This is a genomic window from Caballeronia sp. BCC1704 (assembly GCF_902833455.1).
Taxonomy (GTDB): domain Bacteria; phylum Pseudomonadota; class Gammaproteobacteria; order Burkholderiales; family Burkholderiaceae; genus Caballeronia.
In genome coordinates this window covers 336599-394269 of sequence record NZ_CADFFT010000004.1, presented here as the reverse complement: position 1 = coordinate 394269, position 57671 = coordinate 336599, and the positions used below count along the sequence as shown (strand labels likewise).

Below are 57671 nucleotides of genomic sequence, written 5' to 3'. Positions count from 1 at the left end.
TGACCGCCGCCATACGCGCCGGTCTCCGGCTGGAACGGCTGCGATTCACGCGTCACGGTGGCGCCGAGCCGCGCGACCATGTCTTCGAGCACGGCATCGGCTTCGAGCTTCAGATGATCCGCGTGAATCTCCACGGGCGTGTGCCGATTGCCCAGGTGATAGGCCACGCGCATCAGCGTGAGCGGGTTCACCGCGCGCACGACGAGCACGTCTTCGGCCGCTGCAATGATACGCACGAGCCCGCCGTCGTCGGCCACGAGAACATCGTCGTTCGCGAGCACGGTGCCGCGCGGCATCACGAGCGCGACTTCCTCGCCATTGTCGAGCGTGGCGGCGAGGCGGCTCTTGCAGCGCGCGTCAAAAGCGAGCGTCAGCGTCGGCGCGCGCTTGATGAGTACGGAAGCGAGTTTGGCGGTAAGACGTTTGTCGATGGTACGCATGAGACGATCAGAACAGGAAGTAGCGTTGCGCCATCGGCAGCACGGTGGCGGGATCGCAAGTGAGCAGTTGTCCGTTCGCGATCACCTGATAGGTCTGCGGATCGACGCTGATGGACGGCTGCCATGCATTGTGAATCATGTCGGCCTTCGTCACATTGCGGCAGTTCTTCACGGCGACGACCTGTTTCTTCAGGCCATAACGATCGGTTATACGCGACTCCATCGCCAGTTGCGACACGAAGGTGAGCGATGTCTTGCCGAGCGCGCCGCCGCGCGTCGCGAACATCTCGCGGTAATGCACCGGCTGCGGCGTTGGAATCGATGCGTTCGGATCGCCCATTTGCGCGAGCGCGATCATGCCGCCCTTGACGATCATCGCGGGCTTCACGCCGAAGAACGCCGGCTCCCAGAAGACGAGATCGGCCCACTTGCCCGGCTCGATGGAACCGACTTCATGCGCGATGCCATGCGTGATCGCAGGATTGATCGTGTACTTCGCGACATAGCGTTTCGCGCGGAAGTTGTCGTTGCGCGCGTTGTCTTCGGGTAGCGCGCCGCGCTGCACTTTCATCTTGTGCGCCGTCTGCCATGTGCGGATGATGACTTCGCCCACGCGGCCCATTGCCTGCGAGTCGGACGACAACATCGAGAGCGCGCCGAGATCGTGAAGAATGTCCTCGGCCGCGATGGTCTCGCGGCGAATGCGCGACTCCGCGAACGCAATGTCCTCCGCAATCGACGGGTCCAGATGATGGCACACCATCAGCATGTCGAGATGCTCGTCCAGCGTGTTGACGGTGTAGGGCCGCGTCGGATTGGTGGACGAGGGCAGCACGTTCGGCTCGCCGCACACCTTGATGATGTCCGGCGCATGACCGCCGCCCGCGCCTTCCGTGTGATACGTGTGGATCGTGCGGCCCTTGAACGCGGCGACCGTCGTTTCGACGAAGCCCGCTTCGTTCAGCGTGTCCGTGTGGATGGCGACTTGCGTGTCCGTATCGTCCGCGACGGAGAGACAGTTGTCGATGGCCGCGGGCGTCGTGCCCCAGTCTTCGTGCAGCTTCAAACCAATGGCGCCGGCTTTCACTTGCTCGATGAGCGGCTCGGGGAGGCTCGCGTTGCCCTTGCCGAGAAAGCCGAGATTCATCGGCCAGCCATCGGCGGCTTGCAGCATGCGTTCCATGTGCCACGGCCCCGGCGTGCAGGTCGTCGCGTTCGTGCCCGTGGCCGGGCCGGTGCCGCCGCCGAGCATCGTCGTCACGCCGCTTGCGAGCGCCTCGTCGATCTGCTGCGGGCTGATGAAGTGGATATGCGTGTCGATGCCGCCCGCCGTCACGATCATGCCTTCGCCCGCGATCACTTCGGTGGCCGCGCCGATCGCAATGGTCACGTTCGGCTGAATGTCGGGATTGCCCGCCTTGCCGATCGCGAAGATGCGCCCGCTCTTGATGCCGATATCGGCCTTCACGATGCCCCAGTGATCGAGAATCAGCGCATTCGTGATGACGGTATCGACCACATCGGCGGACGTGCGTTGTGACTGGCCCATGCCGTCGCGAATCACCTTGCCGCCGCCGAACTTCACTTCCTCGCCGTACGTGGTGAAGTCGCGTTCGACTTCGATGATGAGATCGGTGTCCGCAAGGCGCACGCGGTCGCCGGTGGTCGGGCCGAACATTTCCGCGTATGCGCGGCGGCCGATGCGTAGCGTCATGTCGTTGATGTCCTGATCAGAGAGGGCCCATTACGAGGCCATTGAAGCCGTACACGTGACGATTGCCCGCGAGTGCGACGAGTTCGACCGTGCGTTCCTGTCCCGGCTCGAAGCGCACGGCAGTGCCCGCCGCGATGTTCAGCCGAAAGCCGCGCGTCTTCTCGCGGTCGAAGAGCAGCGCCGTGTTGACTTCGTAGAAGTGATAGTGCGAGCCGACCTGCACGGGCCGGTCGCCGCTGTTCGCGACGACGACGGACACGGTCTCGCGGCCTGCGTTGAGTTCGTGCTCGCCGTCGTCGATCAAGTATTCGCCGGGAATCATCGCGTGCGTCTCAAGGAATGGGATGGTGGACGGTCACGAGCTTCGTGCCATCGGGGAAGGTGGCTTCGATCTGGATGTCCGGGATCATCTCGGGCACGCCTTCCATGACGTCGTCGCGCGTGAGCAGCGTGGTGCCGTAATGCATGACTTCGGCGACGGTCTTGCCATCGCGCGCGGCTTCCATCAAAGCGGCGGAAATGAACGCGACGGCTTCCGGATGATTGAGCTTGAGGCCGCGCGCGCGGCGCCGTTCGGCGAGCAGCGCCGCCGTGAAGATCAGGAGCTTGTCCTTTTCGCGAGGCGTGAGTTTCATGAACTTGTTGTGTAGGCGATGGGCTTCGTCATGCTAGCACTTGCTTTCTGTTTTTGGACTGCTTTGTGAGCGAGCTTTCAGCGGGCTTGTCATTGAATGAAGCGTTGCAGCTCGACGCTCGCGGGCCGTTCGAAGATCTGTTCCGGCGCGCCGGATTCCCACACGCGTCCCTGATGCATGAAGACAACCTTGTCGCTCACGTTGCGCGCGAACCGCATCTCGTGCGTCACCATGATGAGCGTCATGCCATCGCGCGCAAGGTTTTCGACGACGGCCAGCACTTCGCCGACGAGTTCGGGATCGAGCGCGGAGGTGATTTCATCGCACAAGAGCACGCTCGGATTCATGGCCAACGCGCGCGCAATGGCGACGCGTTGCTGTTGTCCGCCGGATAACTGCTCCGGATAGGCATCGAACTTGTCGCCGAGGCCGACGCGTTCCAGCACCGTATGCGCGGTCGCGCGCGCCTTCGCCTTATGAATCTTCTTGACGACCGTTTGCGCGAGCATCACGTTCTGCCCTGCTGTGAGATGCGGAAAGAGATTGTATTGCTGGAAGACCATGCCGACCTTGAGCCGCAGCGCGCGCAAGTCGGCGCGGCGCGCGTCGATATGCTCGCCGTCGATTTCGATCGAGCCTTCGTCGATGCTCTCGAGACCATTGAGCGTGCGCAGCAGCGTGCTCTTGCCCGAGCCGCTCTTGCCGATGATGGACACCACTTGCCCGCGCTCGACCGAGAAGTCGATGCCCTTCAGGACCTGATTCGAGCCGAAGTGCTTGTGCAGATTGCGCGTTTCAACGAGCGGCATGCCATTTCCTTTCGAGCGTGCGCGCATAGCGCGTCAGCGGATAGCAGAGAACGAAGTAGATGATCGCGACGAGGCCATACACGAGAAACGGGCGGAACGTCGCGTTCGAGATCATCGTGCCGGCCTTTGTGAGTTCCGTGAAGCCGATGATGGAGACGAGCGCCGTATCCTTCACCGCCTGCACGGCGAAGCCGACCGTCGGCCCGACGGCGATGCGCGTGGCCTGCGGAAGAATCACATGACGAAGCTGCTCGATATAGCTCATGGCAAGACTGGACGATGCTTCCCACTGGCCCTTCGGCACCGCTTCCACCGCACCGCGCCATATCTCCGCTAGATAGGCGCTCGTGAACAGCGTGAGCCCGACGGTGGCGGCAACCCAGGGCGACACATCGATGCCGAGCAACGGCAGCCCGAAGAAGACGAGGAACAGTTGCATCAAGAGCGGCGTGCCCTGGAATACCTGAATGTAGCCCTTCACCAGCGCGCGCAGGACTTCGTACTTCGATACGCGCATCACGAGGAGCGCGAAGCCGACGATGCCGCCGAGCACGAACGATACGATCGACAGCACGACGGTCCAGCGCGCGGCCAGCAGCAGGTTCTCGAAGATCTGCGCGAAGGTGAATTCGATCATCGCGCGTGACCTCTGTTGGCGCTTACGGAAGGCATGAAGAGACGCTTGCCTGCTGCATTGAGCGCCACGCGCAGGACGAGCGCGAGCGCCAGATACGAAGCGGTGACCAGAAAGCACGTTTCGAATGCGCGGAAGTTGCGCGACTGGATATAGCTCGCGGCATACGTCAGATCGGGCACGGAAATCTGCGAGACCACGGCGGAGCCGAGCATCGTGATGACGATCTGACTCGTGAGCGCAGGGAACACCTTGGCGAGCGCCTGGGGCAACACGACATGCCGAAAGGCTTCATTGCGCGACATCGCAAGCGACGCCGCCGCTTCGTGATGCCCCTTCGGCACCGCCGCGATGCCCGCGCGGATGATCTCGGTGGAATACGCGCCGAGGTTCAAGGTCATCGCGATAATGGCTGCGACATACTCGCTCAGATGAATGCCGAGCGCGGGCAGCCCGAAGAACACGAAGAACAGTTGCACGATGAACGGCGTGTTGCGAATCGCTTCGACATAGCCGCCGACGAGCGAACGCAGCCATGCGCGATCGCTGTCGCGAGCGGCCGCGCCGGTCACGCCGAGCGATACGCCAAGCGCCGTCGAGATGGCGGTCAGCGCAAGCGTCGTCGCCGCGCCGCTCGCAAACATGCCCGCGTAGTTCGCGAAGTCGGCGAATTCCAGTTGATAGGCCAAGCGATTTAGCGCCTTGCGTTACAGACTGGCAGGCAGCGGCTGGCCGAACCACTTCTTCGACATGGCGTTGAGCGTGCCGTCTTTCTTAGCTTGCGCGATGGTGTCGTCGACCTTCGCCATCAAGCGCGGCTCGTTCTTGTTCATGCCGACGAAGCAGGGCGAATCCTTGATGATGAACTTCGCTTCAGGCCTACGCGGCGGATTCTTCGCGAGGATCGCCGCGGCGACGATATTGCCCGCCGCGATCAGCTGAACCTGTCCCGAGAGAAACGCGGAGATGGTCGCGTTGTTGTCCTCGAAGCGTTTGATGGTGGCGTTCGGCGCCATTTGCGACAGCGCGATCTCTTCCAGCGCGCCGCGCGTCGCGCCCACGGTCTTGCCGGTGAGATCGGCCGGGCCGCCCACCTTGATGTCCGCGGGACCGAAAACCCCTTGGAAATAGGGCGCATAAGGCGTCGAGAAGTCCAGCACTTTCTCTCGCTCAGGTGTTTTGCCGAGCGACGAAATCACCAGATCGACCTTGTTCGTCGTGAGATACGGAATGCGGTTCGCGCTGTTCACGGGCACGAGCTGGAGCTTGACCTTCATCGACTTGGCGAGCAATGCGGCCATGTCGACGTCATAGCCTTGCGGCTGCATATCGGCGCCGACCGAGCCGAACGGCGGATAGTCCTCGGGCACGGCGACGCGCAGGGTGCCGCTCTTGGCGATGGTATCGAGCGCGTCGGCGTTTGCCGGAGCAGTGAAGGCGAAAAGCGGCGTGACAGCGAGCGCGGCGAGAGCGGTGCGTCGCGCACGGAAGAAGAGCTTCGGCATGGATGATCCTTCAGGCTTTGTGACGGCCGCGTTGCTTGCGCGGCTCTTGGAGCCGTGGTCTAAAGCGAGAGCCGTGCCATCGACGCCAATGCCTTATGCCGTATGTGTTGCATAGCTGATTACACGGGCTCGCGCACACACGCGGGGCGCGACCATGCGCCGCCATGGTGCGTGCTCACGTGGTCCACAACCTGAGCGGTTGCGCAGCGACGCCATGCACAAGCGGACGAAGCTGAGTCCAGCAATTGGTCAACACGCGTTGCAGCGGCTCCATCGAACGGCTGATCGCGCGCACGATCAATACGCCCGGCGCCACGCACGATGCCCCCGCGCGCATCTCATCATTGAACGGCAACTGCGCGGTGAGAACCTCGGCCAACGTGTCGTCGCATGCGGGTCCGACGGCCCATAGCGTGCCATAGGCGGGATAGCCCGCGAGTCCTTGCGACGCATCGCGCAAGGGATCGCTTGCATCGATCAGCGCGCGCTCGAACCACAGCGTGCGTCCATCGCTATACGCGATACGCGACACCGCCTTGATGTGCCCCTGCGTCCAGCGTTCGCCGGCGGCGGCGCGGCCGAGCAGCATCGCATCCCAGCCGATGGCCGTCGCGCCTTCGTCGAGCGTGACGTTGAACGCAAGCTCCACATTCGACGATTCGAACACGATGTTGTTTTGCGGAAGCCAGTCGAGCTTGGCGTGTCGTCCGAGATGAACGTCGATACGCTGTGTCGCGAGCTTGCCGTTCGCCTTGTACCACTTGGTCGCGCCCGGCGTCGTGATAACGGCATGCGTGTCTTCGCCGAGCTGTACATCGACGGATAAACGATCGCCACCCGCGACGCCGCCCGGCGGATGCACGATCACCGCATGGCAAATATCGCCTTCGGGATAGAGCGGACGTTGCACGCGCAGCGGACCTTCATGCTTGCGATGCGCGCATACCGTGCGGCCATGCTGCCGGGCAAAGCCGAGTTCGAGCGTGCCGCGCCAGACATCGGGATGAGCGAGCGCCGCGTGAGATTCGTGATGCATGGAAGCAATGCGTTATGAGCGGTCCACCATCATACGGCGATCAGCTCGCGCACTCCATGCGCTTCCATCTCCGATCCCGCGCCGCCCGCGACGATCTCGCCGCGACTCATCACCCAATAATGGTCCGCGAGCTCGCGGGCGAAGTCGTAATACTGCTCGACGAGCAGCACCGTCATGCCCATTTCATCGACGAGCCGACGCAGCGTGCGGCCGATATCGCGAATGATGGAAGGCTGGATGCCTTCGGTCGGCTCATCGAGAATGAGCAGTTGCGGCTGGCTCATTAACGCGCGGCCGATGGCGAGTTGCTGCTGCTGACCGCCCGACAAATCGCCGCCGCGCCGATGCTTCATCTCGCGCAGCACGGGGAAAAGCGCATAGATGTGGTCGGGAATCTTCGAGGGCGCCTTGCGGCTTGCGGCGCCGACGAGCAGGTTCTCCTCCACCGTCAGACGCCCGAAGATGTCGCGGCCTTGCGGAACATAAGCGAGACCGCTCGCGACGCGCGCATGCGTGGGCATCGACGAGATCTTCGCGCCGCGCCATGTGATGCTGCCGCTTTTAGAAGGCACCACGCCCATGAGACAGCGCAGCAGTGTCGTCTTGCCGACGCCGTTGCGGCCGAGCAGCACGGTGAGCTTGCCCTCGGGCACGGTCATCTTCACGTCGCGCAGAATGTGACTGCCGCCGTAATACTGATTGAGGGATTCGACTTCGAGCATGGAGTGGTTCCGGTATCAACGGCCAAGATACGATTCGATCACGGCCTCATCGCGCTTCACGCTATCGAGCGTGCCTTCGGCGAGCACGCTGCCTTCGGCCATGACCGTCACCTTGCCGCTGTCGCCCGCGAGCGCCGCGACGAACTCCATGTCGTGCTCGACGACCATCATCGAACAGGAACCGCGTAGCGTGTTCAGCAATTCGGCGAGTTCCATGGTTTCGTGATCGGTCATGCCGGCAGCGGGTTCATCGAGCAGAAGCAGGGCGGGCTGCTGCATGAGCAACATGCCTATTTCGAGCCGCTGCTTTTGTCCATGCGACAACTCGCCGGCAAGACGCGTCGCCTGATGCTGCAGGCGGATCAGTTCGAGCGTCTCTTCGATGCGGGCCTGCGCCGCGCGATCCAGCCGCGCGCGCAACGACGCGAACCATCGCTTGTCCGTCTTCATCGCGAGTTCGAGGTTCTCCCACACGGGATGATTCTCGAAGACAGTCGGCTTCTGAAACTTGCGGCCGATGCCCGTGCGCGCGATCACAGGTTCGGACATGCGCGTGAGGTCGAACGTCTGCCCGAGAAACACGCGGCCGTCATCGGGCCGCGTCTTCCCGGTGATGACGTCCATCATCGTGGTCTTGCCCGCGCCGTTGGGACCGATCACGCAGCGCAACTCGCCCACGTCGATAGACAGCGTGAGTTTGTTGAGCGCGCGAAAGCCGTCGAAACTGACGGTCACGTCTTCGAGATAGAGAATCGTTCCATGCGATACGTCGATCTCGCCGGGCTTGAGCACATGGCCGAGTCCGGAGTTGACGTTGATGTTCTTGTGCTCCGGCTCGTTCACGCCGGGCGCATGAGGAATCGGCGGCAAGTCGACGATCAATGCATGATGCACGGTCATTCTGCGGCGTCTCCTTGCGTCTTGCGGCGGGCGAGTTCGATGAGACCCATGATTCCGTTCGGCAACAGGAGCGGCACGAGCGTGAAGATGAGGCCGAGAAAGAAGAGCCAGTACTCCGCGAAGTAAGCCGTGAAGAAGCTCTTTGCGCCATTGACGGCGAACGCGCCGATGATCGGCCCGATGAGCGTGCCGCGTCCGCCGACCGCTACCCAGATCGCCATTTCAATTGAGTTCGCGGGCGACATCTCGCTCGGATTGATGATGCCGACTTGCGGCACATACAGCGCGCCCGCAATACCGCACAGCACGGCCGATACGGTCCAGATGAACAGCTTGTACGCGAGCGGGCTGTAGCCGAGGAACATGAGCCGCGCTTCGCCATCGCGCACGCCGGTCACCACGCGCCCGAGTTTCGACGTGACGATCCAGCGCGCCACGAGGAACGCGAGCACGAGCACCGCGAACGTGATGAGGAAGAGGACCGTGCGTGTCCCCGCATGCGTGATCGGAAAGCCCGCGATGCGCTTGAAATCCGTGAAGCCGTTATTGCCGCCGAAGCCCGTTTCATTGCGATAGAAGAGCAGCATCGCGGCGAAGGTCATGGCCTGCGTGATGATCGACAGATACACGCCCTTCACGCGCGAGCGAAACGTGAAGAAGCCGAAGACCCAGGCCAGCACGCCGGGCACGAGCACCACGAGCAATAGCGCGTACCAGAGATGCTCCGTGCCTTGCCAGTACCACGGCAGCTTGTGCCAGTCGAGAAACACCATGAAGTCCGGCAGATCGCTTTGATACGTGCCTTCGCGTCCGATGGAGCGCATCAGGTACATGCCCATTGCATAGCCGCCGAGCGCGAAGAAGAGCGCGTGGCCCAGGCTCAGAATGCCGCAATAACCCCAGACGAGATCGAGCGCCAGCGCGCCGATCGCATAGCACATGAGCTTGCCGACGAGCGTCATCGCATAGGCCGACAAATGGAACGCGCTGGTTTCCGGCAGCACGAGCGCCGAGAGCGGCACGCAGATGCCCATTGCAACGATGAGCGCAAGCAACGCGATCCAGCCGTTGCGCGGCAACAGCGCGGCGCGTGGCGGCAGGCCGAGCGCGAAGCCTGCGCGTGCGGCGCTTGCATCGGGTTGCGGCGCGACGTCGAGATTCGCGCTGATGTTGGTCGAGGCGGTCATGGTTCAGGCCTCCGCGCTGCGGCCCTTCAGGGCGAACATGCCCTGCGGACGCTTCTGGATGAACAGCACGATCAGCACGAGCACCGCGATTTTCGCGAGCACCGCGCCCCAGAACGGCTCGATGGCCTTGTTGACGAGACCGAGCCCGAAGCCGCCGATCACGGTGCCTGCGAGCTGGCCTACACCGCCGAGCACGACGGCCATGAACGAATCGATGATATAGCTCTGCCCGAGGTCCGGGCCCACGTTGCCGATCTGCGAGAGCGCGCATCCGCCGAGCCCGGCGATGCCCGCGCCGAACGCGAACGCATACGAATCGACGCGCGCGGTCTTCACGCCGACGCACGCGGCCATGCGGCGATTCTGCGTGACGGCGCGCACGAAGAGGCCGAGCCGCGTGCGCGTGAGCACGCCCCATGCAATCAGCACCACGGCGAGCGAGAACGCGAGGATCGTCAGGCGGTTATACGGCAGGATGAGGTTCTGCATCACGGCGACGCCGCCGCTCATCCACGAAGGGTTCGTGACCTGCACGTTCTGCGCGCCGAAGATCGTTCGCGTCGCCTGAATCAGGATGAGACTGATGCCGAAGGTGGTCAGCAGCGTTTCGAGCGGACGCCCATAAAGATGCTTCAGCACGAGCCTTTCCAACACGATGCCGACGAGTGCCGCCGCAACGAACGATGCAGGCACCGCGAAGAGCGGATACCAGTTGAACGCTGCGGGCGCGTAATGCTGCACGAGGTTCTGCACGACATAGGTCGCATAAGCGCCGATCATCAGGAATTCGCCGTGCGCCATGTTGATGACGCCGATCAGGCCGTACGTGATCGCCAGTCCCAATGCGGCCAGCAACAGCACGCTGCCGAGCGAGAGACCGGCGAAGAGCGTGCCCGCGATTTCGCTGCGCCGCTGAATCGAGTCGAGGGCTTCGATACCGGCCTGCGCCGCCGCGCGCACGCGTTCATCGGGTTCATTGAAGCTGCCATCGCTTTTCTTCGCGACGATGGGGCGCAGCAACTCATACATGTCGAGGTCATGCCGTGCTGCGACGAGTCGAGCGGCTTCGAGGCGCTTGTTCACATCGGGATCATGCAGCGCGGTCATCGCCCAGAGCGTGTCGAGGCGCTTCTTCAACTCGGCGTCGGTCTCGGCGGCGCGGGCGCGATCGATGAGCGGCTTCATCGACGCGTCGGGGTTCTTCAACAGCGCGGCCACCGCTTCGCGGCGCTTGCCCACGTCCGGCGATGCGAGCTGAAGACCCGATAGGGCGCCTGCCACTTTCGTGCGCAACTGGTTATTCAGCGTGATCGCCTGCGCATCCGGCGCTTCCGCGATCTTGCCTGTGATGGCGTCCTTGTTGCCCTCGTCGGTCTGCACATAGACATGGCCGTTGTCGGTCGCGACGAGCGAACCGTCCGCGAGCGCGTTGAGCACGGCGACAGAAGGCGCATCCGCGTTCGTAATGAGCTTGTCGATGGCGGCGGACTTGGCCTGATAGTCATCGCCCGCGAGCGGCGCGAGTTCGTCGGCCGTGAGCGCGTGTGCCACGAACGGCGTAAGCGCGATGCAGACCGCGAGCATCGCGCGAAAGAAGGGGAGCACAACGGAGCCTTTCATAAGGGCCTTTCTGATGAGACTTGAACGGCCGCGCGCAACGTCGAGTCACGCGCGGCCTTGCTTCATGCTTCCGATGCGTCAGGCCACACGCACGCGCGAGCGCCGCAGGAACGACGGAATGGAGGTGACGACATCCGGCTTGCCCTGATTGCCCGCGATATAGGGACTCCACGGCTGAGCGCGGATTGCGGTCTTCGTCTTCCACACGACATTGAACTGACCGTCGCCGCGAATTTCGCCGATCATCACCGGCTTGTGCAGATGATGGTTGCCGTCCATCGTGAGCGTGAAGCCCGAAGGCGCGGCGAAGCTCTGGCCGATCATCGCGGAACGCACCTTGTCCACGTCCGTGCTCTTCGCTTTCTCGACGGCCTGCTTCCACATGTGGATGCCGACGAAGGTCGCTTCCATCGGATCGTTCGTCACTCGCTTATCGCCGCCCGGCAGATTCTGCGTCTTCACCCATTCGGCGAACTGCGTTTCGAACTTCTTGTTGCTCGGGTTCTTGATCGACATGAAGTAGTTCCAAGCGGCGAGATGGCCGACGAGCGGCTTCGTATCGATGCCGCGCAGTTCTTCTTCGCCGACGGAGAATGCGACCACGGGCACGTCCGTCGCTTTCAGCCCTTGATTGCCGAGTTCCTTGTAGAACGGAACGTTCGAATCCCCGTTGATCGTCGAGACGACCGTGGTCTTTCCCCCTTGCGAGAAGGTCTTGATGTTCGCGACGATGGTCTGATAGTCGCTATGTCCGAACGGTGTGTAGACCTCCTGAATATCTGCATCCTTGACTCCTTTCGAATGGAGGAAGGCGCGCAGGATCTTGTTGGTCGTGCGCGGGTACACGTAGTCGGTGCCGAGCAGGAAGAAGCGCTTGGCGCTGCCGCCTTCCGGTCCCATCAGATACTCGACGGCGGGAATGGCCTGCTGGTTGGGCGCGGCGCCGGTGTAGAACACGTTGCGCGACATCTCCTCGCCTTCGTACTGCACGGGATAGAAGAGCAGGCCGTTGAGTTCCTCGAACACGGGCAGCACCGACTTGCGCGACACCGACGTCCAGCAGCCGAACACGCAGGCGACCTTGTCTTGCGTGAGAAGCTGACGCGCCTTTTCGGCGAAGAGCGGCCAGTTGGAAGCGGGATCGACCACCACGGCCTCGATCTGCCGCCCCATCACGCCGCCGTTCTTGTTGATATCGGCGATGGTCATGAGCGCGGTGTCCTTGAGCGATGTCTCGGAGATCGCCATGGTGCCGGAGAGCGAATGCAGCACGCCGACCTTGATCGGACCGTTATCCGCGGCTTGCGCCTTGGAGATGGGAAGCTGGCCTGCGAGGGCGAGCGCGCCCGACATGGAGCCGAGCTTCAGCAGACTGCGTCGTTTCATTGATGTGTTCCCCTTGCCGATGTGTTGTGTTGCTCCGTGGGAGCAGAGATGAGGCGGGTCTTTTGACGTGGTTGACGACTGACCGGCGGGGAAAGAATTGCAAGGGGTATGCCAATGGGCGTTCAAGTCAAGGCTGGCGGGGGTTTGCGGGGGTTATGCGATGGTTTGGTCTGGCAAGCGCGATAGCTCGCTGGACCCCGTTTGGTGCACAAACAATGGGGCTTGCATTGTTCCGGTGCGGGACTGTTTTTTCTTGCGCCTCGCTTTGTCGATCGACGCGACGTTGTCCTCCTGGGTGGCGTCGCGCCGGTCCTTCTATGCTGCCGCCGCGCCCGAGGGCCGGGCGCGAGCAGTCCGACGCGAACTTCGATGACACACGGGCACATCCCCCTCAAACACACCTCCCCCCATCCACCTCCAACGCCACCCCCGTAATAAACTCCGCCTCATCCGAAGCCAGATAAAGCGCCGCATTCGCAATATCCTGCGGCGTCGACAACCTTCCGAGCGGAATCGTCGCGAGAAACTTCTGGCGATTCGCGGGCGTGTCTTCCATGCCCATGAATTCGGAGAGCAGTCCAGTCTCGCCCATCACCGGATTGATGCAGTTCACGCGAATGCGGTCCGGGCCGAGCTCGACGGCCAGCGCCTTGCTCGCGACGATCACCGCTGCCTTGCTGCCGTTGTACCAGACGAGGCCGGGACGCGGCCGCACGCCCGCCGTCGATGCAATGTTGATGAACGCACCGCCGCCTTGCTCGCGAAAGTACGGCACGAACTGCTCGACGCTCCAGTAGATGCTCTTCACGTTCACCGCGTACACGCGGTCGAACTCGGCCTCGGTGACATCCAGCACCGGCTTGTTACGGTGCGTCGTGCCCGCATTGTTCACGACCACTTGCACGCTGCCGAAGTCCTGAAGCGCGGCATCGAAAAGCGCCTGCCAGTCCTCGCGCTTCGTGACGTCGCCCGTGACCGCGATCGCGCGTCCATGCGTCGCCGATGACGACGACCCGAGCGCGATCTCGCTCGCCACGCGCTCGGCCGCCGGGCCGTTCAGATCGTTGACCACCACGTTCGCGCCTTCACGCGCGAACGTCTTCGCAATGCCTTCGCCGAAACCCGAGCCCGCGCCCGTCACGATCACCGTTTTGCCTTGCAGTCGCATGTCGTCTCCTTTATCCGTGTTTGATGGCAATAGTCTTGAGCGTCGTGAAGCCATACAGTGCCTCGAAGCCTTTCTCGCGTCCGTGTCCCGAATGCTTGACGCCGCCGAACGGCAATTCGATGCCGCCGCCCGCGCCATAGTTGTTGATGAAGACTTGCCCCGAGCGCACGCGGCGCGCAAGACGCATCTGCCGCGCGCCGTCGCGTGTCCAAATCGCCGCGACGAGGCCGTAGTCCGTGCCGTTCGCGAGCCTGAGCGCGTCGGCTTCGTCGTCGAACGGCATCGCGGCGAGCACGGGGCCGAACACTTCCTCGCGCGCCAGGCGATGCGTCGGCGGCACGTCGCGCAAAAGCGTCGGCGCCTGATAGAAGCCCGCTTCCGGGGCGTCGGCGACGACTTCGCCATGCGCGGCCATCGCGATGCCGTCGTGCTGCGCATCGGAGAGAAAGTCCCACACGCGCTGCTGCTGCTTCGCGCTGATGAGCGGGCCGCAGTCCAGATCGAGCTTGCTCGGGCCGACCTTCAGCGCAGCGAACGCCTCTGACAAGCGGTCGATGAGCGGCTCGTAAGCCGCGCGTTCGATCAGCACGCGGCTGCCCGCCGAGCACGTCTGTCCCGCGTTTTGCACGATGGCCGCGACGAGCACGGGCAGGGCGGCGTCGAAATCGGCATCGGCGAACACGATTTGCGGCGACTTGCCGCCCAACTCCAGCGTGACGGGAACGTGGTTGTCGGCGGCCATCTTGGTGACGGCCGCGCCCGTGGCGGGCGAGCCCGTGAACGAAATGTGATCGATGCCCGGATGACGCGCGAGCGCCGCGCCCGCTTCGTGGCCGTAGCCGGTGACGATGTTGAGCGCGCCATCGGGCAAGCCCGCTTCGGCGGCCAGTTCCGCGACGCGCAACAGCGACAGGCACGCGTCCTCGGCAGGCTTGACGACGCAAGCGTTGCCGGTGGCGAGTGCCGCGCCGACGCTGCGTCCGAAAATCTGCAGCGGATAGTTCCACGGCACGATGTGCCCGGTCACGCCGTGCGGCTCGCGAATGGTCAGCACGGTGAAGCCGGATTGATACGGCAGCGTCTCACCGTGCAGCTTGTCGGCGGCGCCCGCGTAGAACTCGAAATAGCGCGCGATGCCGGTGGCATCGGCGCGCGCCTGCTTGAGCGGCTTGCCGGTGTCGCGCGCCTCGATCTGCGCGATCTCCTCGTGGCAAGCGGCGATCAGCATCGAGAGCCGCGCGAGAATGCGGCCGCGTTCGGCGGCGCTCGTCGCGCCCCAGACGCCGTCGTAGGCCGCGCGCGCCGCGCTCACGGCGCGGTCGATGTCCGCGCTCGTGCCGCGCGCAAGCTCCGCGAACACTTGCCCGTCCGATGGATCGACCACGGGAATGGTCTCTCCGCCCGATGCCGCGATCCACTGGTTGCCGATGAAATGCTTCGCTTCCTCCATGCGCGTCTCCTTGTCGGTTCGTTCGCTCACTGTGGTCGAATCGATTATCACGCACCCGGTTCCCGGGGCGCCTTTGGCTATAATGCCTGAGTGTTTCACGTCGCAGCGCCCGCGTTCCATTCGTGACGCGTCCCAGAGCGCCGCATCCGTTTTCCCGGTTTCCGAACTCAACTTCTCCAGAGAGTGCTCATGAGCTTCAATAACGTACCTCCCGGCCGTGATCTCCCGCAGGATTTCAACGTCATCATCGAAATTCCCGCGCAAAGCGATCCGGTCAAATACGAAGCGGACAAGGACATGGGCCTGCTCGTCGTCGATCGTTTCATCGGCACCGGCATGCGCTATCCGGCCAACTACGGCTTCATTCCGCAGACGCTGTCGGGCGACGGCGATCCGGTCGACGTGCTCGTCATCACGCCGTATCCGCTGCTCGCGGGTTCGGTGGTGCGCGCGCGTGCGCTCGGCATGCTGCAGATGACCGACGAGTCGGGCGTGGACGCGAAGCTGATCGCCGTGCCGCACGACAAGGTCTGCCCGATGACGGCGAACCTCAAGTCCGTGGACGACGTGCCCGAATTCCTGAAGGATCAGATCAAGCACTTCTTCGAGCAATACAAGGCGCTCGAAAAGGGCAAGTGGGTGAAGGTGGAAGGCTGGGCGGGCATCGACGCCGCGCACAAGGAAATCACGGAAGGCATCGCGAATTACAAGAAGTAAGCGCGTTTCTTTTCGCGATCAACGCCGCCGTCCGTTCGCCGGGCGCGCGGCGTTTTGTTTTGATGCGCGGTGCGGAGGTTTGAATGGCGTCAGCCGGCTTCGACGCGCGGCAGCACCGATTCCAGCGTGCGTTCGCCCGCGATCAACGCGCGCTTTTGCTGCACCGGCAGGCGCTTGACCCAGTACTCGGCGCGCGACGCCTCCGATCTTCCCGCCACCTCGAACGACGCGGCCACGCGCAGCGGTTTCTTCGCCCGTGTATAGCGCGCGCCCTTGCCGCTCGCGTGCGCGGTGAAGCGCGCTTCGACATCCGTCGCGATGCCGGTGTAGAGACTGCCGTCGTCGCATTCGATCAGATAGAGAAACCACGGCATCGCGTTTTTTTATGGCTCGCAGACTTCGATGCCGCGCATTATCGCCGATGCAGCGGCGAGAGCGCCCCGACGCCTTCGCGCGACTTGCGCGAGAATAGCCGCTTTCGGGCGCAGACGCGCCCATCGGTCCATTCTGCGAGGGTGCCTGTTTGAATCGCGAGATCGAAATTCATGTGGTCGATACGCTCGACGACATTCCGGCCGACGACTGGAACCGGCTCGCCGGCGACAATCCATTCGTGCGGCACGGCTTCTTGTCCGCGTTGCAAGAGACGCAATGCGCGGTCAAGCGCACCGGCTGGCGCGCGCATCATCTGATTCTGGAGCGCGGCGGGCAGTTCGCGGGCGCGATGCCGCTGTATCTGAAGTCGCATTCGCGCGGCGAATACGTGTTCGATCACGCGTGGGCCGACGCCTTCGAGCGACACGGCCTGCGCTATTACCCGAAGGCGTTGTCAGCAGTGCCGTTCTCACCAGTGACCGGGCCGCGGCTCATCGCCGCCGAGCACGAGGACCGCGTGCTGCTCGCGTGCGGGGCGATCGAGCTGACGCGGCGGCTCGACATCTCGTCGCTGCATGTTTTGTTTCCGCATGCGCAGGACATCGAGGCGCTCACGGACGCCGGCTACATGCTGCGCGAAGGCGTGCAGTTCCACTGGGAAAATCTGCCCGGCGACGGTTATGCGAGCTTCGACGCGTTCCTCGCGACGATGAGCCACGACAAGCGCAAGAAGGTGAAGCAGGATCGCCGCCGCGTGATGGAAGCGGGCGTCACGTACACGTGGCTGCGCGGCGCGCAAATCGACGAGCGCGCGCTCGACTTCTTCTATGACTGCTACGAGAACACGTACCGCGAGCACTGGAACGCGCCGTATCTGTCGCGCGAATTCTTCGGCCGGATTCATGCGGATGCGCCTGAAAGCATGCTGCTCGTGATCGCCGAAGCGGAGGGCCAGCGGCTCGCCTGCGCGCTCAACATGATCGGCGGCGATGTTATGTATGGCCGCTACTGGGGCACGCGCGAGTTCATCTCGGGGCTGCACTTCGAGACGTGCTACATGCAGGGCATCGCGTATTGCATCGAGCACCGGCTTGCGCGCTTCGAAGGCGGCGCGCAGGGCGTGCACAAGATGTCGCGCGGGCTTCTGCCGACGCCGACGTGGTCCGCGCACTGGATCGCGGACGAGCGCTTCCGCGAAGCCATCGCCGAGTTCCTCGACGCCGAAACGGAAGCGATGGATCAGCACATCGAAGAGCTCGAAGCGCACACGCCGTTCAGAAAGAAGGGCTAGAACTGCGATAATCGTTGCGGCTCTTTCCACCGCCAAACAACGCTCCCACGCGCCGAAGGTAACGACGACCATGAGCAAGAACTTTTTCAATCTGTATAGCCACGACTTCGCGCGCGTCGCGGTCGCGATTCCGAACTGCAAGGTTGCCGATCCCGCGTTCAATGCGGCCGGGACCATCGAACTGGCGCAGCAGGCGGCGGCGCGGGGCGCGGTGCTCGTCGCGTTCCCCGAACTGGGCTTGTCCGCTTATAGCTGCGACGATCTCTTTCATCAGCGCGCGTTGCTCGACGCCTGCAAAGACGCGCTGCAAAGCATCGTCGACGCATCGAAGTCGCTGAAGGTCGCGATGATCGTCGGCATGCCGCTGCTCATCGAGCACAAGCTCTTCAACTGCGCGGTCGTGATCGCGGATGGCGTCATTCGCGGGGTCGTGCCGAAGAGCTACCTGCCGAACTACGGCGAGTTCTACGAAGCACGGCAGTTCAGTCCCGCCGATGCGGCCACCACGCACACGGTCACGCTCTGCGGACAGGAAGCGCCCTTCGGCGCGTCGCTGCTCTTTCAGATCAGGAACCTGCCGCTTTTCCGCTTCCACGTCGAGATTTGCGAGGACGTGTGGGTGCCCATTCCGCCGTCGTCGTTCGCGGCGCTCGCGGGCGCTACCGTGCTCGTCAATCTGTCGGCGTCGAATATCGTCGTGGGCAAGTCGGCGTATCGGCATCAGCTTGTCGGGCAGCAGTCCGCGCGCTGTATCGCCGCGTATCTCTACACGTCGGCTGGCGAGGGAGAATCGACCACGGATCTCGCGTGGGACGGGCAGGGCCTGATCTACGAGAACGGCGAGATGCTCGCGGAATCCGAGCGATTCTCGGGCGAGTCGCACATCATCTTCGCCGATGTGGATCTCGAACGGCTCTCGCGCGAACGCATGCGGCAAACGACGTTCGGGCGATCGACGCAGCGGCACGCCGACGAAGTCGCGCAGTTCCGCGTGGTCGAATTCGAACTGCCGGCGCCCGTGGACGGCACCTTGCCGCTCGAACGGCGCGTGCAGCGTTTCCCGTATGTGCCGGCCGATGCCGCCCGCCGCGACGCGCGATGCAACGAGGTCTACAACATCCAGGTGCAGGCGCTGCTGCAACGCCTGCGTTCGTCGGGCATTTCGAAGGTCGTCATCGGCGTGTCCGGCGGACTGGACTCGACGCATGCACTGCTCGTGTGCGCGAAAGCGATGGACCGCCTCGGCCTGCCGCGCTCGAACATCCTCGCCTATACGATGCCGGGCTTCGCGACGAGCGAGCGCACGCTCAGGCAGGCGCGCGAGTTGATGGAAGTGATCGGCTGCACGGCGGAAGAGATCGACATTCGTCCGAGCTGCACGCAGATGCTCGCCGATATCGGCCATCCGCACAGCGACGACAACCAGCAATACGACATCACGTACGAGAACGTGCAGGCCGGCGAGCGCACGAGCCATCTTTTCAGGCTCGCGAATTTCCATAATGCGATCGTCGTCGGAACGGGCGATCTGAGCGAGCTTGCGCTCGGATGGTGCACGTACGGCGTCGGCGATCACATGTCGCACTACAACGTCAACGCGAGCGTGCCGAAGACGCTCATCACGCATCTGGTGCGGTGGGTCGCGGAGTCGGGTCAGATCGGCGATGCGGGCAGCGACGTGCTCGAAAACGTCCTCGCCACGGACATCAGCCCCGAGCTCATCCCGGGCAAGGCGAGCGGCGCGCTCGAACAGAAGACGGAGAGCGTGATCGGCCCGTACGAGTTGCAGGACTTCAATCTGTACTACACCGTCCGCTTCGGCTTCGCGCCGTCGAAAGTCGCGTTCCTCGCGTTCACGGCATGGCGCGATCGCGAGGCGGGCGCGTGGCCGGAAGGTCCGAACGTCGCGCGCAATCAGTACGGGCTCGCGGACATCCGCAAGAATCTGCGCATCTTCCTCGACCGGTTCTTCCGCACGAGTCAGTTCAAGCGGTCCTGCATACCGAATGCACCGAAGGTGGGCTCGGGCGGCTCGCTTTCGCCGCGCGGCGACTGGCGCGCGCCGAGCGATTCGCAGGCAACGGTCTGGCTCAACGATCTCGAACGCGTTCCGGAGAGCGAGTGAGCGCGCAACTCGCGCTTATCGCAGTTAACCCGGCCGATGACTCGATGAAAGGCGGCTAGAATCGAAGGCATCGGTCGCGCGAGCGACGACACTTTTCCTGAACCGTCTGTTTTCCGAAGCGAGGTCCGCCATGAAACGCATCACCGCCATCATCAAACCGTTCAAGCTCGACGAAGTTCGCGAGGCGCTCGCCGAAGTCGGGCTGACGGGCTTGACGGTCACGGAAGTCAAGGGCTTCGGACGCCAGAAAGGGCACACCGAGCTCTATCGTGGTGCGGAATACGTGGTGGATTTCCTGCCGAAGGTGAAGATCGAGGTCGTCGTCGCCAACGATCAGACCGATCAGGTCATCGACGCGATCATCGGCGCGGCGCGCACCGGCAAGATCGGCGACGGCAAGATCTTCGTGGCCGACGTCGAGCGCGTGATCCGCATCCGCACCGGCGAGGAGAACGAAGCGGCGGTCTGATCGTCCGGCAGTTCTCGCATCGCACGCCCGCTCACCGTAGCGGGCGTTTCTTTTCGACTTCGGCGCATCTCCTGCTGTAACATCGACTGCCTATAATCTTCTTGTAAGGATCAGTCGATGCACCACGCGATCGGCTTCATTCAGGATCTCGCCGTGCTCATGGCCATCGCGGGCGTCGTGACGGTGCTCTTTCATCGCCTGCGGCAGCCGGTCGTGCTGGGCTACATCGTGGCGGGCGTCATCATCGGGCCGTACACGCCGCCGTTTCAACTCATCAACGACGAAGCCACCATTCAGACGCTCGGCGAACTGGGCGTCGTGTTCCTGATGTTTTCGCTCGGGCTCGAATTCAGCCTGCGTAAGCTCTTTCGCGTCGGCGCAACGGCGTTCGTCGCGGCGCTGTCCGAGATCGTGCTGATGATCTGGATCGGCTACGAAATCGGCCGCTGGTTCGGCTGGAGCGCGATGGATTCGCTCTTTCTCGGCGCGATGCTCGCCATCTCGTCGACCACGATCATCGTCAAGGCGCTCTCGGAACTCGGCCTGAAAGGCGAGGGCTTCGCGCAACTCGTGTTCGGCATTCTGATCGTCGAGGACATTCTCGCCATTGCGATGCTCGTGCTGCTGTCGGGCATCGCCCAGACGGGCGCGGTGAGCGCGGGCATGGCGGCGGTGACGCTCGGCAAGCTGCTGCTCTTCATGACGGTGTCGCTCGTGGTCGGCATCGTGGTCGTGCCGCGCGCGCTCGATTACGTGGCTCGTTCTAGAAGCGACGAGATGCTGCTCGTCACGGTGCTGGGCTTCTGCTTCGGCTTCTGTCTGCTGGTCGTCAAGCTCGATTATTCGATTGCGCTCGGCGCGTTTCTGATCGGCGCGATCATGGCCGAATCGAAGCACCTCGCGCGCATCGAGCATCTCATCGCGCCAGTGCGCGACATGTTCTCCGCGATCTTCTTCGTGACCATCGGGCTCTTGCTCAATCCGTCGGTGCTGGTCGATTACGCGTGGCCGATCGCCGTCATCACGGTGGCGGTCGTACTCGGCAAGATCGTGTCGTGCGGGCTCGGCAGCTTTCTCGCGGGCAAGGACGGACGCACGGCGATGCGCGTCGGCATGAGCGTCGCGCAGATCGGCGAGTTCTCGTTCATCATCGCGTCGCTCGGGCTGTCGCTGAAAGTGACGAGCAGCTTTCTCTATCCGATCGCGGTGGCCGTCTCCGCGCTGACGACGCTGCTCACCCCGTATCTGATGCGCGCCGCCGATCCGCTCACGCTGCGCCTCGCGCGTGCGATGCCCGCGCCGCTCGCGCAGACCTTCGGCGCTTACTCGCAATGGCTCGCGAGCCTCGCGCCCGCCTCCGAGGGCGCGACGCTCGTCGCGATGACGAGGCGCATCGTGCTGCAGATCGCCGTGAATTTAGCGCTCGTCGCCGCGATCTTTCTCGGTGCATCGTATGCGGCGCCGTTCGCGTCGAGCCATCTCGCGCGCTGGCTCGAAACGGACAACGCGCAGCGCGTGGTGCTGTGGAGCGCGGCGCTCGTCATTGCGCTGCCGTTTCTGGTCGCGGTGTATCGCAAGCTGGAATCGCTCGCGCTGCTGCTCGCGGAAGTGAGCGTGCAGCCGGCAAAAGCCGGACGTTTCACGCACGCCATCCGCTCGGCCGTCTCGGGCCTCATTCCGGTCGTCGCGATGTTCGGCGTCTTTCTGCTCGTCGCTGCGTTGTCGGGCGGCATTCTTCCGCCGTTCGGCCTGATGCTCGGCGTGCTGCTGTGCGTGGCGCTCCTCTTGACCGTCTTGTGGCGCTGGTGCGTGAAGATCCACGCGACCATGCAGATCGCGTTGCGCGAGACGCTGCAGGAGCCGCGCGATCACTGAGCACGATCACTAAGCACGATCACTGAGCGCGTGACATCGCTCGCGATAATGTGAGCAAATGTGTGCTGGTTTGCTTCGCCCGGTTCGATGGGCGGATAATCGAAGCCTCTCCATTCTCCTAGTGGCGCTTTTGTGCGCCTGACATCGGGATGAGCGAAAAGAACACGTCGAACGACTCGGGCATCACCGGCAACAACGACATTTCCAACACGGCGGCGTCGCGAGGCGCGGACGCATCCGCCGCCGCGCAGGCGAGCGCGCGGGCATCGACCGATGCGCCTTCGAGCGCGTCCACCGTCGAGCCCGTGGACCGCAACGCGGCGCGGCGCGAAGAGGCGCAGCAAACCGCCCGCGATGCGCGCGCCCACGTCGCGAGCGCGACCGCCGCGCAGGAAGCCGCGGCGCGCGCGGCGAGCGCGGCGACTGCGGCGAGTCCGGCAAGTCCGGCGAGCGCGGCAAGTCCGGCACGCGCCGAACGAGTCGATGCCAAGACGAGCCTCGCGCAGAACCTCGAAGCCGCCACCGAAGCCGAGGCGCAAAGCACGCAGGCCGAAGCCGTGCTGCAAGCCGAGGCCGCATTGGAGGCCGAGGCGGAAGTGCAGGCCGAAGCCGCGCTTTCGCGGCCCGCCACCGGCCTGCCTCCGGAATTCACCGCCGCGCCGGATTTCGGCAAGTTCAATCCGCCGCCCATTCCGCCGCAATCCACCGCGGAGACGACCGCTGCGCAGCCCGCCTATTTGAAGCAGTCGGATTCGGCGTGGTCGGTGTTCGGCCGCATCGTTGCGGCGCGGGCGCGCCAGATCTTCGACCGGGCCGGGCAGCGCATCACGCAACGCACGCTGCGCATCGGCGTCTCGGCGCGCATTTTTCATCCGGAGCCGGGCGCGAAGGGCTTGCGCGGCAAGACGTTGCAGTATCTCGAGGAATCCATCGCGCATTGGGTCATGTCGCGCGACGTGCTGGTGTTCATGATTCCGACGGTCGGTCATCAGGGCATGCTGCATCCGAGCAATATTCGCCTGCGCGACTACGCGAAGCATCTCGACGGTTTGCTGCTGCAAGGCGGCGCGGACGTCTCGCCGCAGTCGTACGAAGAGGCGACCACGCGCCCGGAATGGCCCGGCGACCGCGTGCGCGACATGTACGAACTGGAACTGCTTCACGAGTTCGTCGAATCGGGCAAGCCGGTGCTCGGCGTGTGCCGTGGCTGTCAGCTGATCAACGTGGCGTTCGGCGGCACGCTCTACGGCGATATCGCCACCGACGTCCCGACTGCGGGCATCCACGTCAACGAGCATTACGACCAGCATCGTCACTCGATCCGCTTTCCGGACGGCTCGTCGCTCGCCAACATGTTCCCCAATCGGCGCGAAGCGATCGTGAATTCGATCCACCATCAGGCCGTGCGGACGCTCGGCCGCGATCTGAACATCGAGGCGGTATCGTCGTCGGATGGGATTATCGAGGCGGTGCGCTATCGCAAGGCGCCGTTCGTGGTCGGCGTGCAGTGGCACCCCGAGTTCCATCGCGCGGGCGGCGACGAACTGCTCGATTGCACGCCGCTTCTCGATACGTTCCTGCGCGTGGCGCGCGAAACGCGGTTCTAGGCGCGCGGTTTCTAGCGTGCAAAAGCACAAGGCCCGCTGCGTCTGAGCGGGCCTTGTGCTTTCTCAACTTGCGATCACCGCAGCGGTGTCGGCGGCGCGGACGTCAGGCCAGCCTCGGTCGCGCGCTGAAGCTGCTCCACTTGCTGCTGCAACGCATGCAGCTTGCGCTCCGCTTCGAGCTTGTCGGTTTGCAATGCGGCGGATTCCGCCTGCAGCTTCTGCTGACGCTCCGACACCTGCGAGTCCTGCTGCTGCGCGAGCGCGAGATCCGCGGACAAGCGGCTCGCCCGGTTCGACGACACCGCGATCACGCGTTCGAGCAACGCCGTCTGCGCCTGCAACTGCGCGCGGCGAATTTCGCCGTCCGCGAGTTCGTAGCTCTTGCGCGCGAACTGAGCGTAGAGCGCTTCGGCGCGGCTTTCGTCTTGTGTCTTGACCACGCGCCACAGATGCGTTTCCTGCTGAAGCGCGACGTAATAGACCATCTCCTTCGGCAGGAAGTAGAGCTTCGCGCCGTAACTCGCGTTACGCGCGGCGCGCAGTTCGGTGACGCTGCCCGCCTGCACGAGTTCCTGCAATTCGGCCAGATTGCCGGCGGTGGGCGCGGAGCCGTCCGCTTTCACGTCGGATAAGTCTTCGGCAGGCCAAGGGGCTGCCGCAGCTTGCCCGGCCTTCGCGACGGGCGCAGCGAATGCGCTGGCGAAGGCGCCGAAGACAGACAGAGCGACAGCGAGCGTCGCGGTACGGATAAAACGTGAGTGCTTCATGTTGGCGTGATGCCGATAAGGTTGGCGGGCGGCGCGGGCCGTCCTGATCTAGTTCGAGGGGGCGTCGGCGGAACGGTGGTCCGCTCGCGACACGGCGTTGCTGTCGAGCGTCGGCGAGTGCTGGAGCACCGCGTAGAGCGCCTCGACGTTCATGGCGTTGGTCGGACTTTTCGCATTCGTCGCGCTGGTGATTGCGTTGTGGCGCGGCTCACCGGTTCGCGCGGTGATCTGCCTGCCGCGAGCCGTCGCGACGTGCGATGCTCGCTTTCCATGTGCCGTCGATGCCGCCACGCGCGCATGCGCTTGCCGACGCGACGCTTTGACCGGCGAGGGCGAGGGCGAGGGCGCCGGCGAGCCGGCGCGGGCGACGCTGCGCCACTTCATGCCCGCGTGGCGGACGTTGATCGTGCTTGCATTGGGTTGAGCGGCGCTGTTATCCACGTGCGATGCCGCCTGAACCGCGCTCGCAGGCACCGGCTCCCCGGCAACGACCTTGGCCTCGACGGCGGAGGCCGCGTGCGCGACGATGCGCGTCGTTTCGACCCTTGCGGGCGGCGTCGACTGAACAGGCGCCGCCGCCGATGCGAGCGCCGCCGGTTCATCGCTTGCCGGACGGCGTTGGTAGCCGAAGAGCAGCCACGCGATCAACGCGGCGCACGCAATGGCGATGACCGTGCGAAGCGGCTTATGCGAGGCGGCTGCGCGGTTGTGCTCGACCGCCGGCGCGCTGACCGCGATCGGAATGGGCGCCGCGCCGGCTGGCGCTTCCTTGCCGTGCGCCGCCGACGGTTCCGTCGCCTGCATCAGTTGCAGCATCTTCCGGCGAATCTGGCCTTCCGAGAACACGCCCCACAAGCTGGCCGCGCGATACGGCGAGCTCGCGTCCGACAGGCGCGCTGCTTCGACGTAAGCGGTCTCGAAGCGCGCCGCGCTGATCGGAACTTCGGAGTCCGAGCGAACGGGGCGCGAGCGCACGGGCGACCACTCGCGACCGAACGTCAGCGACGGATCGGCGATGGGGCGCAGCGGCGGCAGGCGCAGCTTGCCTTCGATGGCGATCAAAGGTTCGGTCATGGAGTTTCCAGAAGCATGGGGCCGCATGAGGCAGCACGCGGGACCGGGCCGCGTTGAGGCCCGGAGTGCGTCGCGCCCGGCGGTGGACGGGCTTCGGACGCGTCCTGCGGCAAAGCCGAAGATGACCCGCGATCATACGAAACGCCCGCGCGCCATGCGACAGGATTACTCCGAAAGACGATTTTTTATAGGACCGCTGATTGACGAATGAGGGTGGCTGTGGTTGCGAGCCGTCAGGAAAATGCGCGCACGTACCGGAGACAGACGACATCGACGCCGCCCAGCTTGTCCTCTTCGCGTCCCGAGCGCGTCCAGCCGCGCGATTCGTAGAAGCCGATGGCGGCCGTGTTGGCTTCGAGCACCGACAGATGCAATTGACGCGCGCCGCGCGTTCGCGCCCACGCGGCGGCGGCATCGAGCAGGACGCTGCCCACGCCGCAGCCGCGAAACGCCGGCAACGCGTGCAAATTGTCGATCAGCGCGCTGCCGGTTTCGTCCGGCGCCTCGACGCATACGAAGCCGGCAGGCTCGCCATTCGACTCGGCGATCAGCACGCACCCCGCGCCGCTCGCGATGTCCTTCATGCGCGTCTGCCAGTGTTTCGCTCGTTCGAGAGGCAATGCTTCGTCGAGGTAAGCGTCCGGAAGCATGCCGCGATACGCCGACGCCCAGCTTCGCGTATGGATCGATGCAATCAGCTCCGTATCGTCCACGCCGGCTTCACGAAGGTTCAATTGAGTAAGTGTAGGCATATAGTCGGAAAACAGTAAGGCGAAATTAATGCTAGTAGACGGAAATTACGCGAACTTCGTGCAGCAACGCGTGTGCAGGCGTTAAGATTCCGGTAGACCCACTCTTACAAATAATGTAAGGGGTTAACCCTAAGAAATCGGGATTCGCGGCCTTATGCCGCGCTCTCGCCAAGATTCGAGAAAGTTCATGTCCACGACCCACGTTGCACCCGCCAATGAATCGAAGTTCAAGACGGTCTTTCGCGTCGTCAGCGGAAACTTCCTTGAAATGTACGACTTCATGGTTTATGGCTACTACGCCTCGGCCATCGCCAAAACGTACTTTCCGAGCGGCAACGAGTTTGCCTCGCTCATGCTCGCGTTGTCCGTCTTCGGCGCGGGCTTCTTGATGCGCCCAGTCGGCGCGATCGTGCTCGGCGCGTACATCGACCATCACGGCCGGCGCAAGGGCCTCATTCTCACGCTGACGCTGATGGCGATCGGCACCGCATGCGTCGCGCTCGTGCCGGGCTACGCGACCATCGGCGCACTCGCGCCGATCGTCGTGCTCGGCGGGCGGCTGCTGCAAGGCTTCTCGGCGGGCGTGGAACTGGGCGGCGTGTCGGTGTATCTGTCCGAAATCGCGACGAAGGGCAACAAGGGATTTTATTGCTCGTGGCAGTCCGGCAGCCAGCAGGTGGCGGTCGTGTTCGCGGCGCTCATCGGCGTCATCATGAACCGCGCGCTGCCGCCCGAGCAAATGGGCGCGTGGGGCTGGCGCGTGCCGTTCCTGATCGGCTGCCTGATCGTGCCGTTCCTCTTCATCATCCGCCGCTCGCTGCGTGAGACGGACGAATTTCTCGCGAGAAAGCATCGCCCGGACATGGGCCAGATCGCGCGCTCGATCATGCAGAACTGGCCGATTGTCATCGCCGGCATGGGCATGGTCATCATGACGACGGTGTCGTTCTACATGATCACCGCGTACACGCCGACCTTCGGCAAGGAAGTGCTGAAGCTGTCCGCCATCGATGCGCTCGTCGTCACCGTGTGCGTCGGTCTCTCGAACCTCGTGTGGCTGCCGGTGATGGGCGCGTTGTCCGACCGCATCGGCCGCCGTCCGGTGCTGCTCTTCTTCACCATCGCGACGATTCTCACGTCGTATCCGGCGGTGCAGTGGCTGGTCGCGGACCCGTCGTTCGCGCGCCTTCTGATGGTCGAACTGTGGCTCTCGTTCCTGTACGGCAGCTATAACGGCGCAATGGTCGTGGCGCTCACTGAAGTGATGCCGGTCGACGTGCGCACCACCGGCTTTTCGATGGCCTACAGCCTCGCGACGACGATCGGCGGCTTCACGCCCGCCATCTCGACGTATCTGATTCACGCGACCGGCAACAAGGCCGCGCCGGGTCTGTGGATGGGGCTCGCCGCCGTGTGCGGACTGATCGCGACGCTCGTGCTGTATCGCTCGTCCGAGGCGCGCAACCAGTACAAGGCCGCCTGAGTTCGTTCCGAAACTTCTGCGTAGAACGCCTCGTGTCTGCCCGACGCGAGGCGTTTTTTATTGGCGCGACGCAAATCAGCCGCGCAATGCGGCTGCGACTTGTGCGACCACGCCTTGCCAGTCGCCCGGCGCGCGCTGCCGCACGAGTCGCGCGTTCCGATACCACGCGCTGCGTTCGCCATCGACGCCCCAGCGCCAGTCGGCCGCGAACGGCAGCATCACCCATACGGGTTTGCCGAGCGCGCCCGCCAGATGCGCGACCGACGTATCCACGCTGACCACCGCATCGAGCCGGTCGACGATAGCGCCGGTATCCGCGAAGTTTTCGAGCCTTCCTTCGAAGCGATGAATCGACTTCGCTTGCGGATGCGCGAGCAGCACCGCGCGTTCGTCTTCGGTGAGAAACGGCTGAAGCACGATCCAGTCGATGCCATCCAGCGCGAAAAGCGGTGCGAGCGCCTCGACGGGCGCCGAGCGCGTCTCGCCGGGCTGCAGCCGCCCGGACCACGCGATGCCGATCTTGCGCTTCGCCTGACCGCCGAGCGAACCGCGCCATTTGCGGCGGTAATCGGCCGGCACGACGAGATAAGGCGTGCGCGCGGGAAGCGCTTCCGGCGACGTGACGCCGAGCGCGAGCGGCAGGCTCAGAAGCGGGCAGAACGCATCGGCGGTTGCGAACGGAGCATCGGCGCGGCCTCTCAGTTCGATGCGCGCCGCATGCGCGGCCGGCGCCAGAAGCGGCACGAGCGCGGGCTGCACTTCCAGCACCAGCTTGCCGACGCGCTTCGCCGCATACGCCGCGAAGCGCACGAACTGCAGCGTGTCGCCGAAGCCTTGCTCCGCGCGCACGAGCAGCGTGCGGCCGGGAAGCGGCTCGCCGTTCCAGCGCGGCAGCGGCGGCGCGTTTTCGCTGCCGGGCGTCTCCAGGCGCCATTCGTATTCGGGCAGGCCGCGTTCGTAGTCGCCGGTGGAGAGCAGCGCGAGCCCGCGATTCAGATGCGCGGCGGGCATCGCGGCATCGAGCCGCAACGCCTGATCGAACGCGCGGATCGCGGCGGCGTGCGCCGCGAGCGCGAGATGCGAATTGCCGAGACACAGCCACGCGACCGCGTATTTCGGGTCGAGGCCGACCGCGCGCTCGTAGCACTGCACGGCTTCGTCGTGACGGTTCAGCTTGGCGAGCGCGTGTCCGAGCCCGAAGTGCCCCGGCGCGAAGCGCGGCTGCAAGCGCACGGTCTTCTCTAGCGAGGGCAGCGCTTCTTCGGGATGGCCGCGCGAATCCAGCAGATTGCCGAGATTGAAATGCGCGGCGACGTAGTCCGGCTCGGCGTCGATGGCCGCGCGGAAGTGCGCAATCGCGCCGAGCGGATCGCCGAGCGCGTTCAGCGCCATGCCTAAGTTGTTGTGCGCGCCGGCGTGTCGCGGGCGCAGGGCGAGCGCGCGGCGAAACGCGCGCGCGGCGTCCTCGTGGCGCGACAGCGCCGCCAGCGCGTTGCCGAAGTTGTTCCACGCGGCCGGATCGTTCGGTTGCGCGCGCAGCGCTTTCTCGAAGGCATCGGCGGCGTCTTCGTGGCGGCCGAGCGCCGCGTACGCGTTGCCGAGGTTGTACTGCGCGAGCGCGAAACCGGGGGCGAGCGTGAGCGCGTTGCGAAAGCGTTCGATGGCGTCGTCCAGACGCCCGAGCGCCTTCAGCGCGTTGCCGAGATTGAGTTGCAAGGCGGCGTCCGTCGGGCGCAGATCGACGGCGCGCGCGACGAGCGCAGCAGCCTCTTCGTGCTGCCCCTGCTGATGGCGCAGCACGCCGAGGTAGTGCAACGCTTCGACGTGGGAGGGTTCGGCGGCGAGCGCGGCTTGATAGTCGCGTTCCGCTTCGGTCAGGCGGCCGTCACGATGGGCCGCGAAGCCGCGGGCAAATACGGTGTCCATGACGGAAAATTTTTGCAAACCCCGCATTTTCCCACACTGGAAAGCGCTGCTCCCGATTCTTCTGTTGACATGTTGCGACGATGGTAACTAACATGTGAACACCTATTCATATGTTGATGACTCCGTTGGCCTCGTCTCCATCCGCGCTCGGCGGCGCGACTTCCGATGATCGCGTCGTCCCGCTCGCCGACCTTTTCCGTCTGCTCGGCGACCCGACGCGCCTGCGCATCGTGCTGGCGTGCGTCGAGCAGAAGCGCGCGGTCGGCTCCATTGCCGAATCGCTCGGCCTGTCGGGGTCGCTCGTGAGCCACCATTTGCGCCTGTTGCGCGCGGCGCGCATCGTGCGGGCCGAGCGGCAGGGCAAGCAGGTGTTCTATGTGGCCGCGGACCGGCACATCAGCGGCATGCTGGCCGAACTGCTGGAACACGTCGCCGAGCCGCAGTCCGACGCAAGCGACATCAACTGACACCGACTCGAACACCGTCACGCTCATGAGCACGCATACGCATCACGAACACGATCACCACGATCACCACGATCACCACCCGCACGACCATCACGCCGCGCACGAAGGCCACAGTCACGGACCGGGCGGACATCATCATCACCATCACGCGCCGCAAGCGGGGCAGGGGCGCACGTTCGCGCTCGCGGTCGGGCTGAACCTGCTGATCGTCGTCGTGCAGGCGGTGTACGGTCTGCTGGCGCATTCGACCGCGCTGCTCGCCGACGCCGGCCACAATCTGTCCGACGTGCTCGGTCTGTTGCTCGCGTGGGGCGCGGTATGGCTCGGCACGCGCCGGCCGAGCGCGCGCTACACGTTCGGGCTCGGCAGCTCGTCGATTCTCGCTTCGCTCGCCAATGCCGCGCTGCTCTTGCTGGCGTGCGGCGCGATCATCCTCGAAGCCATTCAGCGCCTTCTGAACCCGGCGCCCGTCGCGGGGCTGGACGTGTTCATCGTCGCGCTGGTCGGGCTCGTCGTGAACGGCTTTTCTGCGTGGCTCTTCATGCGCGGGAGCAAGGAAGATCTGAACGTGCGGGGCGCGTTCATGCACATGGCCGCCGATGCCGCCATCTCCGCCGCCGTCGCGGTGAGCGGGCTCGTCATCCTCTACACGGGCTGGAACTGGCTCGACCCGGTGATGAGCATCATCGTGGTGGCGGTCATTCTGTACGGCACCTGGGGCCTCGGGCGGGACGCGATGCGTCTCGCGCTCGCCGCCGTGCCGCCCGGCGTCGATACGGCGCGCATTCGCGGCTATCTGTCCGGACTGCCGGGCGTGCGCGGTGTGCACGATCTGCACGTCTGGGCGCTCTCGACGACGGAAAACGCGCTGACCGTGCACCTCGTCATGCCGCAGGGCCATCCGGGCGATGCCTTCATGCAGGGCGTCGTGGCCACGTTGCGGCGCGATCACGCGATGCATCACGCCACCGTGCAGGTGGACGTGACGGACAGCGCCTCCGAGTGCGTTCTGCACCAGCGTTGAACCGTCGGAGCGCGAACCGCCGCAGGCAAGCCGGCGTACACTAGCCGGAGACAAAAACCCGCCAAAAACCTGCCGGAGATTCCGTGCATGTTCACGCGCAAGCCGAATTCGAACGACATGCTCGACGTCGCGCCGGTGCTGATCGTCGGCGCCGGACCCACGGGCCTCGCCGCCGCGATGAGCCTTTCGCGCGCCCACGTTCCGGTGCGCCTCATCGACCAGGCGCCGCAGCCTTCGCCGTATTCGCGCGCCATCGGCATTCAGGCGCGCACGCTCGAACTCTTCGAGCAGCATCGCACGGTCGAGCCGTTTCTCGAACTCGGGCATCGGGCGCGCGTCGCCAATCTCTATTCCAACGGCCAGCGCCTCGCGCGGCTCGACTTCGATCCGCTGCAAACGCGCTATCCGTATCTGCTCTTTCTGCCGCAATGCGAGACTGAGCGGCTGCTCGCCGAGCATCTCGCCGAATCGGGCGTGAAGGTCGAGCGCGGCGTGGCGCTAACCGATTTCACGCAGGGCTCGGCAGGCATTCAGGCGACGCTGCGGCATCCCGGCGGACGCGAAGAAACGCTGCGCCCGTCGTACATGATCGCGGCGGACGGCGCGCATAGCATCGTGCGGCACAGGCTCGATATCGGCTTCGAGGGCAAGACCTTCGACCAGAAGTTCCTGCTCGCCGACGTTCAGGCCGATTACGACTGGCCCGACGACGAATTCCACATCTTCGCGTCGCAAGAAGGGCTGGCCGCGCTCTTTCCGATGGGCGGCGGTCGCGCGCGTCTCATCGGCGATCTCGCGACCCAGGAGCCAGCTCCCGCCGACGCGCCGAAGAGCGGTCCCGATCTCGACGAATGCCGCGCGCTCGTCGAGCGGCGCGTGCATCATCGCGTGAAGCTGTGGGACCTCGCGTGGTCGTCGTATTTCCGCGTGAACAGCCGCATGGTGGACCGCCTGCGCGTGCAGCGCATCTTCCTCGCGGGCGATGCCGCGCACGTGCACAGCCCCGCCGGCGCGCAGGGCATGAACACGGGCATTCAGGAAGCGTTCAACATCGGCTGGAAGATCGCGCGGCTGCTCGCGGGTGGCGCGTCGGACCGCCTGCTCGACACGTACTACGCGGAGCGGCATCCGATTGAGCGCGACGTGCTGCGTCAGACCAGCATGCTCACGCAACTGGCCGAAGCCGGGCACGGCCCGATGAGGCTGATGCGCGAGCACGTGATGCCCGCGCTCGCGGCTATCGGCCCGCTGCGCGACGCGATGCGCCGCACGGTGAGCGAACTGTCGATCAACTATCGCAAGAGCCCGCTCACGCTCGAACGGGCGCTGGATGGCGGCCCGCGCGCCGGCGAGCGCGCGCCGGATGCGCGCGTGCATGTCGTCGATGGCCCGCTCGGGCGTCTGCCGGGCGTCGGCTGTCTGTACGATCTGCACGATCCCGGCTGCTTCTCGCTTTTCCTGCTCGTCAATCCGACGGGCGAGGACGACATCGCGCTGGCGCCCGCGACCATCACCGTGGCGCATGCGATGCGCGACACCAATCTGGACGGCCTCGTGCAGTCCATCGAAGCGATTTTTTCCGACGCGGTCCGCGTCTGGCGCATCACGGATACGAGCGGCGACGACGCCCAGTCGCTCACCGAGCACTACGGTCGCACGCGCCCGGCGTTCTACCTCGTGCGGCCGGACGGCTATATCGCGGCGCGCGGGCGCGTGCCGGCGGATACGCAGGCGCTCCTGCGTCATTGCGAAACGTGGTTCGGCGCCGAGCGTCCGGAAAGCGGCAAGCGCGCGGCGGGCGAGTACGCCGAAGACTGACCGCCAAAAGAAAACGCCCCGATACTGCTGGGGCGCAATGGGCACTACAGAGAGCCCAAGGATTCGTGAAGCTCGAAGTCAGGCGGCCGCCGCCTTCGGCTGAAGATCCGCCTTGTGGAGCGTGAGCGCCTCGCGCAGGATCGGCTCCATCGAGGCGCTTGCCTCCGGGTTATCCAGTGCATTCAAGATAGCAATCCGCATGCGCGGTTCCCAGAAGCGGCGGATATGATCCGCCACGCCATCGACGGCTTCGGCGTGATCCGGCATCGAATCGAAGAACTCGCCGATGCGGTTCGCCATCTCGATCAGATTATCCACGTCCATGTGTCATTTTCCTGAAGTGGTCGCGAGACTGCGCATGTTGAGCAGTTCGAGCTGCTGCGTGTTGAAGCGCGAGTAGTCCTTCTGCCATTGCGACGGCTGCTCCACCGGCATCACCTGCACCGCCGTGACCTTGTACTCGGGGCAATTCGTCGCCCAGTCCGACGACTCGGTGGTGATGACGTTCGCGCCCGATTCCGGGAAGTGGAACGTCGTATAGACGACGCCCGGCTGCATGCGGTCGGTGATCTTCGCGCGCAGTACCGTCTGCCCGGCGCGGGACTCGATGCCGACCCAGTCGCCCGTCTTGATGCCACGATCCTCGGCGTCGTGCGGATGAATCTCCAGACGGTCCTCGTCGTGCCAGCGCGAATTCTCGGTGCGCCGCGTCTGCGCGCCGACGTTGTACTGGGACAGAATGCGCCCCGTCGTCAGCAAAAGCGGGTACTTGCGCGTGACCTTCTCCGGCGTCGGCACGAACTTCGTGATGACGAAGCGTCCCTTGCCGCGCACGAACTCGTCGATGTGCATCGTCGGCGTGCCGTCGGGCGCCTTCTCGTTGCACGGCCACTGGATGCTGCCCATCTCGTCGAGCTTCTCGTACGAGACGCCGTGGAAGGTCGGCGTGAGGCGCGCAATCTCGTCCATGATCTCGGACGGATGCGTGTAGTTCATCTCGTAGCCGAGCGCGCGGGAAAGCAGGATCGTCACTTCCCAGTCCGAGTAGCCCGCGAGCGGCGGCATCACCTTGCGCACGCGCGAAATGCGGCGCTCCGCGTTGGTGAAGGTGCCGTCCTTTTCCAGGAACGTCGAACCCGGCAAGAGCACGTGCGCGTACTTCGCGGTCTCGTTGAGGAAGATGTCCTGCACGACGATGCATTCCATCGCCGACAGCGCGCCCGCGACATGCTGCGTGTTCGGGTCCGACTGAACGATGTCCTCGCCCTGGCAATAGAGCCCCATGAAGGTGCCGTGCGTGGCGGCATCGAACATGTTGGGGATGCGCAGGCCGGGTTCCGGTTGCAGCGTCACGTTCCACGCTTCTTCGAAGAGCGCGCGCGTCGCGGCATCGCCGATATGGCGATAGCCCGGCAACTCGTGCGGGAACGAGCCCATGTCGCACGAGCCCTGCACGTTGTTCTGGCCGCGCAGCGGATTCACGCCGACGCCTTCGCGGCCGACGTTGGCCGTCGCCATCGCCAGGTTCGCGATGCCCATCACCGTCGTCGAGCCTTGCGCGTGCTCGGTCACGCCGAGCCCGTAGTAGATCGCCGCGTTGCCGCCGGTCGCGTAGATGCGCGCGGCTTCGCGCACCTGCTGCGCGGGCACGCCGGTGACCGCTTCCGTCGCCTCGGGCGAGTTTTCTTCCAGCGCGACGAAATCGCGCCATTGCTGGAACGCGCGCGGCTCGCAGCGTTGCGCGATGAACGCCTCGTTGAGCAGCCCTTCGGTGACGATCACATGCGCGAGCGCATTGACCATCGCGACGTTCGTTCCCGGGCGCAGCGCCAGATGATGCGACGCCTTCACATGCGGCGTATCGACGATATCGATGCGGCGCGGATCGATCACGATCAGCGTCGCGCCTTCGCGCACGCGGCGCTTCAGGCGCGAGGCGAAGACCGGATGGCCGTCGGTCGGGTTGGCGCCCATCACCACGATCACGTCCGACTTTTCGATGGACGCGAACGTCTGCGTGCCGGCGGATTCGCCGAGCGTCGTCTTGAGACCGTAGCCGGTCGGTGAATGGCAGACGCGCGCGCAGGTATCGACGTTGTTATTGCCGAACGCGGCGCGCACGAGCTTTTGCACGAGATACGTCTCTTCGTTCGTGCAGCGCGACGACGTGATCCCGCCGATCGAATCGCGCCCGTACTTGTCCTGAATGCGGCGGAATTCGCTCGCCGCATAGCTGATCGCTTCGTCCCACGACACTTCGCGCCACGGATCGGTGATCTTCGCGCGAATCATCGGCTTCGTGATGCGGTCCTTGTGCGTCGCATAGCCCCAAGCGAAGCGGCCCTTGACGCACGCGTGGCCTTCGTTCGCCTGGCCGTTCTTGTTCGGCGTCATGCGCACGACGGTGTTGCCCTTCATCTCCGCCTTCAGCGAGCAGCCGACGCCGCAGTAAGCGCAGGTCGTCACCACCGAATGCTCCGCCTGGCCGAGCATGATGACGCTCTTTTCCTGAAGCGTCGCGGTCGGGCACGCGGCGACGCACGCGCCGCACGACACGCATTCCGATTCCATGAAGGGCACGTTTTCGCTTGCCGCCACGCGCGATTCGAAACCGCGCCCGGCGATCGTCAGCGCGAACGTGCCTTGCGTTTCCTCGCACGCGCGCACGCAGCGATTGCAGACGATGCACTTCGACGGATCGTAGGTGAAGTACGGGTTCGACTCGTCCTTCTTGTCCTTCAGATGGTTCGCGCCTTCGTAGCCGTAGCGCACTTCGCGCAGGCCGACGACGCCCGCCATGTCCTGCAACTCGCAGTCGCCGTTGGCGGGGCAGGTGAGGCAATCGAGCGGGTGATCGGAGATGTACAACTCCATCACGTTGCGCCGCAGCAGTTGCAGCTTGTCGCTTTGCGTGCGCACTTTCATGCCCGCTTCGACAGGCGTCGTGCAGGACGCCGGATAGCCGCGCTTGCCTTCGATCTCCACGAGGCACAGACGGCACGAGCCCCACGGTTCCAGCGAATCGGTGGCGCAGAGCTTCGGCACGTTGACGCCGGCTTCTATCGCCGCGCGCATCACCGACGTGCCCGCGGGCACCGTGACCGACTGGCCGTCGATGTCGAGCGTCACGTCGATGTCGGCATGGCGCAGCGGCGTGCCGTAGTCGGTCTCGTCGAACGGATCGCGGCGTTGCACCGATGCCGCGCTCTTGCACGCGCAGTTGCCCGAACCGCAGCCGTTGATGGTGTTGGACATGTTCTGTGTCTCCGTACTTTTATGCCGCTTTCCGTGCAGGCGTGCGGGGCAGGCCGAAGTCTTCGGGGAAATGATCCAGCGCGGAGAGCACCGGGAACGGCGTCATGCCGCCCATCGCGCAGAGCGAGCCGCCGATCATCGTGTCGCACAATTCGCGCAACAGCGTGATCTGCCTGACCGACGTATCGCCTTCGCGGATCTTCGCGATGACTTCCTCGCCGCGCGTCGAACCGATGCGGCACGGCGTGCACTTGCCGCACGATTCGATCGCGCAGAAGTGCATCGCGTATTGCGCGAGTTCGGCGAGATTCGAGGTGTCGTCGTGAATCACGAGGCCGCCGTGGCCGACCACCGCGCCGACCTTCGCATACTCTTCATAGTCGAGCGGAATGTCCCACTGGCTTTCCGGCAGATACGTGCCGAGCGGGCCGCCCACTTGCACCGCGCGCGCCGGCCGGCCGCTCGCCGTTCCGCCGCCGAAATCGCGGATGAGTTCGCGCAGCGTCACGCCGAACGCGAGTTCGACGAGTCCGCCTTGCTTCACGTTGCCCGCGAGCTGGAAGGGCAGCGTGCCGCGCGAGCGGCCCATGCCGTAGTCGCGATAGAACGCCGCGCCCTTCGCGAAGATGATCGGCACGGTCGCGAGCGTGATGACGTTGTTGATGACGGTCGGTTTGCCGTACAAACCGGTGAGCGCCGGCACCGGCGGCTTCGCGCGGACGACGCCGCGCTTGCCTTCGAGCGATTCGAGCAGCGCGGTTTCCTCGCCGCAGACATACGAGCCCGCGCCTTTGGCCACGTAAAGCTCGAATGCGTGCGACGTGCCGAGCACGCTCGCGCCGAGCCATCCGGCATCGCGTGCGCGGTCGATCGCGCGATTGAGCGTCGCGATCGAATGCGGATACTCGCTGCGGACGTAGATATAGCCCTTGGTCGCGCCGGTCGCGACGCCCGCGATGATCATGCCTTCGATCAGCATGTACGGATCGCTTTCCATCACGTGCCGGTCGGAGAACGTGCCGGAGTCGCCTTCGTCCGCGTTGCAGACGATGTACTTCTGGTCCGCCAGCGCCGCGCGCACCGTCTTCCATTTGATGCCGGCCGGGAACGCCGCGCCGCCGCGACCGCGCAGGCCGGAATCGACGAGCGCCTCGCAGACCGCGTCGCCGTTCATCTCGAGCACGTTGCGCAAGCCTTGCAGGCCGCCGAGCGACACGTAATCGTCGATCGAAAGCGGGTCCGTGATGCCGATGCGCGCGAACGTCAGCCGCTGCTGTTTCTTCAAATACGGAATGTCGTCGACGACGCCGACGTGCTTCTCGTGCGCGCCGCCTTCGTGGAAGCGTGCATCGAAAAGCGCGGCGATCTCGTCTTCTTCGACGTTCGCGTAGCCGACGCGCCCTTGCGCCGTCTCCACTTCGACGAGCGGTTCCAGATACAAGAGCCCGCGCGAGCCGTTGCGCACGATCTGCACGTCGATGCCGCGTTGTTCTGCTTCGGTCGCAATCGCCTTCGCGATGCGGTCAGCGCCGAGCGCGAGCGCCGACGAGTCGCAGGGAACGTAGATGCGCGTCATGCCGTCACCTCGCTGCTTTGCTTGGCCGCGTCGTACAGGCGATCGAATTTTTGCGGCGTCACTTTCGCGTGAAGCTCGCCGTTAATGGTCATGGCGGGCGAGAGCGCGCATTGTCCCAAGCAATACACGGATTCGAGTTCCGTGTCCTCTGCGTGGCCGCTGTCGAAACGGCAGCCCGTGTGCCCTTCGATGTGATCCTTCAGCGCCTCCGTGCCCATGCTGCGGCACGCTTCCGCGCGGCATAGCTGCACGGTCACGCGCGCGGGCGGCGCGGAACGGAAGTGATGATAGTAGGTGATCGTGCCATGCACTTCGGCGCGCGAAAGCGACAGCGTGCGAGCGAGCGGCGCGACGACTTCGGCCGGCACGAAGCCGGTCTCGTCCTGAATGGCGTGCAGGATCGTCATCAACGTCGCGCCTTGCACGGCGTGACGGCGCACGAGTTCGTCTGCTTCGGCGGCGGACAGCTGCGGTTGCGTCATGGGGCTCCTCCGGGGCTCGGCATATGTTTTATCGGTGCATATATCAGTCGTATAATCGGGGCGCCGAGCCCGTGAAGGAACAATAGGCGTCGTGATATATCTTGGCAATAGGAAAGGACAATGCATATGGTTGACGTCGAATGTCGCGCCGAACTGATCCTGCGCGACCCCGATGGGCGCGAAACCAGTCTCAGCGCGGTTGTCCCGCTTTTGCAGCTCGTGGCGCAGACGGGCAGCATCGCCAACGCGGCGAGCGCTAAGGGTTTGTCCTATCGCCATGCGTGGGGTCTGCTGCGTGAAATCGAGGCGCGGCTGGGCGGCGCGCTCATCACAAAATCGCGCGGGCGTGGATCGGTGCTGTCGGAACTCGGCGAGTCGGTTCTGCGCGCGCAGCGTCTTTGCGGCGATCGCCTCGAAGCGCCGTTGCAGGCAGTCGCCACCGATGTGGCCGACGAACTGAATCGCCGGCTGGCGGGCGAGGTATCGAACCTGCGCATTCACGCATCGCACGGTTACGCGGTCGCCACGCTCGTTCGCGCGCTCGGCGAACGGCGCGTGCCGGTGGACATCAAGTATCGCGAGAGCGCGGAAGCGGTGAGGGCGCTCGCGCGCAGCGAATGCGAGCTCGCCGGTTTCCACCTGCCTATCGGCAAGTTCCGCGCGACGTGCGCGGAGATCTATCGACCGTATCTCGATCCGAAGAAGCATCAGCTGATTCGCCTGACGCGGCGCACGCAGGGACTTTTTCTGCCGAAGGGCAACCCGAAGCAGATCACCGGCTTGCGCGATCTCGCGCGCAACGACGTGCGTTTCGTGAACCGACAGCCGGGGTCGGGCACGCGCATGCTGCTCGACCTGTCGCTGCGCGGCGTGGGCGTCGATCCGGACGAGATCAATGGTTACGCGTCGACGGAACTGACGCATTCGGCCATCGCGGCGTTCGTCGCGAGCGGCATGGCGGACCTGGGCTTCGGCGTGAAACCCGCGGCGCAGCACTTCGGGCTCGATTTCATTCCGGTCATCGACGAGGATTATTTTTTTGCCTGCGAGCGTGCGCGGCTCACCGAAGCGCGGCTCGTGAGCGTCCTCGGCGTGCTGCGCAGCCCGGCATTCAGCGATAGCGTGGCGCATCTTGGCGGCTACGATCCGCAACGCTGCGGGACGCTCGTGGAAGTCGAGGACGGGCTGTACGGCTGAGTTCGCTTGAGATGCGAAACGGACCGTAAGACGAATGTCTCCCGTCGAAACCGCCCGCGTCGGCGAATTGCGTTAACCTAGCGGCTTCGGTTTTTCGTTTCAGCGTTTTCTTCTCGTTCCAGACGCGCCTTCGACGCGCGAAAATCGCCATGAAATTCACGTTGCTCGCTTCACTGTCCGCCGCGCTCGTCGCAGGCGCCGTCTATCTCGCTCCCGTCGCGTTCGCGCAGAACTCGCCCGGCATTCCTGGCGGCGTGCTGCAGGACAACTTCCGCATCAACGAGCATCCGCAGATGCCGTTCGCCGCCTCCGCGCCTTCCGACAAGTATCAGCGCGGCACGTCCGCGATGCGCCGCCGCGGCGATAACGGCGATCCGGACGGCTGCAACCTGAAGTGCCCGAAAGACGGCAGCAACTAAAGCCGGATGAATCGCGGCGCGTGCAGTGCGCGCCGTTAGCGTGCGTTTCCTCCGGCTTGACTCCCATTCCTTCGCGCCATGTGCGCGCCGCCTCATACCGCAGCCGTTAAACTCCGCAGCGACCGAAAAAGACTACGAGATGGCCGATGTGCCATGCGGGCCGAGGAGTACCTTGATCGACGTGTCATCGAGCGATAGTTCGATGCGCACGGCCGTTTTTTCTCCGATCTAAAAACCATAAAAACAGGAAGTGCGCGGCTGCGCGAACCACGCGAGACAGCGTGGGGCAAGCAGCAACGGACGCCACGCAACCGTGGGCAGACGTGGCCCCGAACGCACTTCGGACCACCGAGGGACTGCACGCATGCGAATTCTCCAGGTCATACTGGCGCCTCGCCTTTCGGGGGCGGAAGTTCTCGCCAAGGGCGTCGCGATCGGTCATCAGCGCGCGGGACATAGCGTCTCGATCGCCTCGCTGATGCCCGAGCACGACGATTTCAGGCACATCAGCGCAGAGTTGCGCGCGCACGGCGTTTCGTGCGTTTTCCCGGCGAAGAATCCGACGAAGCTGGGCCGGCTGCTCTTTCTGCATCGCGCGATCCGGTCGTTCAAGCCAGACATTATCTTCGCGCACGCGACCATTCCGGCGCTCTACGTGCGCGCGTTGCCGACGCGCGTGCCGATCGTCTGGGTCATGCACTCCGGCGCGAATGACTTCGCCAATGCCGCGCTGATGCGCGCCGAGCGCCTGCTGTCCAACCGCGCGAAGGCGGTGATCGGCGTATCGCAGAAAAATATCGACGACTACGTGAAGGAGATCGGCCTGCATCCGTCGATGATCGTGGTGCCGAATGGGGTCGATGTCTCGCGCTTCGCCGACGATGCCGGGCCGCGCGTGCCCGTCGCGCACAAGCAGATCGTGCAGGTCGGCCGCTATATTCCCGAGAAGAACCAGCTGCAGACGGTCGAAGCGTTCGCGCACGTGGCATGCGCCGATCGCGATGCGCGGCTCCTGCTATGCGGCGTCGTCGAGAATCTCGACTATCACGCGGCGGTGGTCGAGCGCGTTGCCCAACTCGGGCTGAAGGATCGCGTGTCGATTCAGGGACCGCAGCAGAACGTCGCGCAGATTCTGCGGGCGTCGAGCGTGTTCGCGATGCCGTCTAGCTTCGAAGCGCACAGCATCGGCTTTCTGGAGGCGCTCGCGTCGGGCATTCCGGTGGTGGGCAACAGCATTGCGTCGTTCGCGTTCGCAGGCGGTTTCCCGGGCGTGCAACTGCTCGATACGAGCGACATCGCCGCCTACGGCCGCGCGCTTCTCGACGCGCTTTCGCAGCCGCGCGCCACGCGTCCGCTGCAAGGACTGACGCTGCAAAGCACGGCCGACCGGTATCTCGCGATCGCGCGCGACGTGCTGAATCTGCGTGTGGGGCTTGGTTGACAGGCGGTGGGTCGGAGAGGGCGCTGACCGCAGCACGGGACGGCGCGTTTTTCTTTTCCGCCCTTCTTGCTGCGGGCGCCTCGAGTCAGCGCCGTTCCGAGTACAGGTCCGGTACGTCGATTCTGAACTGCGCGTAGGCCTCCGTTGCGCGGGCAACACTTGGAGATCCCGCGCCGTCCCGATCGATAGGGCGGCGCGCTCTTGTTTGCCGCCGCAGTAAGCGAGCGTCTTGGTCCATAGCGATTCCACTGTAATCCGGGCACGTCGTGCTGAACTTCGCGTTGGCGTTAGTTGAACGGCAACACTTGAAGAACACGCGCCCCCCCCGGTCAAGACGGCGGCGCGTTGTTCCCCGTCCCAGTAAGCGAGCGTCTCGATCCAGAGCGATTCCGAAGACAGTCCCGGCACGTCGCCCTGAACTGCGCGTTCGCGTTAGTTGAACGGCAAGACTTGAAGAGCGCGCGCGCCCCGATCAAAAGGCGGCGCATCTTCGTTTGCCGCCGCAGTAGCGAGCGTCTTGATTCAGAGCAATCCCGAGTACGGTTCCGGCGCCTCGCCTGCAATGGGCGTAGGCGTCCGTTAATCGGCGAGACTCCGAGATCAGGCGCCGCCCCGTTTGAGAGGGCGGCGAGTTTATATTCGCCGCCGCAGTAAGCCAGCGTCTTGAGGCAGAGGCATTTCGAATACAGTTCCGGCACGTCGCGCTGAATTGCGCGTAGGCGTCAGTTGAACGACAAGACTTGAAGATCACGCGCCGCCCGAAGCGATAGGGCGGCGCGCTTATTTGCCGCCGCAGTAGAGCGAGCGTCTTCAGCCATAGCGATTCCGAATACAGTTCGGCACGTCGCCCTGAACTGCGCGTAGGCGTCCGTTGAACGGCAAGACTCGGAGATCACGCGCCGCCCGGATTGAATAGGGCGCCTTTTGTTCGCCGCACCAGTAAGCGAGCGTCTTCAGCCAGAGCGATTGCGAATGCAGTTCCGGCACGTCGCCAATGACTGCGCCTAGGCGTCAGTTGAACGGCAAGTCTTGAAGATCACGCGCCGCCCGGATCAGAAGGGCGGTGCGCTTTTGTTCGCCGCCTTGGTATGCGAGCGCCTTGCGCCAGGACGATCGGGAGTGCGGGCCGGGCAGATGCGCTAACCTTCGCGAGCCTCGGCTGAACGGCGATGATCGAGAAGGAGCACGCGCCGCCCGAGGCAAAAGCGCGGCGCGTTTTCATTTGCGCCTCGTAAGCGTGCGCTTTGAGCCACATCGATTGCGACTACACGCCGGGGCAGATTGCCTTGAATCGCGCGTAGAAGGCGGATGACGCCAATGACTCCAAAGTCACGCGTGCTCGGATCGCGAGGGCGGCGCAATTTTTGTTTGCCGCCCTAGTAAGCGAGCGTCTCAAACAAGAACGATTCGGAGTACCGACGGGGCGAACTTGTTCGAATCTGCGCGTGGTCCCTAGCAAAACCGCAAGTATCAAAGACGCCACGCGCCGCCCAAATCAGAAGTGCGGCGCGTTTTCTATCTGCCGCCCCAGTAAGCAAGCGTCTTCAGCCAAAGCGATTCCGAATACAGCCCCGGCAAGTCGCCCCAGATTTGCACCGGCCCCAGCTTGAACGACGAGTCGACGTCATAGCCGGATAAGCTCGGCGCGCCGCCGGTGTAATAAAACTCCTTGAGAATCGCGTTCGCGCGGCGGAACAGGATCAGCGTGGCGTGATTGTCGTGCTCGTTGCGGCGAATCAGCGCCGGCATGGAATCGGCGTAGGACGTGCCGGGCAGCGTCGCGGTCTCCTCGGCCGGGCCGAACACCTTGCCGCCCTCGATGCCGAAAACGCGCGTGCTGGCCGAGTCGGCACGCGGCGCGAGCACTGCGAGATCGTCGATGCCGTCGCCGTCGATATCGCCTGCCGCGACCTTCACGGACGCGGCGCGCAGTTGCGGGTACACGTTCGTGCGGTAGCTGGCTTCGAATGCAGCACCCGTGCTCGCCAGCTGCGAGAGCGCCAGCGCGCCGTTCACGTTCTCCATCGCGATGAGTCCCGCCCGCTCCGATCCCGCGACGCGCGCAGGCACGAAGCGGGCGCTCGCGGACAGCGCGGGCGCGCTCAACCAGAGCGCAGGGGCTTTTGCCGTCGCTCCGTTCGATGCGAGCACCCAGAGGTCGAGTCCCGCGTCCTTGCGCTGCTGCGCGATCGCGACGTCGGCGCGGCCGTCGCCGTTGAAGTCGCCGGCAACGTATTGCTGCGTGGTGGCAGGCGTCCACTCCGCGCTCGTCTGGAACCACAGGCGCGGCGCTTCGAAGCGCGTGCCCGCGCTTTTCAAGAGCCAGAACGCGGTGCCGCCATTCCGTGGCGTGATCACCATCAGATCGGCGCGACCGTCGCCGTCGAAATCGCCGAGCAGGAAGCGCGCGCTGTCGAAGCAGAGCGTGTCAGCCTCGCAGGTCGGTGCGCTCGCCTGCGGATCGAAGGGGACGGCGTTCAGATACCAGGGCGCGGCCTGATCCATGCGCGACATTTCCGCGACCCAGACGTTGAACCCCGGTCCGTCCTTGCGACGCTGCACGTACACGGCGCTGTCGCGGCCGGTGCCGCGCACGTCGCCGTAGAGCGCGCCTTCCTGGCGCGTATCGGTCCACACGGTCTGCGGCGTCGGCGACCAGCGATATTCCGCCGTCAGCAGCGAGCAGCGCCCGGCGGTCACGGCGCCGTTTTTCTCGCCCAGACAGTGATTGAGCGGCGTGTAGACGAAGCCGAAGTCCCACGGCGTCCAGCGCTGCGACGCGCTCTTCGCGTTGCACGCTTCTTCGACGAGCCCCGAATCGCGTTCGGCGATGCACGCGTGGGTGGCGGCATTGACGAGCAGCGCGTCGTTCTTTTCGCCGGGCGTCGCGGGCAACTGTTGCCAGAACCAGTTCTGCGATGCGTCGCCCGAACACGCGCCAAGGCGCGGCGGCTGGCCCGCGCCGCCGGATTGCAGGCATCGGCTCGAATATTCGTTGACGAGCTGCAACGGCCGCAGCTGGAAGTCCGGGCCGGCGTCGTTCGCGCGGGCGCTGCTCCAGTAGCGGCGAGCGACCCAGTTTCCGTCCCACATGTATTCGTCGAAGACGTGGCCGGCGTCGTTGCCGTCGACCGAAAAGTAGCTGCCGACGACATCGCGCTTGCGCAGCGTCTCTTCGGCGTCGAGATTCTTGGGCAGGCCGCCGGTCGGGTAGGTGACGTGATAGCCGATCGGCAGATTGCGTTTCAGGCTCTGCGCGACCACGCGCGCGATGCGCGCCGCGTAGATGTGGTCCGGATGCTCCATGAAGGCGACCGTGTCCGGATTCAGCGTGTAGATGGCGGTGGCCTGCGAGAGAATGGCGCGCACCGTCGCGGACAGGGACGCCCGGTCGTACGTGGTCGCGCCCGTGCCGTCGGACTGCATAGGATACGTGGTCACCGTCTGCCCGCGATCCCACATCAGCCCGAGCGGGACTTTGCCGCCGCGTACGCCGCCGCCCGGCAGCCGCAGTTCGAGCAGCTTGACGCGCGGCTGTCCCGCAAGCACCAGTTGATGCACGGGCTTGCCGGCAAGCATGACGGTCGATTCCTGCCACCGGTCCGGCACGCCGGCCATGCGCGCATAGGCGAGCTTGGTGCCGGTCTCGCGCAGCAGCACGTAGTCGAACTTGGCGCCGTTCGCGCCGCCGATCAGATGAACGGTGGTGATGCACCAGCCGGCGTCGAGTTTGTCGCTGATGCCGGGATTGACGAAGAGCAGGTCGTCATCCAGATGCGCGACCACGGTGACGAGCGTGCCTGCGCGGCAATCGGCGGAGGCGGAGGCGGAGGCGGGCGCGGTCGCCGCGTGCGCGTAGATCGGAAGAAGCAGGGCGAGCATCGCCCACGCCAGCGCAATCACGCTTGTTCGAATGTTGTTGATACCGCTTTCTCGATGCATGCTTCTCCCGCCACGCGAGCCGGTTCGCCGGATAAAGCAGAAGATTGCCTTCGCGCGGACCGCACGGTCGGTTGCCGAACGAACATGTATGACGGATGGGAGCTCAGCTTCGGGCGGGTGCGGACGAAAAAAAGCCTCGCCGGTGGGCGAGGCGAAAGTACCTGGAATGACTTCCCGTCCACGAGAACGAAAAGCACGAGAAGGTTAATGTCGCCGCGTCACGAGAAGAATCGGATTCGTCGGAGAACCAGTCCGCGATGGACCGTCGCGCTCGAATTGTTGACCAAGGTCAGTTATGCAAGCGTTGCCGTGAGCGACATATACCTGACGCACAGCAATATATTCGGACGGCTCCGATACGAAGCGCGCACCGCGGCCTCTATTCTGTGGCCCGTAGCTCGCGTCGTCTCTGCCGCAGCTATGTCTCTCAAGGATGTTTGCCCCGCCACGCGCGGGGCTTTTTTTCGCCTGTGCGATGAGGCAGAGGCAGCACGCACGCCGCGGCACAAACAAAAAACCCGCGACGCTTGCGCGATCGCGGGTTTCGAAATGGGGTGGTGGAGGCGGCGGGAATCGAACCCGCGTCCAGAAGCGCTCTACGACCAGTTCTACATACTTAGTTCTGTCTTTTGATTTAACCGCAACGACGCGGACGAACACGCTGCGTTACGGCGATTCACTAAATTTTCGATCTTGGCGTCGTGACGCCACCAAGACTTATCTGACGTATATGACCTCTCGCGGTATTGCTACCCTAACCCGTCAGCGAATTAGTGAGAGGACGGCGGCCCTTAGGCTGCCAGTGCGAACGTATCGTCGTTTGCAGTTACGTTTTTCCCATTGATTAACGAGGTGACGGGTCCTCGGTATGCCCTGACCGCTTCACAACCCCTGTCGAAACCAGGTCGCCCCCAAAGCGGAACTGAGATTATCCCACGAAATACTGTATGAGGCGAACGGCGGCTTTTTTCAAGAGCCTGCGCCGTCCGCGCTCGCTCCGTTACGGGATTTCGCGTAGCAGCAACTGCAATTCCTCGGTTGATTCGACGACGTGATCCGCGTGCCAGCGATGCGGCGGGATGTCGTCGCCGCAATAGCCGTACGCGGCGGCGACCGTGGTCATGCCGGCGGCGAAGCCGGCCTGAACGTCGCGCAGGTCGTCGCCGACGTAGACGATGCGCTCCGGCGCGACGTCGAGCAAATCCGCGGCGTGTAAAAGCGGCGCGGGATGCGGCTTCGAATGCGGCGTCGTGTCGCCACAAACGAGGCAGCCGGCGCGCGTATCGAGCCCGAGCAGCGCGACGAGCGGCGCGGCAAGCCGCGTCACTTTATTCGTGACGATACCCCAGCGCACGCCGCGCGCGTCGAGCTCGTCCAGCAATTCGATAATGCCCGGGAATAGCGTCGTTTCGATGCAGAGGTCTGCCTCGTAATTGGCGAGGAACTCCTCGCGCATCGAGGCGAACTCGTGGTGCTCCGGCCCGATTTCGAACGCGCCGCCGAGCAGGCCGCGCGCGCCCGCCGATGCGTACGGCCGCAGCGCCTCCAGCGGGCGCATTTCGAGCCCGCGGTCGTGGCGCATCTTGTTGACGGCCGCCACGAGGTCCGGCGCGGTATCGGCGATAGTGCCGTCGAGATCGAACAGCACCGCCTGGCAGAGCCCGAGCGAGCGGCCGTCGGCCGCGCGTTGCGGCTGCGGCGTGGGATCGTCGGGCAGGGGCTTCGTCTGGACGACGCCCGTTTCGTCTTGTTCTTCCGGAGTCATGGCGTCACGCTTCCCGACGGCAAGCCATCATGTAGTTGATGCTCGTGTCGTTGGAAAGGCCGAAGTGCTGCGAGATCGGCCGATACGTGATGCCCTTGATGTCGACCGGCAAGAGCGACGCCGTGCGCGCGAACGTCGCCAGTTCCGAGGGCTTGATGAAGCGCGCATAGTCGTGCGTGCCGCGCGGCAGCATCCGCGCAATGTACTCGGCGCCGATCACGGCGAAGAGATACGCCTTCGCGTTCCGGTTGAGCGTGGAGAAGAACACCCAGCCGCCAGGTTTGACGAGCGCGGCGCACGCGGCCACGGTGCCAGCGGGATTCGGCACGTGCTCGAGCATCTCCATGCAGGTCACGACGTCGTACGAACCGGGCTCGCGCGCCGCGAGCGCCTCGGCCGAGATTTCTTCGTACGCTACCTCGACGCCGCTTTCGAGACTATGCAGGTCCGCGACGCCGAGCGCGTTCGACGACAAATCGATGCCTTTCACCGTTGCGCCGCGCGTGGCCATCGACTCCGACAAGATGCCGCCTCCGCAGCCGATGTCGAGGACACGCTTGCCCATCAGATGCGCGTGCGCGTCAATCCAGTCGAGCCGTACCGGGTTCAGCTCGTGCAGCGGCTTGAACTCGGCGTTCGGGTCCCACCAGCGATGCGCGAGATCGCTGAATTTCTGCAGTTCGTGGGGATCGACATTCGTCATGAGGAGGACCTTGGCTAAACGTGAATCGGTAGGGTCGAGTATATAGGCGGTCAAGAGGGCGGGCAAAACGCGCGGCGCGTTCCGCGGCGGCATGCAGCAAGAAACTTCGTGAATGCGCCGCCGTTGGGCATAAAAAAACCCCCGCCGAGGCGGGGGTTCGAGTCTGCGGCAAGCCGGCAGAGCTTACTGTTGCGGCTGACGCGTCGTGCCGACAACTTCGACTTCCACGCGACGATCCGGTGCGAGGCAGGCGATGAGTTGCTTGCGGTTCTTCTGCGTGCAGGAACCCTTCGTGACCGGGTCGCGCTTGCCCTTGCCTTCCGTGTAGATACGGTTGGCTTCGATGCCCTTGCTGACCAGGTACGCCTTCACAGCTTGCGCACGGCGCAGCGACAGACGGTCGTTGTACTTGTCCGAACCGATGCGGTCGGTGTAACCCGTTGCAACCACGACTTCCAAGTTCAGTGCGCCGATCTTCGATGCGAGATCGTCCAGCGCGGTCTTGCCGGCCGGCTTCAGGACTGCCTTGTCGAAGTCGAACAGGGCGTCGGCCTGGTACGTGACCTTCTGGCTGGTAATAGCGGGTGCGGCGGGCGGCGGCGGAGCAACTGCCGGAGCCGGGGCTTGCGCGACCAGTGCGCCATCGCACTTCGCGTTAGCCGTGGCCGGCGTCCAGAATGCGTCGCGCCAGCACAGTTCGTTCGTGCCGTTCATCCACACATACTCGCCCGTGCCATTCACCCAGTTGTCATTGACGGCTTGTCGCGAGGCCGGCACCGATTGCGCCGAGGCCGATGCAGCCATAACTGCGGTAGCTGCAATGAACGCGAGCTTTGAAAGTTTATTCATATTTCTCCTCTCGAAATTGAGATTACCGCAGGTTTACTGCGAGCCTTGTAGACGAAGACAGGTCATACATTGCTCGAAGTATAACATTCCCCTGCGGAACAAAACGCTTTGTATAGACTTCGAGCAGTGTCTAACTTTGTGCGTTGGCATTTTGCCATATCGTTCCCTTGCAACGATAAAAATATCCCCGCACCGAGTCCGGCCGCAACCTTATGTGGTGCCTCCGCAACAAGAAAGGGACAGGAACCGGCCCCGCGCCACAAAGGCGCCGAACCTGCGCATATCGCGTGCCTAAACGGCGTTTCCCGCGCATTTTCATCGCCGCCGCTTCGCCGTTCGCCGAAGCGCTGAGGCGGCATGATAGCCCGGCTCGATGACCAATTGACGGAAATCGTTCCCCAGTTTTTGTAAGTAATTGGTACAGCCTCGCCTGTCTCGGAATCGTTCTGACCGCGGCGACCTGGCGTACCAACACTATGTATACGCACCGCGCCGGGCGCAAAGGTGCCGCATGGTAGAATCTCGCGATGCGCTGCGTTCGCAGCGCCGCAGCGTACGCCGGCTACGCGCCTGGCCGGCGCAAGTCGCGCGGCCGGCTGGCGGGTGTCGCGAAACTCACGAACGCGCTGCCGTGTCGCTGCTGCACAGTTCAAGACACGGATAATGGATCAATTCGCCAAAGAGACTCTGCCTATCTCCCTCGAGGAGGAAATGCGCCGTTCGTATCTCGATTACGCGATGAGCGTAATCGTCGGGCGCGCGCTTCCCGATGTCCGCGATGGCCTGAAGCCGGTGCATCGCCGGGCGCTGTACTCGATGCATGAACTGAACAACGACTGGAATCGCGCGTACAAGAAGTCGGCGCGTATCGTCGGCGACGTCATCGGTAAGTACCATCCGCACGGCGACGCCTCGGTGTACGAAACCATCGTCCGCATGGCGCAGCCGTTTTCGCTGCGCTACATGCTGGTGGACGGGCAGGGCAACTTCGGTTCCGTCGACGGCGACAACGCCGCGGCCATGCGCTACACCGAAATTCGCATGGCGAAGATCGGCCACGAGCTGCTCGCCGACATCGACAAGGAAACCGTCGACTTCGGTCCCAACTACGACGGCAGCGAGAACGAACCGCTCGTGCTGCCGGCGCGCATTCCGAATCTGCTGATCAACGGCTCGGCCGGCATCGCGGTCGGCATGGCGACCAACATTCCGCCGCACAATCTGCGCGAAATCGTCGATGCCTGCCTGCACCTGCTGAACAATCCGGAGTCGTCGGTCGACGAACTCATCGAGATCGTGCCCGCGCCGGACTTTCCGACCGCCGGCATCATCTATGGCGTCGCCGGCGTGCGCGACGGCTACCGCACCGGGCGCGGGCGCGTCGTCATGCGCGCGGCCACGCACTTCGAAGAGATCGACCGGGGCCAGCGCATGGCCATCATCGTCGACGAAATTCCGTATCAGGTGAACAAGCGCACGCTGCTCGAGCGCATCGCGGAACTCGTCAACGAGAAGAAGATCGAGGGCATCTCCGACATTCGCGACGAATCCGACAAGAGCGGCATGCGCGTCGTGATCGAGCTCAAGCGCGGTGAAGTGCCCGAAGTCGTCCTGAACAACCTGTACAAGCAGACGCAGCTTCAGGACACGTTCGGCATGAATCTGGTCGCGCTCGTCGACGGCCAGCCCAAGCTGCTGAATCTGAAGGAAATGCTGGAGTGCTTCCTGTCGCATCGACGGGAAGTGCTGACGCGGCGCACTGTATACGAACTGCGCAAGGCGCGCGATCGCGGTCACGTGCTGGAAGGTCTCGCCGTGGCGCTCGCGAACATCGACGAGTTCATCGCCATCATCAAGGCTGCGCCGACGCCGCCGATCGCGAAGCAAGAGCTGATGAACCGTCCGTGGGACTCGTCGCTCGTGCGCGAAATGTTGACGCGCGCGGAGACTGAAGCCTCGGGCGGGCGCCTCGCGTATCGTCCGGAAGGGCTGAATCCGGCTTACGGTCTGCAGGAAGACGGTCTGTACAAACTGTCGGACGTGCAGGCGCAGGAAATTCTGCAGATGCGCCTGCAGCGCCTGACCGGCCTCGAGCAGGACAAGATCGTCGGCGAGTACCGCGAAGTCATGGCGCAGATCGCCGACCTGCTCGACATCCTCGCGCGGCCGGAACGCATCCGGCAGATGATCGTGGAAGAACTCGGCCAGGTGCGCGCGGAATTCGGCGACGAGCGTCGCTCGCGCATCGAAATGAACGCGACCGAGCTCAATACCGAAGACCTGATCACGCCGCAGGAAATGGTCGTGACCATGTCGCATGCCGGCTACGTGAAGTCGCAGCCGCTCTCGGAATACCGCGCGCAGAAGCGCGGCGGGCGCGGCAAGCAGGCCACGCAGATGAAGGAAGACGACTGGATCGACACGCTCTTCATCGCGAACACGCACGATCACATGCTGTGCTTCTCGAACCGCGGCCGCGTCTACTGGGTCAAGGTCTACGAAGTGCCGCAAGGCTCGCGCAACTCGCGCGGCCGGCCGATCGTCAACATGTTCCCGTTGCAGGACGGCGAGAAGATCAACGTCGTGCTGCCGATCAAGGAATTCTCGGCGGACAAGTACGTGTTCATGGCCACCGCGCTCGGCACGGTCAAGAAGACGCCGCTCGAAGCGTTCAGCCGTCCGCTCAAGAAGGGCATCATCGCGGTCGGTCTGGATGACGGCGACTACCTGATCGGCGCGGCCATCACCGACGGCGCGCACGACGTCATGCTGTTCTCGGACTCGGGCAAGGCGGTGCGTTTCGACGAAAACGACGTCCGCGCGATGGGCCGCGAAGCGCGCGGCGTGCGTGGCATGCAGCTCGAAGAAGGGCAGCAGGTCATCGCGCTTCTGGTGGCGGGCGGCGAGAACCAGTCGGTGCTGACGGCCACGCAGAACGGCTTCGGCAAGCGCACGCCGATCAACGAGTACACGCGCCACGGCCGCGGCACGAAAGGCATGATCGCGATCCAGACATCGGAGCGCAACGGCAAAGTGGTCGCCGCCACGCTCGTCGATTCGGAAAGCCAGATCATGCTGATCACCACGTCGGGCGTGCTGATTCGCACGCGCGTGTCCGAGATCCGCGAAATGGGCCGCGCAACCCAAGGTGTTACACTCATCAGCCTTGACGAGGGCACGAAGTTGTCGGGACTGCAGCATATCGCCGAAGCCGAGGCGGACGCCGAACTCGAAGAAGCGGACGCAGCCAATGCCGCCGCGGATGCCGACGCTTCCGCCGCGCCGCCCGACGATACCCAAGATGGCGATGCGGGCGAAGACGCCTGATATTTTTTGTGTCGCCGGTTTCTCGTTATCGCTTTTGAAAGCCTGAATTGGTTAAGCTGCGCGACGTGAGCCTGATGCCGGCGCTGCGCTTCTCGAGTGAGAACGCCGGCGCCGCTCGTGCGAACGTGCAAGGCTCGTCGCGAGTGCTGAACTGAATATTTTTTACAGGGAGTAATGATGCAAGGACGTTTCAAGCAGTGGATGTTGCTGGCCGCTTTCGTGCCGACTTTCGCGATGGCTCAGTCGCTTCAGAACCAGGCGCCGAACCAGGCGGCGGCGCCGGCCGCAGCAGCCCCGGTTGATCCGGCCAAGCAAGCTGCGATCAAGGATCTGCTCGACGCAATCGACGCGCAAAAGCTCGTCGGCGCAATCGGCAACAGCGCACAGATGCAAGCGAAGCAGCTCGTTCCGGCCATCCTGTCGGACGCGCTGTCGGAAAACAAGTCGCTGAACGACAAGCAGAAGCAGGCCGCTGTCCCAACGCTGCAGAAGAACGCAGTGCCGAAGCTGGTGGACTCGGCAGGCCAGGTGTTCGCCACGGATAACTTCCGCCAGGACGCCATGAAGGCCCAGTACGACGCGTACGCGAAGTACTACTCGACCGACGAGATCAAGGACCTGACGAACTTCTACAAGAGCCCGACCGGCCGCAAGTTCATTCAGGTGCAAGACCAGGTCGGCCGCGACGTCGTCAACGGTCTGATGCAGAAGTACATGCCGCAAGCCATCAAGGCAACCCGCACGCAAGCGGATCAGGAAGTGGCGAGCGTGAAGCCGGGCAAGTAAGCACGGCGCGGCAGTCCGAAAACCCGCTACGGCGCGCTGCCCCGCGCGTTGGCGGGTTTTCAGGACAGTGCGATAATGGCTGTTTGCGTGAAAGCGCAAGCAGCCATTTCTTTTTCAGGCGCGCGTCACCCGCTGAACCTAAGCGACTCGACCCAACGCCGCGCCTGCCATTCGGGAATTCCACATGCGCGTGTTCAATTTCTCCGCCGGCCCGGCCGCCATGCCAGAAGAAGTGTTGAGGCAAGCCGCCGACGAAATGCTCGACTGGCAAGGCAGCGGCATGAGCGTGATGGAAATGAGCCACCGCGGCGCCGAATTCATGTCGATCCATGAAGCGGCGCTCACCGACCTGCGTGAACTGCTCAAGGTGCCGGCGTCGCATCGCATTCTGTTCTTGCAGGGCGGCGGCATCGGCGAAAACGCCATCGTGCCGATGAATCTGCTCGGCGCGAAGAAGACTGCGGATTTTGTCGTGACGGGCTCCTGGTCGACGAAATCCTACAAGGAAGCGCACAAGTACTGTACGCCGCACGTCGCGGCCACGGGCAAGACGGAGCAAGGCTTCACGCGCGTGCCGGCCATCGGCGAATGGAAGCTCTCGGACGATCCCGCCTACGTGCATCTGTGCACGAACGAAACCATCGACGGCGTCGAGGCTTTCGACATTCCCGATCTCGGCGACATTCCGCTCGTCGCGGACGCGTCGTCGCACATCCTGTCGCGTCCGATGGACGTCGCCAAATTCGGCGTGCTCTTCGCGGGCGCGCAGAAGAACATCGGCATGGCGGGCGTGACGGTGGTGATGGTGCGCGAAGACCTGCTCGACCGCGCGCTGCCCATTTGTCCGTCCGCGTTCGAGTGGAAGACGGTCGCCGAGAACAACTCGATGTTCAACACGCCGCCCACGTACGCGATCTACATGGCCGGGCTCGTCTTCAAGTGGCTCAAGAAGCAGGGCGGCCTCGAGGCGATGGAAGCGCGCAACGTCGAAAAGGCGAAGCTGCTCTACGACGCCATCGACGCCAGCGATTTCTACGTGAACAAGGTCGAGCGGCAGAATCGTTCGCGCATGAACGTGCCGTTCTTCCTTGCCGATGAATCGCGCAATACCGATTTCCTGGCCGGCGCCAAAGCGCGCGGGCTACTGCAGCTGAAGGGCCACAAGTCCGTCGGTGGCATGCGGGCATCGATCTACAACGCGGTGCCGGTCGAGGGCGTCAGGGCGCTCGTCGACTATATGAAGGAATTCGAGCGGACGAGCGCGTGAACGCGCCGTCGCTCCTCTAACCGCATTCGCTCAACACGCACCGCATGGACGACGATCTCAATTCAAGACTCAAACCGCTGCGTGAGCGCATCGACGCGCTCGACGCACAACTCATCGCGCTCTTGAACCAGCGCGCTTCTGTGGCGCTCGAAGTGGGCGAGGTAAAGAAGCACTTCAACGCGCCGGTGTTTCGCCCCGAGCGCGAAATGCAGGTCATCGCGCGCTTGCAGGCCATGAGCGACGGCCCGCTCGCCGCTGACCACATCAGCGCGATCTGGCGCGAGATCATGGCGGCGAGCCGCGCGCTCGAACAGACGCTGCGCGCCGCGTTCCTCGGGCCGGTCGGTACCTACAGCGAACAGGCGATGTTCGAATACTTCGGACACTCCATCGAAGGCCTGCCGTGCCCGTCCATCGACGAAGTGTTCCGCTCGGTCGAAGCCGGCGCGGCGCAGTACGGCGTCGTGCCCGTCGAGAATTCGGCGGAAGGCGCGGTGTCGCGCACGCTGGATCTGCTGCTGCAAACGCAACTCGTGATCGGCGGCGAGCTTGCGTTGCCGATTCATCACAATCTGCTGACGGCCTCAGGCTCGCTGGAAGGCGTGACGCGCGTCTGCGCGCACCCGCAGGCGCTCGCGCAGTGCCAGCGGTGGCTTTCCGCGAACGCGCCGCATCTGGAGCGGCAGGCCGTGTCGAGCAATGCGGAAGCCGCGCGCATGGCCGTGGCGGATCCGACCGTGGCCGCGATCGCCGGTGACCGCGCCGCGACGCACTACGGCCTGGGCGTCGTGTATTCGCTGATCCAGGACGATCCGCACAACCGCACGCGCTTCGTGATCATCGGCAAGCAGCCGTCGGACGCGAGCGGCCACGACCAGACCTCGCTCATCGTGTCGGTCGCGAACGAGCCGGGCGCCGTGTTCAAGCTGCTGGAGCCGCTCGCGAAGCACGGCGTCTCGATGACGCGCTTCGAGTCGCGGCCCGCGCGCGTCGGGACGTGGGAGTACTACTTCTATATCGATCTCGAAGGCCATCGCAACGATGCGTCGGTGGCCGCCGCGCTGGAAGAACTCGGGCAGAAGGCCGCGTTTCTCAAGATTCTCGGGTCGTATCCGCGCGCCCGGTAAAATTCGCGCTTTCAGCCGTTCCGTCTTCCGCGTCTTTCGACGCGCTTTTTGCGATGTCCCGTGGCCGCGTTCACTTTCAATAAACTGGTTATTTTCGGCGTCGGCCTGATCGGCGGATCGCTCGCGCGCGCGTTGCGCGAACGCGCCGGGCTCGCGGGGCGCGTGGTCGGCGTCGGGCGCTCGGCGCAGTCGGTGGCGCGCGCGGTCGAGCTCGGCGTGATCGACGAAGCCGCCGCGCTGGATGACGACGCGGCGCTCGCCCTCGCGTTGCGGGGCGCCGATATCGTGCTGCTCGCCGCGCCGGTCGCGCAGACGCAGCCGTTGCTCGCGCGCATCGCGCCGTTTCTGGACGCGCAGACGCTCGTCACCGACGCGGGCAGCACGAAGAGCGACGTCGTCGCGGCGGCACGGGCGGCACTTTCCGAACGCGTCGCGCAGTTCGTGCCGGGGCATCCGATTGCCGGACGCGAGTCGAGCGGCGTCGATGCCGCGTTGCCTGATCTCTACGTCGATCGCAATGTCGTGCTGTGTCCGCTCGCCGAGAACGCGTCGGAAGCCGTCGAGCGCATCGCCGGGATGTGGCGGGCGACCGGCGCGGCGGTGCACACGATGAGCGAGGCACAGCATGATCGCGTGTTCGCGTCGGTGAGCCATCTGCCGCATGTGCTGTCGTTCGCGCTCGTCGAGCAGATTCTCGAAGCGCCGGACGCGCAACTGAAGTTCTCGTTCGCGGCGGGTGGCTTTCGCGATTTCACGCGCATTGCGGCGTCGAGCCCGGAAATGTGGCGCGACGTGTGTCTGGCGAACCGCGCGGCGCTGCTCGCCGAACTCGACGCCTACACTGACGTGCTGTCGCGGTTTCGCGCGGCCATCGACGCGTCGGATGGCGCGGCGCTCGAAGCCGCGTTCGCGCGCTCGCGCGTGGCGCGCACGGAGTGGCAGGAACGCGGCGGCAAGAAGATTCCCGGCGATTCGCCCACGAAATAAGACACCCCCAGGAAACAGCATGGAACATCTCGACCTCGGACCCTTCGCGCGCGCGTCCGGCACGGTGCGGCTGCCCGGCTCGAAGAGCATCTCGAACCGCGTGCTGCTGCTCGCGGCGCTTTCGACCGGCGAAACGGCGATCACGAATCTGCTCGATTCCGACGACACGCGCGTGATGCTGGCCGCGCTGGAAACGCTCGGCGTGTCGCTCGAACGCGATGGCGAGCGCGTGATCGTCACGGGCACGGGCGGCGCGTTTCCGTCGAAGTCGGCGGAGCTTTTTCTCGGCAACGCGGGAACGGCGGTTCGGCCGCTGACGGCGGCGCTCGCGGTCAATGGCGGCGAATACCGCGTGCATGGCGTGCCGCGCATGCATGAGCGCCCGATCGGCGATCTCGTCGACGGGCTGCGTCAGATCGGCGCGAAGATCGACTACGAGCAGAACGACGGCTTTCCGCCGCTCAGGATTCATGCGTCGAAGATCGCCGTGGACAAGCCCATTCGCGTGCGCGGCGACGTGTCGAGCCAGTTTCTCACCGCGCTTCTGATGAGCCTGCCGGTTATCGAGGGCCGGAGCGGCCCGGTGACGATCGAAGTCGAAGGCGAGCTCATTTCGAAGCCGTATATCGAGATCACCGTGCGGCTGATGGAACGCTTCGGCGTCACGGTCGAGCGCGACGGCTGGGCGCGGTTCACGGTGCCCGCGGGCGCGTCGTACCGGGCTCCCGGCGCGATCATGGTGGAAGGCGACGCGTCGTCCGCGTCGTATTTTCTGGCGGCGGGCGCCATCGGCCACGGGCCGGTGCGCGTGGAAGGCGTCGGGCGGTCGAGCATTCAGGGCGACGTCGGCTTCGCGGATGCGCTCAATCGCATGGGCGCGAACGTCATGATGGGCGACGACTGGATCGAGGTGCGCGGCGTCGAGTCCGACGACGGCAAGCTCGCGCCCATCGACATGGACTTCAACCTGATTCCCGACGCCGCGATGACCATTGCCGTGGCCGCGCTTTTCGCGAACGGCACGACGACGCTGCGCAACATCGCAAGCTGGCGCGTGAAGGAAACCGACCGCATCGCCGCGATGGCGACCGAACTGCGCAAGGTCGGCGCGACGGTCGAAGAGGGCGCGGATTATCTGGTCGTCACGCCGCCGGCGAAGCTCACGGCGAACGCTGCGATCGATACCTACGACGATCACCGCATGGCGATGTGCTTTTCGCTCGTGAGTCTGGGCGGCGTGCCGGTGCGCATCAACGATCCGAAGTGCGTGAACAAGACTTTCCCCGACTATTTCGACCGTTTCGCGACGCTCGTCAGAACCTGAGCCGCGCCATGCCTTCCATCACGAAAACAGCAACAACGGGCCGCAGCGGCCATACGCAATGAAACCGAGCCGTCCTTTCGACCCCACTCCAGTCATCACCATCGACGGGCCGACGGCCTCCGGCAAGGGCACGGTCGCGGCAGTCGTCGCGGCCACGCTCGGCTTTCACCTGCTCGACAGCGGCGCGCTGTACCGGCTCGCGGCGCTCGCGAGCGTCCGCTACGGCATCGACAAGGGCGACGCCCCGG

General features: G+C 64.4%; 49 protein-coding genes and 1 other RNA gene (2 of these 50 running past the window's edge). 20 read left to right on the top strand and 30 right to left on the bottom strand.

Going from position 1 to position 57671, the window contains the following annotated elements; translation table 11 throughout:
- The 16 genes from ureE to HWX53_RS21525 all read right to left on the bottom strand — a co-directional run.
- Positions 1-440, bottom strand: partial view of an urease accessory protein UreE gene (ureE, locus tag HWX53_RS21600; protein WP_175944703.1) — the 5' portion only. It extends 139 nt beyond the left edge of the window; 440 of the gene's 579 nt are visible here — the first part of the coding sequence; it begins with the start codon at positions 438-440; the stop codon falls past the left edge of the window.
- 7 nt (positions 441-447) lie between these two features.
- The gene (gene ureC, locus HWX53_RS21595) at positions 448-2154 is read right to left on the bottom strand and encodes an urease subunit alpha (protein ID WP_175944701.1); all 1707 of its coding nucleotides are present in this window, start codon (positions 2152-2154) and stop codon (positions 448-450) included.
- 16 nt (positions 2155-2170) lie between these two features.
- On the bottom strand, positions 2171-2476 hold the full coding sequence (locus HWX53_RS21590) for an urease subunit beta (RefSeq protein ID WP_175944699.1): 306 nt from the start codon (positions 2474-2476) through the stop codon (positions 2171-2173).
- 10 nt (positions 2477-2486) lie between these two features.
- Complete coding sequence (locus tag HWX53_RS21585) at positions 2487-2789, bottom strand: urease subunit gamma (RefSeq protein WP_008342482.1); 303 nt, start codon at positions 2787-2789, stop codon at positions 2487-2489.
- Between the two features lie 89 nt (positions 2790-2878).
- Positions 2879-3598 carry an amino acid ABC transporter ATP-binding protein gene (locus tag HWX53_RS21580; RefSeq protein WP_175944697.1) on the bottom strand — a complete coding sequence of 240 codons (720 nt, stop codon included), beginning with the start codon at positions 3596-3598 and terminating at the stop codon, positions 2879-2881.
- On the bottom strand, positions 3585-4235 hold the full coding sequence (locus tag HWX53_RS21575) for an amino acid ABC transporter permease (RefSeq protein WP_175944695.1): 651 nt from the start codon (positions 4233-4235) through the stop codon (positions 3585-3587). The genes HWX53_RS21580 and HWX53_RS21575 overlap by 14 nt, the downstream gene beginning before the upstream one ends.
- The gene (locus HWX53_RS21570; protein ID WP_175944693.1) at positions 4232-4921 is read right to left on the bottom strand and encodes an amino acid ABC transporter permease; all 690 of its coding nucleotides are present in this window, start codon (positions 4919-4921) and stop codon (positions 4232-4234) included. The genes HWX53_RS21575 and HWX53_RS21570 overlap by 4 nt, the downstream gene beginning before the upstream one ends.
- 18 nt (positions 4922-4939) lie before the next feature.
- Complete coding sequence (locus tag HWX53_RS21565) at positions 4940-5737, bottom strand: transporter substrate-binding domain-containing protein (RefSeq protein WP_175944691.1); 798 nt, start codon at positions 5735-5737, stop codon at positions 4940-4942.
- A gap of 175 nt (positions 5738-5912) precedes the next feature.
- The gene (locus tag HWX53_RS21560) at positions 5913-6773 is read right to left on the bottom strand and encodes an urease accessory protein UreD (protein WP_175944689.1); all 861 of its coding nucleotides are present in this window, start codon (positions 6771-6773) and stop codon (positions 5913-5915) included.
- 29 nt (positions 6774-6802) lie between these two features.
- The gene (urtE, locus tag HWX53_RS21555; RefSeq protein ID WP_175944687.1) at positions 6803-7495 is read right to left on the bottom strand and encodes an urea ABC transporter ATP-binding subunit UrtE; all 693 of its coding nucleotides are present in this window, start codon (positions 7493-7495) and stop codon (positions 6803-6805) included.
- Positions 7496-7510: 15 nt separating this feature from the next.
- Positions 7511-8395 (bottom strand): urea ABC transporter ATP-binding protein UrtD, encoded by an 885-nt coding sequence (urtD, locus tag HWX53_RS21550; RefSeq protein ID WP_244140213.1) that lies wholly within the window; start codon positions 8393-8395, stop codon positions 7511-7513.
- Positions 8392-9582 carry an urea ABC transporter permease subunit UrtC gene (urtC, locus tag HWX53_RS21545; RefSeq protein WP_175944685.1) on the bottom strand — a complete coding sequence of 397 codons (1191 nt, stop codon included), beginning with the start codon at positions 9580-9582 and terminating at the stop codon, positions 8392-8394. The genes urtD and urtC overlap by 4 nt, the downstream gene beginning before the upstream one ends.
- Before the next feature lie 3 nt (positions 9583-9585).
- Positions 9586-11202, bottom strand: coding sequence for an urea ABC transporter permease subunit UrtB (gene urtB, locus HWX53_RS21540; protein ID WP_175944683.1), 1617 nt, complete (start codon positions 11200-11202; stop codon positions 9586-9588).
- A gap of 78 nt (positions 11203-11280) precedes the next feature.
- Complete coding sequence (gene urtA, locus HWX53_RS21535; protein WP_175944681.1) at positions 11281-12588, bottom strand: urea ABC transporter substrate-binding protein; 1308 nt, start codon at positions 12586-12588, stop codon at positions 11281-11283.
- Positions 12589-12979: 391 nt separating this feature from the next.
- A complete protein-coding gene (locus tag HWX53_RS21530; protein WP_175944680.1) occupies positions 12980-13756 on the bottom strand; it encodes an SDR family oxidoreductase in 777 nt (258 codons plus the stop codon).
- 10 nt (positions 13757-13766) lie between these two features.
- On the bottom strand, positions 13767-15206 hold the full coding sequence (locus HWX53_RS21525; RefSeq protein WP_175945266.1) for an aldehyde dehydrogenase family protein: 1440 nt from the start codon (positions 15204-15206) through the stop codon (positions 13767-13769).
- A gap of 189 nt (positions 15207-15395) precedes the next feature.
- Here HWX53_RS21525 and ppa point away from each other — a divergent pair, with 189 nt between their 5' ends.
- A complete protein-coding gene (ppa, locus tag HWX53_RS21520) occupies positions 15396-15923 on the top strand; it encodes an inorganic diphosphatase (protein WP_175944678.1) in 528 nt (175 codons plus the stop codon).
- Between the two features lie 89 nt (positions 15924-16012).
- Here the strand turns inward: ppa and HWX53_RS21515 are convergent, their stop codons facing one another.
- Positions 16013-16297 carry a GIY-YIG nuclease family protein gene (locus tag HWX53_RS21515; protein ID WP_175944676.1) on the bottom strand — a complete coding sequence of 95 codons (285 nt, stop codon included), beginning with the start codon at positions 16295-16297 and terminating at the stop codon, positions 16013-16015.
- A gap of 149 nt (positions 16298-16446) precedes the next feature.
- On the opposite strand from HWX53_RS21515, the gene HWX53_RS21510 reads away from it, so the two are divergent.
- From HWX53_RS21510 to HWX53_RS21490, 5 genes are all read left to right on the top strand, one after another.
- Positions 16447-17589 (top strand): GNAT family N-acetyltransferase, encoded by a 1143-nt coding sequence (locus tag HWX53_RS21510; protein ID WP_175944674.1) that lies wholly within the window; start codon positions 16447-16449, stop codon positions 17587-17589.
- Positions 17590-17659: 70 nt separating this feature from the next.
- Positions 17660-19714: an NAD(+) synthase gene (locus HWX53_RS21505; protein WP_175944672.1), complete on the top strand. Its 2055-nt coding sequence runs from the start codon at positions 17660-17662 to the stop codon at positions 19712-19714.
- Positions 19715-19844: 130 nt separating this feature from the next.
- Positions 19845-20183, top strand: coding sequence for a P-II family nitrogen regulator (glnK, locus tag HWX53_RS21500; RefSeq protein ID WP_008342452.1), 339 nt, complete (start codon positions 19845-19847; stop codon positions 20181-20183).
- Positions 20184-20300: 117 nt separating this feature from the next.
- On the top strand, positions 20301-22058 hold the full coding sequence (locus HWX53_RS21495) for a cation:proton antiporter (RefSeq protein WP_175944670.1): 1758 nt from the start codon (positions 20301-20303) through the stop codon (positions 22056-22058).
- 149 nt (positions 22059-22207) lie between these two features.
- Positions 22208-23665 (top strand): type 1 glutamine amidotransferase, encoded by a 1458-nt coding sequence (locus HWX53_RS21490; protein WP_175944668.1) that lies wholly within the window; start codon positions 22208-22210, stop codon positions 23663-23665.
- A 74-nt stretch (positions 23666-23739) separates the two neighbouring features.
- Here HWX53_RS21490 and HWX53_RS21485 read toward each other — a convergent pair whose 3' ends face one another.
- The 3 genes from HWX53_RS21485 to HWX53_RS21475 form a co-directional block, all read right to left on the bottom strand.
- Entirely contained in the window at positions 23740-24432 is a 693-nt protein-coding gene (locus HWX53_RS21485; RefSeq protein ID WP_175944666.1) for a DUF2968 domain-containing protein, read from the bottom strand.
- A gap of 48 nt (positions 24433-24480) precedes the next feature.
- On the bottom strand, positions 24481-25506 hold the full coding sequence (locus tag HWX53_RS21480) for a hypothetical protein (RefSeq protein ID WP_175944664.1): 1026 nt from the start codon (positions 25504-25506) through the stop codon (positions 24481-24483).
- A 233-nt stretch (positions 25507-25739) separates the two neighbouring features.
- A complete protein-coding gene (locus tag HWX53_RS21475) occupies positions 25740-26219 on the bottom strand; it encodes a GNAT family N-acetyltransferase (RefSeq protein ID WP_347879166.1) in 480 nt (159 codons plus the stop codon).
- A 226-nt stretch (positions 26220-26445) separates the two neighbouring features.
- On the opposite strand from HWX53_RS21475, the gene HWX53_RS21470 reads away from it, so the two are divergent.
- A complete protein-coding gene (locus HWX53_RS21470) occupies positions 26446-27741 on the top strand; it encodes an MFS transporter (RefSeq protein ID WP_175944660.1) in 1296 nt (431 codons plus the stop codon).
- A gap of 75 nt (positions 27742-27816) precedes the next feature.
- Here HWX53_RS21470 and HWX53_RS21465 read toward each other — a convergent pair whose 3' ends face one another.
- Positions 27817-29667, bottom strand: a complete 1851-nt coding sequence (locus tag HWX53_RS21465; protein WP_175944658.1) for a tetratricopeptide repeat protein — start codon at positions 29665-29667, stop codon at positions 27817-27819.
- Positions 29668-29792: 125 nt separating this feature from the next.
- Between HWX53_RS21465 and HWX53_RS21460 the strand changes: the two genes are divergently transcribed.
- The 3 genes from HWX53_RS21460 to HWX53_RS21450 all read left to right on the top strand — a co-directional run bounded on the left by HWX53_RS21460 (position 29793) and on the right by HWX53_RS21450 (position 32976).
- A complete protein-coding gene (locus tag HWX53_RS21460) occupies positions 29793-30134 on the top strand; it encodes a metalloregulator ArsR/SmtB family transcription factor (RefSeq protein ID WP_244140212.1) in 342 nt (113 codons plus the stop codon).
- Positions 30135-30159: 25 nt separating this feature from the next.
- Positions 30160-31158 (top strand): cation diffusion facilitator family transporter, encoded by a 999-nt coding sequence (locus tag HWX53_RS21455; RefSeq protein ID WP_175944654.1) that lies wholly within the window; start codon positions 30160-30162, stop codon positions 31156-31158.
- A gap of 87 nt (positions 31159-31245) precedes the next feature.
- Entirely contained in the window at positions 31246-32976 is a 1731-nt protein-coding gene (locus tag HWX53_RS21450; RefSeq protein WP_175944652.1) for an FAD-dependent monooxygenase, read from the top strand.
- Positions 32977-33054: 78 nt separating this feature from the next.
- On the opposite strand, the gene HWX53_RS21445 is transcribed toward HWX53_RS21450, so the two are convergent.
- Genes HWX53_RS21445 through HWX53_RS21430 form a run of 4 tightly spaced genes read right to left on the bottom strand, consistent with a single transcriptional unit; the run spans position 33055 to position 38289 of the window.
- The gene (locus HWX53_RS21445) at positions 33055-33300 is read right to left on the bottom strand and encodes a formate dehydrogenase subunit delta (RefSeq protein WP_175944650.1); all 246 of its coding nucleotides are present in this window, start codon (positions 33298-33300) and stop codon (positions 33055-33057) included.
- Between the two features lie 3 nt (positions 33301-33303).
- Entirely contained in the window at positions 33304-36231 is a 2928-nt protein-coding gene (gene fdhF, locus HWX53_RS21440; RefSeq protein ID WP_175944648.1) for a formate dehydrogenase subunit alpha, read from the bottom strand.
- A gap of 19 nt (positions 36232-36250) precedes the next feature.
- Positions 36251-37807 carry a formate dehydrogenase beta subunit gene (locus tag HWX53_RS21435; RefSeq protein WP_175944646.1) on the bottom strand — a complete coding sequence of 519 codons (1557 nt, stop codon included), beginning with the start codon at positions 37805-37807 and terminating at the stop codon, positions 36251-36253.
- A complete protein-coding gene (locus HWX53_RS21430; protein ID WP_175944644.1) occupies positions 37804-38289 on the bottom strand; it encodes an NAD(P)H-dependent oxidoreductase subunit E in 486 nt (161 codons plus the stop codon). Before HWX53_RS21430 ends, HWX53_RS21435 begins: the two co-directional genes overlap by 4 nt.
- A 126-nt stretch (positions 38290-38415) precedes the next feature.
- Between HWX53_RS21430 and HWX53_RS21425 the strand changes: the two genes are divergently transcribed.
- From HWX53_RS21425 to HWX53_RS21415, 3 genes are all read left to right on the top strand, one after another.
- Positions 38416-39486 carry a substrate-binding domain-containing protein gene (locus HWX53_RS21425; RefSeq protein WP_175945264.1) on the top strand — a complete coding sequence of 357 codons (1071 nt, stop codon included), beginning with the start codon at positions 38416-38418 and terminating at the stop codon, positions 39484-39486.
- Positions 39487-39635: 149 nt separating this feature from the next.
- Positions 39636-39905 (top strand): hypothetical protein, encoded by a 270-nt coding sequence (locus HWX53_RS21420; protein ID WP_175944642.1) that lies wholly within the window; start codon positions 39636-39638, stop codon positions 39903-39905.
- A 364-nt stretch (positions 39906-40269) separates the two neighbouring features.
- Positions 40270-41346 carry a glycosyltransferase family 4 protein gene (locus HWX53_RS21415; protein ID WP_175944640.1) on the top strand — a complete coding sequence of 359 codons (1077 nt, stop codon included), beginning with the start codon at positions 40270-40272 and terminating at the stop codon, positions 41344-41346.
- Positions 41347-42861: 1515 nt separating this feature from the next.
- Here HWX53_RS21415 and HWX53_RS21410 read toward each other — a convergent pair.
- The 5 genes from HWX53_RS21410 to ompA all read right to left on the bottom strand — a co-directional run bounded on the left by HWX53_RS21410 (position 42862) and on the right by ompA (position 48605).
- Complete coding sequence (locus tag HWX53_RS21410; protein WP_244140211.1) at positions 42862-45288, bottom strand: FG-GAP-like repeat-containing protein; 2427 nt, start codon at positions 45286-45288, stop codon at positions 42862-42864.
- Positions 45289-45843: 555 nt separating this feature from the next.
- Positions 45844-46201: a transfer-messenger RNA gene (gene ssrA / locus HWX53_RS21405) on the bottom strand.
- Between the two features lie 87 nt (positions 46202-46288).
- Positions 46289-47053: a phosphoglycolate phosphatase gene (gph, locus tag HWX53_RS21400; RefSeq protein ID WP_175944637.1), complete on the bottom strand. Its 765-nt coding sequence runs from the start codon at positions 47051-47053 to the stop codon at positions 46289-46291.
- Between the two features lie 4 nt (positions 47054-47057).
- Positions 47058-47756 carry a bifunctional 2-polyprenyl-6-hydroxyphenol methylase/3-demethylubiquinol 3-O-methyltransferase UbiG gene (ubiG, locus tag HWX53_RS21395; protein WP_175944635.1) on the bottom strand — a complete coding sequence of 233 codons (699 nt, stop codon included), beginning with the start codon at positions 47754-47756 and terminating at the stop codon, positions 47058-47060.
- 183 nt (positions 47757-47939) lie between these two features.
- Positions 47940-48605: an outer membrane protein OmpA gene (gene ompA / locus HWX53_RS21390; protein ID WP_175944633.1), complete on the bottom strand. Its 666-nt coding sequence runs from the start codon at positions 48603-48605 to the stop codon at positions 47940-47942.
- Between the two features lie 663 nt (positions 48606-49268).
- Here ompA and gyrA point away from each other — a divergent pair.
- From gyrA to cmk, 7 genes are all read left to right on the top strand, one after another.
- Positions 49269-51932, top strand: a complete 2664-nt coding sequence (gene gyrA, locus HWX53_RS21385) for a DNA gyrase subunit A (RefSeq protein ID WP_175944631.1) — start codon at positions 49269-49271, stop codon at positions 51930-51932.
- 177 nt (positions 51933-52109) lie between these two features.
- A complete protein-coding gene (locus HWX53_RS21380; protein ID WP_159838093.1) occupies positions 52110-52718 on the top strand; it encodes a DUF2059 domain-containing protein in 609 nt (202 codons plus the stop codon).
- A gap of 184 nt (positions 52719-52902) precedes the next feature.
- Positions 52903-53985 (top strand): 3-phosphoserine/phosphohydroxythreonine transaminase, encoded by a 1083-nt coding sequence (gene serC, locus HWX53_RS21375; RefSeq protein WP_175944629.1) that lies wholly within the window; start codon positions 52903-52905, stop codon positions 53983-53985.
- A 44-nt stretch (positions 53986-54029) separates the two neighbouring features.
- Positions 54030-55112, top strand: coding sequence for a prephenate dehydratase (gene pheA, locus HWX53_RS21370; RefSeq protein WP_175944627.1), 1083 nt, complete (start codon positions 54030-54032; stop codon positions 55110-55112).
- Between the two features lie 60 nt (positions 55113-55172).
- Positions 55173-56099: a prephenate dehydrogenase/arogenate dehydrogenase family protein gene (locus tag HWX53_RS21365; RefSeq protein ID WP_175944625.1), complete on the top strand. Its 927-nt coding sequence runs from the start codon at positions 55173-55175 to the stop codon at positions 56097-56099.
- A gap of 19 nt (positions 56100-56118) precedes the next feature.
- Positions 56119-57423 (top strand): 3-phosphoshikimate 1-carboxyvinyltransferase, encoded by a 1305-nt coding sequence (gene aroA / locus HWX53_RS21360; RefSeq protein ID WP_175944623.1) that lies wholly within the window; start codon positions 56119-56121, stop codon positions 57421-57423.
- Positions 57424-57481: 58 nt separating this feature from the next.
- Positions 57482-57671, top strand: partial view of a (d)CMP kinase gene (gene cmk, locus HWX53_RS21355; RefSeq protein ID WP_175944621.1) — the 5' portion only. The gene runs 491 nt beyond the window's last position; 190 of the gene's 681 nt are visible here — the first part of the coding sequence; the start codon lies at positions 57482-57484; its stop codon lies beyond the right edge, outside the window.

Bases quoted from the DNA above. Each gene is read 5' to 3' on its own strand.
- HWX53_RS21495 (WP_175944670.1), top strand. From the start codon at position 20,301: ATGCACCACGCGATCGGCTTCATTCAGGATCTCGCCGTGCTCATGGCC.
- HWX53_RS21455 (WP_175944654.1), top strand. From the start codon at position 30,160: ATGAGCACGCATACGCATCACGAACACGATCACCACGATCACCACGAT.
- HWX53_RS21560 (WP_175944689.1), bottom strand. From the start codon at position 6,773: ATGCATCACGAATCTCACGCGGCGCTCGCTCATCCCGATGTCTGGCGC.
- HWX53_RS21505 (WP_175944672.1), top strand. From the start codon at position 17,660: ATGAGCAAGAACTTTTTCAATCTGTATAGCCACGACTTCGCGCGCGTC.
- HWX53_RS21525 (WP_175945266.1), bottom strand. From the start codon at position 15,206: ATGGAGGAAGCGAAGCATTTCATCGGCAACCAGTGGATCGCGGCATCG.
- urtD (WP_244140213.1), bottom strand. From the start codon at position 8,395: ATGACCGTGCATCATGCATTGATCGTCGACTTGCCGCCGATTCCTCAT.
- aroA (WP_175944623.1), top strand. From the start codon at position 56,119: ATGGAACATCTCGACCTCGGACCCTTCGCGCGCGCGTCCGGCACGGTG.
- glnK (WP_008342452.1), top strand. From the start codon at position 19,845: ATGAAACGCATCACCGCCATCATCAAACCGTTCAAGCTCGACGAAGTT.
- HWX53_RS21485 (WP_175944666.1), bottom strand. From the start codon at position 24,432: ATGAAGCACTCACGTTTTATCCGTACCGCGACGCTCGCTGTCGCTCTG.
- urtA (WP_175944681.1), bottom strand. From the start codon at position 12,588: ATGAAACGACGCAGTCTGCTGAAGCTCGGCTCCATGTCGGGCGCGCTC.
- fdhF (WP_175944648.1), bottom strand. From the start codon at position 36,231: ATGTCCAACACCATCAACGGCTGCGGTTCGGGCAACTGCGCGTGCAAG.
- urtE (WP_175944687.1), bottom strand. From the start codon at position 7,495: ATGCTCGAAGTCGAATCCCTCAATCAGTATTACGGCGGCAGTCACATT.
- gph (WP_175944637.1), bottom strand. From the start codon at position 47,053: ATGACTCCGGAAGAACAAGACGAAACGGGCGTCGTCCAGACGAAGCCC.
- urtC (WP_175944685.1), bottom strand. From the start codon at position 9,582: ATGACCGCCTCGACCAACATCAGCGCGAATCTCGACGTCGCGCCGCAA.
- HWX53_RS21465 (WP_175944658.1), bottom strand. From the start codon at position 29,667: ATGGACACCGTATTTGCCCGCGGCTTCGCGGCCCATCGTGACGGCCGC.
- pheA (WP_175944627.1), top strand. From the start codon at position 54,030: ATGGACGACGATCTCAATTCAAGACTCAAACCGCTGCGTGAGCGCATC.
- HWX53_RS21585 (WP_008342482.1), bottom strand. From the start codon at position 2,789: ATGAAACTCACGCCTCGCGAAAAGGACAAGCTCCTGATCTTCACGGCG.
- HWX53_RS21425 (WP_175945264.1), top strand. From the start codon at position 38,416: ATGGTTGACGTCGAATGTCGCGCCGAACTGATCCTGCGCGACCCCGAT.
- HWX53_RS21430 (WP_175944644.1), bottom strand. From the start codon at position 38,289: ATGACGCAACCGCAGCTGTCCGCCGCCGAAGCAGACGAACTCGTGCGC.
- ppa (WP_175944678.1), top strand. From the start codon at position 15,396: ATGAGCTTCAATAACGTACCTCCCGGCCGTGATCTCCCGCAGGATTTC.
- HWX53_RS21490 (WP_175944668.1), top strand. From the start codon at position 22,208: ATGAGCGAAAAGAACACGTCGAACGACTCGGGCATCACCGGCAACAAC.
- HWX53_RS21445 (WP_175944650.1), bottom strand. From the start codon at position 33,300: ATGGACGTGGATAATCTGATCGAGATGGCGAACCGCATCGGCGAGTTC.
- HWX53_RS21480 (WP_175944664.1), bottom strand. From the start codon at position 25,506: ATGACCGAACCTTTGATCGCCATCGAAGGCAAGCTGCGCCTGCCGCCG.
- HWX53_RS21565 (WP_175944691.1), bottom strand. From the start codon at position 5,737: ATGCCGAAGCTCTTCTTCCGTGCGCGACGCACCGCTCTCGCCGCGCTC.
- HWX53_RS21515 (WP_175944676.1), bottom strand. From the start codon at position 16,297: ATGCCGTGGTTTCTCTATCTGATCGAATGCGACGACGGCAGTCTCTAC.
- ubiG (WP_175944635.1), bottom strand. From the start codon at position 47,756: ATGACGAATGTCGATCCCCACGAACTGCAGAAATTCAGCGATCTCGCG.
- HWX53_RS21530 (WP_175944680.1), bottom strand. From the start codon at position 13,756: ATGCGACTGCAAGGCAAAACGGTGATCGTGACGGGCGCGGGCTCGGGT.
- gyrA (WP_175944631.1), top strand. From the start codon at position 49,269: ATGGATCAATTCGCCAAAGAGACTCTGCCTATCTCCCTCGAGGAGGAA.
- urtB (WP_175944683.1), bottom strand. From the start codon at position 11,202: ATGAAAGGCTCCGTTGTGCTCCCCTTCTTTCGCGCGATGCTCGCGGTC.
- HWX53_RS21575 (WP_175944695.1), bottom strand. From the start codon at position 4,235: ATGATCGAATTCACCTTCGCGCAGATCTTCGAGAACCTGCTGCTGGCC.
- HWX53_RS21410 (WP_244140211.1), bottom strand. From the start codon at position 45,288: ATGCATCGAGAAAGCGGTATCAACAACATTCGAACAAGCGTGATTGCG.
- HWX53_RS21380 (WP_159838093.1), top strand. From the start codon at position 52,110: ATGCAAGGACGTTTCAAGCAGTGGATGTTGCTGGCCGCTTTCGTGCCG.
- ureC (WP_175944701.1), bottom strand. From the start codon at position 2,154: ATGACGCTACGCATCGGCCGCCGCGCATACGCGGAAATGTTCGGCCCG.
- ompA (WP_175944633.1), bottom strand. From the start codon at position 48,605: ATGAATAAACTTTCAAAGCTCGCGTTCATTGCAGCTACCGCAGTTATG.
- HWX53_RS21415 (WP_175944640.1), top strand. From the start codon at position 40,270: ATGCGAATTCTCCAGGTCATACTGGCGCCTCGCCTTTCGGGGGCGGAA.
- HWX53_RS21470 (WP_175944660.1), top strand. From the start codon at position 26,446: ATGTCCACGACCCACGTTGCACCCGCCAATGAATCGAAGTTCAAGACG.
- HWX53_RS21450 (WP_175944652.1), top strand. From the start codon at position 31,246: ATGTTCACGCGCAAGCCGAATTCGAACGACATGCTCGACGTCGCGCCG.
- HWX53_RS21590 (WP_175944699.1), bottom strand. From the start codon at position 2,476: ATGATTCCCGGCGAATACTTGATCGACGACGGCGAGCACGAACTCAAC.
- serC (WP_175944629.1), top strand. From the start codon at position 52,903: ATGCGCGTGTTCAATTTCTCCGCCGGCCCGGCCGCCATGCCAGAAGAA.
- HWX53_RS21420 (WP_175944642.1), top strand. From the start codon at position 39,636: ATGAAATTCACGTTGCTCGCTTCACTGTCCGCCGCGCTCGTCGCAGGC.
- HWX53_RS21435 (WP_175944646.1), bottom strand. From the start codon at position 37,807: ATGACGCGCATCTACGTTCCCTGCGACTCGTCGGCGCTCGCGCTCGGC.
- HWX53_RS21580 (WP_175944697.1), bottom strand. From the start codon at position 3,598: ATGCCGCTCGTTGAAACGCGCAATCTGCACAAGCACTTCGGCTCGAAT.